Here is a 57,671-nt window from a genome sequence, read left to right as displayed (position 1 = left end):
TATTAGAAACCCATATGTCATACTAGGGCTTGTTCTTGTTGGTGTTTTTGTTTTGTTTTTAGTAAGTAAAATGCCCCAAGCGAAGGAAGAAGGGGAGATGCCAAGTATTGGCAGCACGTTATCAGTTTTATCTCAGAACAAAAAATACGTTTTGGGTGTGTTAGCCCAAATATTGTATGTAGGTGCACAAATAATGTGTTGGACGTATATTTATCAATATGCAGAGGCTATTGGCATGGATAGTGTAACAGCAGGTTATTATCAAATGGCCGCTTTTATTTTATTTACTGTAGGTAGGGCAATAGGTACTTATTTATTGCGATTTATAAGTTCGGGTAAATTACTTATGCTTTTTGCCATCTTCGCTATGTGTTTTGTTTTAGGAACCATTTTTATAAAAGGTACTGTCGGTTTGTATGCATTAGTTGGCGTATCTTTTTGTATGTCATTAATGTTCCCAACAATTTATGGTATCGCACTTAAGGATTTAACCGAAGAACAATCAAAAGTAGGGTCTGCAGGTTTGGTTATGGCTATAGTTGGTGGTGCATTAATGCCCAAATTACAAGGTATGATTATCGATGTGGGAGGTAACGGCGTGGCAGATACGCAAATATTAGGAGTATCAGAAGTCTCTTTTTCTTTCGTTTTACCATTATTATGCTTTCTCTACATTACTTGGTATGGTTTTTTTGTAGGTAATCAAAAAAAGGCGGTTGAGGGGTTGGCCAATTAATTTGCCTTTAGGTTTACTGTTTATTTTTGTTAACTCTTATTAAAAAAGTAAATGATAAATAAGTTTAACTCAATAAATTTATATTTCGGAAAATCAATTCTTTATTTCCTTTTGACCTTTTTTTTTATCGGTTTGTTTTTCATGCGATAAGGTAGGAATGACAGACTCCAACCCAGATGAAAATACAATCCTAGAAATTGATCCCAAAGATGGATTTAGCAACGTTTTAGTAAAGGCAAAATAGTTCTCGACTTCAGATGAGTACTGGTTTGCCAGAGCAGAAAGTTTCAAATAAATTGATTACTTGTTTAGTGGACCACAATAGCTATAAGGAAAGAATTCTTTTAGAGTCTCTTGTGGGTATTGCAGCAAAGGCAGTGAATGAAGTTGAAAATTAATGAATAAAGGTAAATTAATTTGAGAAAAGTTGTTTGTTTTATTAATTTTTAATTAATTTGTCGTATTAACTAAACCGATTTAGTTCATTTCTATGAAGAAGTTATATTTGAAAGATGTTGCTAAAGAGTTAAATGTATCTAAAACGGCAGTTTCACTAGTGCTTAATGGGAAGGGTGATGAGAACAAGATAAGTCAAGAAACCCAACAGAAAATTATAAGTTTTGTTAAAGAACATAATTATATTCCAAATCAGTTGGCGCGTGGTTTAAGTAGGGGTAAAAGTGAGACTATAGGGTTAATCATACCAAATATATCAGATACATTTTACTCTAAAGTAGCTGGTGTTATTGAGAGAAAAGCAAAAGAAAAAGGGTATACGGTATTGTTTAGTAGTTCCTATGAAGATCCCAAAACAGAAGGGGAACTTATACAGTCTATGCTTAATAGACAAGTAGATGGGTTAATTATAGCTTCTACTCAAAAGAATAAAAAGGAAATTGAATTTTTAAAGAAAGAGAAGTTTCCCTTTGTGTTGTTTGACAGGTTTTATCCTGAGCATGATACAGATTATGTTATCGTCGATAATTTTTATGGAACCAAGAAAGTGACTGAACATCTTCTTGGTCTTGGAAGAAAGCATATTGGATTTGTTACTTTAAAACCTGGTTTAGAGCCAATAGCACAACGTTTACAAGGATATCATAATGCGCTACAAGGTCATAATATTGTTGCCAATCATGACTATGTAAAGGAAATTAAGCGTGAAGAGTATTTTAGTGAGGTAGAAGAAGCACTAAAGGATTTGGTTCTGTGTAAACAGCCTGTTGATGCCATAGTTTTTTCAACACATTATTTGGCATCACAAGGTTTGAGAGTTTTAAAAAAATTAAAGGTAAAAGTACCAGATGATGTTGCTATTGTCAGTTTTGATGAATTAAGCGCATTCGATATCGTAGAGCCACCGGTTACAGCTGTTGTTCAGCCAGTTAAGGAAATAGGTTGTTCAGCTATAGAAATACTGTTAAGCAAAATTGCTGGGGAGGTTCAGACTAAGTTTCAAACCAAAGTTTTAAAAACAAAACTTGAAATAAGAGGCTCTTGTGGGAATAAATAGTCCATTGTAGTTTTTTTTAAAAATAACTAAACCGATTTAGTAAATTGAAACATAATTAAATTTTTATTATATGAAAAAGTACATCTATTTAGTATTAATAATGTTGTTTGGTTTTGCATTCGGGCAAAATACGATTAACATTACCTACGTTGAACCTTATGAATATAAAGAAGTTTCAGGTAGTTTACTGGCTAAAGCTAGTTTAAATATAGAAGATGCTAATCAATACAAAGGTTTATCATTTGAAAATGGTAAAACTATAGAAATTGAACAAGAGAACGGTAAAGCATGGTTGTGGTTACCCGTTTTTGGAACTCCAGAAAGCGTGACGTTTGTTGGGAACTCACGAAAGAATTCCACAAAGCAACTTTTTACACCTTTAGTGACCTCAGATTGGGGTTATTTTAAAGAAGGAACCTTTCACATTATCTCATCATCACATCAAGATATCGCTTGGATGGATACGCCTCAATATTGTAGACATGAGCGCATTCATGATATTATCGCTCCTGCATTGGATATGATGGATACAGATAAGGCTTTTCATTTTGGAATGGAACAAACGCTTAATTTAAAGGAATTTATTGAAGAATTTCCAGAGAGAAAAGCAGAGGTTATGTTACGCTCAGATGAAGGTAGGTTTACATGGGGAGCAACCTACAACCAGCCGTATGAAGGTATGCAAACCGACGAGCAGTTAATTCGTGAGATGTATTTTGGAAGACGTTGGCTTAAAAAGAATTTTGAAGGCAATGATGTTATAACGGCATTTAATACAGATGTGCCTGGTAGAACGTTGCAATTCCCGCAAATACTGGCAAAATCTGGTGTAGAAAACTTATTTGTTTCAAGGTTAAAGGAGGGATTCTATAACTGGTATTCGCCAGATGGTTCATCAATACCAACGTATAGCCCAGGTAATTATGGTTGGGCAGTAATGTTTTATAAACTTTTTGAACAAGATGCCATAGAGGCAATGCACAAACTACAAACAAGGGTGAAAATGTGGGGAGATTATTACAAAGAACATAACTTACCACCACACTTTGCTATTGTTATAAGCAATGATGCTTCGGGGCCAGCAAACTATGGTGCAATTGTTTCAGAATGGAATGACATTATTAAAAAAACTGGAGTAAAAATGCCTAAGCTTAGACATTCAACAGTCACTGCATTAATGAATGAAATCAAAAAACCTGGAGTTGTTTTTGAAACGATTTCTGGAGAAAGACCAAATATATGGTCTTATATTCATGGTCCAGGGCACGCTAAGGCTATTACAGCTTCAAGAAAAGCAGGGCGTTTATTGCCGTCTGCTGAAATTTTTGCATCAATTGACGCCATTTTAAAAGGTTCTTTTAAGGATTATCCTGAAGAAGCACTTTCAGAAGCTTTTGAGGAATCCATTTATCCTGATCATGGTTGGGGCGGAAAGAATGGTCATATTACTGATAGTATTTTTCGTGCTAAACTAGAGTTTGCAGCTTCTGAAGCTGATCGTTTAATTGAAAAGTCACTAACCTCAATTACTAGTAACATTAGAACCAAGAAGAATAATGCTGTAGTGGTTTACAACGATTTATCATGGGAAAGAACAGCAACGGCAAAGGTTACCATTGAAGATAATTCTAACTACTACGTAGTGAATCATGAAGGTGTGGTAATGCCCTCTCAAATTAGTAATGCTAGAGGAACAAGAACCTTAGAGTTTGTAGCATCCAATATTCCACCGTTAGGTTATTCCACATTTTACTTAAAAAAGGGTAAAAAGTATTTTGATGTTAACAAATCTGTAACACCTAATGCTTTAAGTAATGACTTTTATATTATGAGATTAGGCGACGGCGGTTTAACCTATTTGTTTGATAATAAATTAGGAAAAGAAGTTATAAAAACTACAAGATTTGCTGGAGGAGATATTATTACTATGAAATATGATGGGAATGGCGCAGGCGAGTTTACCCAGATGACCGAACCTAAAATGGACGGATTCAATAAAGCAAGTTTGCATACTGCCAATTGGAAAATTGTTAATGATGGCAACGTTTTTACCATGTTTGAAAACAAGGTTAAGTTTGAGCATGCTAACATTGTACAATACGTAAAAGTGTATCACCAAATTAAGAAAATAGATGTTTTTGTTGATATTCTTGATTGGGATGGAACACATAACCGTGAATTTAGATTTGCCCTTCCTTTAGATATGGAGGACTCGACTATAAAGTATGAAGTGCCTTTGGCTATTGCTGAAGTTGGAAAGTCTGAAATGAAACAAGCCCCACGAGGATGGGCATGGGGTGGTACTTATGACCAAAAACCTGTTGAGATTCACCCAAGGGAGGTCATGAATTTTATAGCTTCTGAAAAAGACGGCTTCCAAGTAACCTTAGCTACCGATGTTGCTTTGGCTGATTGGATTGACGCAACAAGGGAATCTGTTGAATATACCGTGTTACAGGGAATTTTAATGGCAACACATAAAAGTTGTCATGGTGAAGGTAACTGGTATCATCAAACCGGAGACCATCATTTTGAGTTTTCTATAACCTCTAATGAAGCTAATGATGCTTTATCTTATCAATTTGGTAACGGTGCAAACCACCCGCTTCAGGTTAGTGAGCAAAAAATAAAGAATAATTCGGGTGTTTTACCAGCCAGCAAAAGCTTTTTTAAAGTATCTCAACCTATGGTGCGTGTAAGTACAATTAAGAAAGCAGAAGATGAAGATGCGCTTGTGTTAAGACTTGTTGAAATTGATGGTAAAAACAGTCAACCGACAATTTCTCTACCCAAACCAGCATCTAAAGTGATAAAAACCAATTTAATTGAAGAAGAAACCGAATTATTGAATTTAAATGGTGAGAACATTAAAATTGAAATTGGTAACAACGCTATTGAAACTTATAAAATAATTTTAAAGAAAACTAATTAACTTTTTGTAATTAACAATATGAGCATTACTAACAAAATATGGAAGGATGATAAAGAGCTATACGCCATAGCTAAATCAGAATTATTTGTAGCCTTGGTGGGTGATATTTTAGATACTTTAGGGTATCAGCATCAGTTCCTGCCTCCTAATATAAAACCGTTAAATACTGATTTCATTCTTATTGGTAGGGCAATGCCCGTCTTAGAAGCCGATGTTTTTGAAGAGTCTGTGAAAGATACTAAAAACCCTATGATGAAAAAACCATTTGGGATTATGTTTGAAGCCCTAGACGATTTAAAAGAAGATGAAGTTTACATCTGTTCAGGATCCTCGCCTAGATATGCACTTTGGGGTGGATTAATGAGTACAAGAGCCATGAAACTTAAAGCAGCTGGTGCAGTACTACATGGATATTCAAGAGATACCAACGAAGTTTTAAACCTTAATTTTCCAACATTTTCTTATGGCGGGTATGCGCAAGATCAAGGTCCAAGAGGAAAAGTTATAGATTATCGTGTTCCTATTGAAATAGAAGGTACTCGTATAAATCCAGGAGATATCATTTATGGAGATAGAGATGGTGTAGTGGTAGTACCAAAAGAAGTTGAAGTAAAAGCATTCACAGGAGCTATTGAAAAAGCTAGAGGAGAGCAATTAGTTAAAAAGGCTCTGGAAAATGGCATGAGTACGGTTGACGCTTACAATAAATTTGGTATTATGTAAATACATCGATAGAACCTAATCACTCTAAATAACAAGAATTTATGAAAAACAACTCATCCATTTATGTTTACGCTATTAGTTTTGTGTCCACTATTGGGGGCTTCCTCTTTGGTTATGATACGGCTATAATTTCAGGATGTAACACCTTCCTTGAAACACAGTACAATCTTTCAGCAAGCATGTTGGGTTGGGTGGTGTCATCGGCCTTATTGGGAACCATTTTAGGGTGTATTATATCAGGGAGTATTACCGATAAATTTGGTAGGAAGAAAGCTTTAATAGTTGCAGCAGTATGTTTAGTATTATCCGCTTTTGGGTCTATGCTACCACCACAGTTTTCAGGTAATTTAGATAACACCTATTGGATAGCAGCATCCTCAGAAAACTCATTTTTGTTTTTAGTTATAGTAAGAATTATAGGTGGTATTGGTGTGGGTATCACATCTGTTGTGGCCCCAATTTATATTTCAGAGCTTACTTTACCTCAAAAGCGTGGCAGAATGGTATCGTTATACCAATTGTCGATCACCTTAGGTATCTTGTTGGCATTTTTAGTAGATTGGATGGTATTAAATGCAGCAGGAGAAGCTGCTGGAGTTATAACCCAAGAAAATGGAGGCTTTTGGAACTGGCTTTTTGTGCAAGAAATTTGGCGAGGTATGTTCGGTACAGAAATTCCAATAGCTTTGCTTTTCCTTGTGTTATTATTCTTGGTGCCAGAAAGCCCCAGATGGTTAGCGGTAAATGGTAAAGAAAATAAAGCATATACTATTATGGTTAAAACCATGGGAGAGCTCATGGCAAAATCTCAAATGGATGAGATTAAAACAGTTGTAAAATCAGAATCACAAGGTTTTAAGGACTTATTAAAGCCCTATTTAAGACGACCATTTTTAATAGGTATTTTGCTGCCAATGTTCTCACATTTGAGTGGTATTGCGGCCATCATGTATTTTGCGCCAAATATTTTAAACGAGTCGATAAAAAGTGTTGAAAGTTCCTTTTTAGGAGCTGTTTTAGTTGGACTTGTAAATTCCATTTTCACCTTCGTTGCCATTATGAATATAGAACGTTATGGAAGAAGAAAACTTCTTTTAATAGGTGTAGTTGGTGCAGCAATATCTTTATTTGGAGTAGCAGCATTATTTGCTATAGGTTCTAGTTTAGTGATTATACCATTGTTACTTTATGTGGCGTGTTTTGCCTTTTCTTATGGACCTATTGTTTGGGTTATTATTAGCGAAATTTTCCCAACTAAAATTAGAGGTTTGGCGGTAAGTATAGGTAGCTTGTCATTAATGGTTACAGGCTTTTTTATCACATTAACCAATCCTGTTTTTATAGAAAATATAAAACCTTCGGGTACTTTCTTTTTATACGGCGCATTAACGCTCCCAGCCATTTGGTTTATATGGAGGTTTGTTCCAGAAACAAAAGGCAAAACATTAGAAGAAATAGAAATGTCTTGGAAACAAGATAAAACAAAAGACTAAAATAATATGAGCACAACCGTTATAGAACAGTACAAAGTAGAAGCTAATGGGTATCATCCGTTTTTGATTCGCGAGGGCTGGCAAGTGGCACAATTAAACTACATGCCAGAGCAACATATAAACAATATAAAAAAATTAGATGTTCATTTTTTAACCGATGAGGTATTTATACTTCTTAAAGGCGAGGCCGTATTAATAGGGGCTGAAATTGAAAATAATAATGTGACATTCGAAACCGAACTTTTAAAACCTAGTATTACTTATAATATACCTGCTAATGCTTGGCATAATATTGCCATGAGGGAGGGAAGCGAAATAATTATCGTTGAAAAATCAGAGACGCACGTGTCAGATTTTGAGTTTTTTCAATTAAATGATGCACAAATAGCTGAACTAAAACAGATGGTAACAGCTTGTTTCGATAACAAAAAAAAATTAAAAGCCAATGACACAAATTAACTTAAAAGGCAAAAAAGCATTAGTAACAGGAGGGAGTCAAGGGATTGGTGCAGGCATTTGTAAAGCACTAGCGGCTTGCGGTGCAGATGTATTCATCAATTATTATAGTAATAAGGAGAAAGCACAAGAGGTAGCAGATGAGATAAAATCCACTTTCAATGTAAACGTAAGTATAGGAAAAGCAAATGTATCAGAAGCATCAGAAGTTAAAGACATGTTCAACACAATGGATGTTGAAATTGGCACTATTGATATTCTTGTAAACAATGCAGGTAGTGAAAGTGTAGCACATGTTTTAGATTTAGAAGAAGACGAATGGGAAAGGGTAATGGGCATCAACCTGAAAGGGCCTTTTTTATGTTCTAAAGAAGCAGGGGCACGTATGGAAAAAAATGGAGGAGGCGTTATTATTAATATTTCTTCTATTCATGATACCGTACCAAGAAAAGGACTAATACATTATTGTTCGGCTAAAGCTGGGTTGAAGATGTTTTCTAAATGCCTGTCACTGGAATTGGCTGAAAGAAATATACGGGTTGTTTCAGTGGCTCCAGGTGCTATTGAAACCAATATGAATCGAGAGGAGATTAACAAGTTTGGACGCGAAAAATTTCATAATTGGATACCATCAGGCAGAATAGGAAATGTTACCGAAGTAGCCAATACCGTAGCATTTTTAGCAAGTGATATGGCAGATTACATCAACGGAACCGATTTGTATATTGATGGGGCTTACATGAATCACACCATTCAGTACGACCCACGTCCACCAAGAAGAACGAATAAATAGATGAAACTAATTTTAATAACAATTGCATTACAAAGTATGGTGGTTTTTTATACAGGAAGTTATACACAAGAAGGAGCGCCAGCCGAAAACCCAGTAGGCGAAGGTGTAGGTTGTTTCGCAATTAATTTGGAAACGGGTGAAATACGTGAAAAAGCCTATACTAAACAGAGAAATCCAAGCTATTTGGTAGTTTCAAAAGACAAAAAATATCTTTATGCACTAGAGGAAATGTACCAAAACCTACAACCAAGACTTTATGCCTATAAGATTGCGGAAGATGGTGCATTAAGTACCATAAATTCACAGCCTATACATGGCGATTATGCCTGTCATTTTGCAATTATAGAAAACAACTTGGTAGTAGCCAGTTATGTTTCAGGAAACATATTGTCATATCCAATAAAAGAAGACGGAAGTCTAGAAGCTTGTTCGCAAGAAATTCAACATAACGGCATAGGTCCAAACAAAGAGCGACAAGAGGCAGCTCACGCCCATATGATATTACCTTTTGCACATAATCAAATGTACGCGGTAGATTTAACTTTAGATACCGCAAAGGCCTATCAATGGAATGAAAAAGATCAAAAATGGGAGGGCACGCCAGCTTTGGATATTCAAATTGAGGCGGGTAGTGGTGCGCGACACATGGTTATGGATAGCGACCAAGAATTTGCCTATGTGCTTGGAGAATTAACTGGAGAGCTTTTTGTTGTAGATTTAACTATAGGAGAATCTAACGTTGTTCAAAAAATAAGTTTTATCCCTGATAATCATGATGGGCCTGTTGGTGGTGCAGCCATACGAATGCACCCCAACGGAAAGTTTTTATATGCATCCAATCGCGGTTCTGAAACCATTGCTATTTTTAAAATTGACGCCTATACAAAACGGTTATCCCTTCTAGGGCATCAAAACACCTATGGCAAAACCCCACGGGATTTTAATATCCATCCCGAAGGCAAATGGCTCATCGCGGCCAATCAGGATAGTAATAGCTTAGTAGTTTTTGAAATAAATACCAACGACGGTACACTTCAAAAGAAATCAACATTTAAAGTAAATACGCCAGTAAATATATGCTGGTTATAGTTTAATTAAGTTAACAATGATTGAATTAAAAGGCATAGCATGGGATCATCCAAGAGGGTATGAACCACTCATAGCTACATCAAAGGCATTTCAAGATAATAATCCAAATGTCAATATCACTTGGAAAGTACGCTCTCTAAAGGAATTTGGAGATACGCCTATTGAAGATTTAATTGAAAATTTTGATGTTATAACTATAGACCATCCCTATATGGGGCAAGCCCATAAAAATGGTTTATTACTTCCGTTAGAAGATTATTTAAAAACCGAGGAGTTGAACGCCTTGAAACAACAGGCTTTAGGCAAATGCTTTGATATCTATAATTACGAAAAGCACGTCTATGCTACACCCATTGATGCGGCCGCTTTAGTGGCGTCGTATAGAAAAGATATTATAGTTAGTTTAGGACTGGACTTACCTAAAAACCAGGAGGAATTAAAAGCATTTTATAACAAGTTACCTTTAGGGTTTTCTATAGCTTGGGCATTATGCCCTACTGATATCTGGTGCACATTTTTAACACTTTGCGCTCAATATTTTGGTTCAGGCTTTATTCAGAATAATGAAATTAATTCAAAAGTTGGTATTAATGCTTTAGATGAGCTAAAATTTCATGTAGAGCTGAGCCATCCTCAATCCTTAAACTGGAATCCCATACAAATCCTAGATAATATGGGCGAGGAAAATAGTATTGTTTATTCGCCTTACCTTTTTGGTTATACTAACTATTCACGTAAAGATTATACTAAAAAATTAGTGAATTTCACAAATAGCCCAACTGGAAAGCAAAAAAACATAGCCACCATTATGGGTGGTGTAGGTTTAGCAGTGTCTGCTCTAACAAAACATCCTGAAATTGCTTCAAAGTATGTAAATTATGTTGCTAGTGCAGAGGTGCAAGAAGGGGTGTTTACCGAAAACGGCGGACAACCAGCAAGTAAAAATGCTTGGGAGAGCAAAGTCAACAATGTGTTGTGTAACGACTTTTTTAAGGATACCAAATGGACTATTGAAAACGCTTATATACGTCCACAACATCCGGGTTGGAACGCATTTCAAGAACAAGGTGCCGATATTATTCACGAAGGCATATTAAAAGATACGAGTTCAGAAATAATAATGAATAGATTAAACGACTGTTACAAATCCGTTTAGTTATGAAAGCATTTAAAACGATAACCATTGAAACCAACGATGCCATAGCTGTATTAAAATTTAATCGGCCAGATCAATTAAACGCCATGAATCGGGAGATGATGGATGAAATAATTGATGGCATACATTGGATTAATGAGCAATCTGAATACCATGTGGCTGTAATTACTGGAGCAGGTAGAGCATTTATGGCAGGAGCCGATATAAAGGAGTACGGAAACCAAACACCGGAACAGTTTGATTCATTTCAAGAAAAGGGTAAAGAACTTTATGATGCTATTGAAAATGCAGATAAACCTTGGATTGCCGGTGTTAATGGTTTTGCCCTTGGTGGTGGTTGCGAGATAGCCTTAGCCTGCGACATGATTGTAGCATCTGAAAGCGCAAAAATGGGACTGCCAGAAGTATTTTTAAGTTTAGTTCCTGGTGGTGGTGGTACCCAACGATTAATTCAAAAAATAGGTATAAACCGAGTTAAGGAAATGTTGTTTCTAGGAGGGCAATATGATGCGAATACCTTAAAAGATTGGGGGTTGGTTAATAAGGTAGTTTCTAACGAAAATTTTTTAACCGAAATGATGGATTTTGCAGGGAAACTTTCAAGAAGACCTCATAAATCTGTAGCACAATTAAAGCGTTTGGCAAATATAAGTTTGACAACAACACCTTTTGAAGAACGAATCAATGAAGAGGCCAATACAGTTAAACAATTATATCTTGATGTAGAAGCACAAACAGCCATTAAAAAATTTATAAAAAAGTCTGAGCAATAGTCATGGAGCAACACGGACCATTAAAAGGATTGGTAGTAGCTGATTTTTCGCAGTTGGCACAGGGGCCATGGGCTACCCAAATGTTGGGAGATATGGGCGCAGACATCATAAAAATAGAACCGGTAAAAGGCGATTGGATGCGTCATTATTCCTATGGGAATTTATATCCCGAAGGAGAGAGCATTTCCTTTATAAGCTTCAATAGGAATAAAAAAAGTATCGCACTCGACTTAAAATCTGACGAAGGCAAAAAAATAGCAAAAGATATCATTGCCAAGGCGGATATTCTTTTGGAAAATTTTCGTCCTGGTGTAATGGAGCGCTTAGGTTTGGGTTATGAAGATATGAAAACGCTGAATCCAAAGCTGGTGTATTGCTCAAGCTCAGGGTACGGTGCTTCAGGGCCTTACCTAAAAAGACCAGGTCAGGATTTATTGGCACAGTCCATTAGTGGAGCCCCTTATTTAAACGGACAGAAAGGAGGGTTGCCAGTAGTAACCGCCGTGGGGCAAGCCGATTTGCTAACCAGTTTGTTTATTGTGCAATCGGTTTTAGCGGCTATTTATTCAAGGAGTGTCACCGGTAAGGGGCAAAAAATTGAAGCCAATTTATTGAGTTCTGCGGTAGGATTTCATATTCAAGAGATAACAGCTTTTTTGCTAAAAGGGTCAAATCCAGAACGCAGTGCAAGCGGTATCCCAAATCCTTGGCTGGGAGCACCTTATGGTTTATACAACACATCAGATGGTTACATCGCTATTGGGATGAATTCTGTACAAAGACTAGCGCAAGTCATTGGTTTGGATAAGTATGATTCAGAGGCGTATAAATCAAATAATATTATAGACAACCGTGATGACATTCGAAACGATTTTAATACTGTTTTTAAAACCAAAACCACTAGCGAATGGTTAGAGTTGTTATTGGCAGAAGACATTTGGTGTTCGCAAGTCAATAGTTTTAAAGAGATGGTGGAAGACCCACAGATAAAGCATAATGACATGATTTTGGAGTACGAACATCCAAAGGTGGGCACTATAAAAACTACGGGGTTTCCTGTGAAGTTTAGTGACACACCACAAAAAATTGAAAAACCGGCACCCTTACTCAACCAACATGCCGAAGAGATATTAAAACAATACTGTGGATATTCCGATTTGGAGGTCCAATCATTTTTAAACAAAACATAAAAAATTAGCGAAATGAAATTAGGATTCGGATTATACCGTCACATGCTGAACGACCAGCATTATAAGTTTGCAAAGCAATGTGGCGCAACACACGTGGTGGTGCACATGGTAGATTATTTTGGTAGTGCAGATAATAGTAAATCGAATGCCAATCAACCCATAGGCGGAAATAAAGGCTGGGGAAAAGCAGGTAACGGAGAACTATGGTCTTTAGAGGAGCTTTTAAAGATTAAAGCAGAAATTAATAATCATGGTTTAGAATGGTATGCTATCGAGAATTTTGACCCTTCAATATGGTACGATATTCTTTTAGACGGTCCTAAAAAAGAGGCACAGATAGAACTGGTAAAGGAACAAATACGAATTGTGGGTAAAGCAGGCATTCCAGTCTTTGGCTATAATTTTTCTTTAGCAGGCGTATCTAGTAGGGTTGAAAAACCATTTGCTCGTGGTGGTGCAGTTTCCGTAGGAATGGAAGGTTCGGTAGATGAAACCCCTATTCCGAATGGTATGGTTTGGAATATGGTTTATGATGAAAACGCACCAGCAGGAACAGTGGAAAGAGTCTCGCATGCCATCCTTTGGGAGCGCTTACAATACTTTTTAGACCACGTGATACCAGTAGCCGAGGAGGCAGGTGTAAAGATGGCGGCCCATCCAGACGACCCACCAATGCCTTATGTTAGAAATACACCACGATTGGTATATCAGCCCAATATGTACCAGCGTTTAATAGATATGAAGCCAAGTAATCACAATAACTTGGAATTCTGTTTAGGCACCATTTCTGAAATGACCGAGGGCAATGTGTATGAAGCCACAGACCAATACAGCAAACAAAATAAAATAGCCTATATCCATTTTAGAAATGTAGTTGGCAAAGTTCCCAATTACCATGAAGTATTTGTGGATGAAGGCGATATCGATATGTTCAAAATATTAGAAATTTTGAAGAAAAATAATTTCGATGGTGTTTTAATTCCGGACCATACGCCTCAGATGAGTTGCGATGGCCCATGGTATGCCGGTATGGCTTATGCTATGGGGTTTATGAAAGCTTCTTTGAAGTTAATTGAATCGATGCACTCTAAAGTGTAATTTAAAATACTCAAGCACGAGGTGGTTTGTAAGAAGAAACAGAAATTTTCAATGTTATGAAAAGAAGAACATTTGTTAGAAATACAAGTTTGTTTGGAGCTTCTTTATTTAGCTTACCTCCATTGATGACTTTGTCCAACTGTAAGCCAGAGGTGCCATTAAAAAGTTTATTAAAAAAACAAGCTTTGTTGTCTTTTTGGCGATTTACAGAAGTTTGGAACTTTAAGGATTTCTGGAAACGTGGTAATACTTTCGATGCTTGTTTGGTTTTTGTTGATGCATTGCAAAATCAGTGGCCAGACGATAGTGACGTTATTGAAATCCAGAAAGAAGTTGAGAAAATGCTAAAGGAAAATTTAGAGTTTTTCCATAGCTATGACCCTGGCAAGTTATGGGCCGATGATTTTGGATGGTGGGGACTCATGGCCTTAAATGCCAGAAAACATTTGCTTAAAATTGGAAATATAGAATTAGCGAATGCGTATTTAAAATTATCAACTGATTTATGTTGGGAATACAAGAAAAAAACAGCCTACGATAATTCCGATGAAGGCTTCCCTGTTTTGCATGGATGCAGAAATGGAGATGCCAACGGAGAAAGTAAAGGCGTAAAGAATACCGTAACCAATGTGTTGCTCTTTTTACTTTCGTCTCGTATTTATCGTTGTCTTTCGGAAGAAGATATTGCCAATGGAGATAAGTACTTAGATATGGCTTACAGGCAGTGGTTGTGGTTTGATGAGTGGTCTAATTTAAAGGATTACGAGTATCTCAAGAAATTAACCACAGAAGGTGTTTTGGTTCAAGAGCGACCCATGGCCTTTGTTGAGGGCTCAACTTATATTGAAAAAATTCATCCACCATGGGCAGAGGGCTGGATATGGTCTGGAGACCAAGGTATGCTGGTGGCTTCCTTAATAGATATATTGGCTATAGCCGATGACTTAGATGATTATTTAAAAAGGACAAATATTTATCCTGATTTTGATACCGGTACATTCAAATCAAAAATCAATAACTTAATAAAAAAACTAGCTAAAGGCATTCAAAATGGATTAATTGCAAATTCAGACGGTATTATAAGAGAAGCTCCTTGTTATTCCAGTTTCGGACCTGAACATGGTAGAGACTATCTCGCTGGAAGAGGCATTATGGTACGCTATTTAGTGCAAGATGAGATTAAAAAACACTTGAATATTGATATGACGGACAATATTTCAAAGACATTTGAAGCCATTTGGAATACAAGAGACATTGCAACCAACCAATTTAAACCAGAGTTTACAACCGCTGAGAATGATAAATTATATATTGAACAATTTCGACAACTTTGGGGATTGGCAGATGATGTATATGAATGGAATTTGGATAAGATGAAAGAAAAGAACAAATTCGGTGTGTGTCAATCCATAGGTTTAGATGTTTTAGGGGCAACTATCCGAAGTTTAAATGAAAACTAATTTATAGCCAATAAAAGTATGGGATGTATGCAACAGTTTAAAAATTATTTTCAAATTCTAATACTAATTTTCGTTTGTCAATATGCCGTTGCTCAGAACGACTTTGGAAAATACCAACCTTTTTCGTCGTACTGGTTTATCGATGAACTCTTGGAGTGGAATCCCAATGAAGATAACAACGTTAAATTCAATAAAAGTTATCTACCGCTACAAGTGCGATTTATTGATAGTACTACACAGGTAAATCCAGAATTAAGTACCAAACCATCAGTGGTATCATTAATTGCACCGCATACTACGAATTATCATCCTTCCCAAGGGTTTCAAACGGTTGAGCAGTATGCCTTTCCGTATTGGCAGTACATCGATTATTTGGTGCAATGGGGAGGTTCTGCGGGCGAAGGTCTTGTTGTTACTCCAACTGCTTTTTGGATAGAATCTGCACACCTAAATGGCGTTGAAATTTTAGGAACCGTGTTCTTTCCGCCTAACGTATATGGCGGTAAAGAGGAATGGGTTCTAGAATTTTTACAACAAGATGACACTGGAAATTTTCCAGTAGCCGATAAACTAATTGAAGTGGCCAAACTTTATGGTTTTGAAGGGTGGTTTATTAACCAAGAAACCCACGGTATGAGGAAAGAAGAAGCCCATTTAATGCAGAAGTTCTTAAAGTATTATCAAGAAAAATCCAACGGAAAATTTAAAATTATGTGGTACGATGCTATGATTGAAGACGGACGCGTCATTTGGCAAGATGAACTTAATCATCACAATAGTATCTATTTTCAGAACAAAGATAAAAAACTAACAGACATTATGTTTATTGATTTTGGCTGGAGCGAAACACAATTGGAAGATTCTCATAAACGAGCAAAAGCATTAGGTAGAAGTCCATGGGAGCTCTACTCTGGTATAGATGTTCAGGCTAAAAGTTATAAAACACCAACCAATTGGAAAGGCTTATATAAAAATGGAAAGCCTTATACAACCTCTATAGGATTATATTGGCCCAACTCTACATTTAATATAGCCAAAAACAAACAACCGGAATCGGTTTACGAAGAAGAACAAAAGTTTTGGAATGGAACTATTTTAGAAGAAGAAGTTCCTGCATGGCAATCTAAAGAATGGAAAGGTTTTTCTAAATATATTCCTGCCCGTTCCGTAATTAAAAAGCTCCCTTTTATTACTCATTTTAATTATGGTTTAGGGCGCTTTTATAATGAAGCAGGTGTGCGTTTGTCTAATAAAGAATGGCATAACCTTAGTATTCAGGATATTTTACCCTCATGGCAATGGCAGGTAGATACTACAGTGGTTAAAGCCAGTTTTGATTTTACTGAGAGCTATACAGGCGCTTCGTCAGTCAAAATTGAAGCTTTAAAAAACACAGAGCATTCAAAAATTCCACTTTATAAAACAGCGTTGCAACTGTCTGGAAAAGAGGCGTTACAAGTTGTTCATAAAGGTGATGGTAATATACAATTTGTACTTTACCTAAATAATGGTCTTAAGTATAATTTTAAACCTGAAATAAACGAATCATGGACTACAAGCAGTTTTGATTTATCGCACTTAAAAGGACAAAAGATTGTGAAAATTGCAACTGAATTCTCTGGAAAAAAAGGCGAAAGGATATATTTAGGTTTATTGGCAATTAAAAAGAAATCCAAAAGCTCTATCAAGAAGTCAAAAATAAGTGTCACGCCATTTAAAAAAGATGATAGTTTAGAACTTTATATAAATATTCAAGGAGATGAATTAGCCGAATTTCATAATATTTATCAAATAAAAGGGACTAACAAAATATGGTTAGGAAAGACTAGAAGTACAGATTACTACGTGGCACCTTTCAAAATAGATAAAAATAAAACTACAATCAAAATTCAAGTGGTTGCAATAGCTAAAGATGGCTCTAAAAGTAAACCTTCCAATAAAAGACTGCTAATGAAATAGATGCCGTTACTATGGAAAATACATACATAAAAGAAGCCTGTGTAGAGGGGTTACAACAAGCACTACATGCTGAAAAACAAGGTGCGGATAGAATTGAACTTTGTGCGCGTTTGGATTTAGATGGTTTAACACCAGATTTTGAAACGATAAAAGAAGTTAAGGCGAGCTGTAACATTCCTGTAAGGGTAATAATAAGACCCAGAGCGGGTGATTTTGAGTATTCTGACGACGAATTTGAAAAGATGAGATTATCAATAGCCTTGTGTAAGTTAATAGGTGTTGAGGGAGTTGTAATAGGAATTAACAAAAGCGATAACGTCATGGATTTACCAAGAACAGAAGTGCTTGTAGAACTTGCCAAACCAATGAAAGTAACAATACATAAAGCCATTGATGCTCTAGATAATCCCGTTGAAACAATTAAGGAATTGATTAAAATTGAAGGCATAGATACGATATTAACCTCAGGCAAAGGACAAACATGGCAGGAAGGACAGGAATTAATTAGGCGCATGATGAAAAAGGCTGGTGATAACCTTGTGATTATGCCTTGCGGAAAAATTACTCAACTTAATTTGGAAAGTGCTCATAATTTTTTTAATGCCAAAGCATATCATGGTAAGTTAATAGTAGGTAAATTGTAAAAAGATAAACATGACAACATTTAGAAATCTAGTAGTTTTAGGGTATATTTTTATTACATTAATTAACTGTAAGAACAATACTAAAAAGGATCGTGAGCTTCCTAGAATTGCTATTACTGGTTTAGCGATAGAGTCAAGTACCTTTTCACCAGCTAAAACTACAGAAGAGGCATTTCATGCGTATTATGGTGAAGATGTGTTTCAATATTTTCCTTTTTTAAGAGATCCAAAAGATACATTAAGACAACAGGCTCATTATTTTCCAGCGGTGAAAGGGCATGCAATACCAGGAGGTATTGTTACAAAAGAAGCCTATGATGCTTTGATGAAAAAAACTTTAGACACTTTACGTAAAAATCTACCATACGACGGATTGTTTTTCGATATACATGGCGCCATGAGTGTAGAAGGGTTGGATGATCCCGAAGGTGATATGATAAAACAAATTAGAGGCATTGTGGGGTATGATTGTGTTATTTCTACTTGTATGGATTTGCATGGGAATGTGTCTGAAACTTTGGCTAGAGAAACGGATTTGATTACTTGTTATCGATTGGCACCCCATGAAGATGCCATGGAATCTAAAGAGCGTGCGTTAGTCAATCTAATAAAACGATTAAAGTCTGGTAAAGGCAAACCAAAATATAAAGCATGGATTCCCGTACCTATCTTACTGCCAGGGGAAAAAACTAGTACACGTATTGAACCTGGTAAAAGTTTGTATGCTAAAGTAGCTCCGGAGGTAGAAAAGAAAGGTGTTATAGATGCTGCCATTTGGGTTGGGTATGCTTGGGCTGATGAACCAAGGAACCATGCTGTGGTTATGGTTACAGGAGATGATAAAGAACAAGTTAAAACATCTGCAGAAATGTTGGCACAAAGTTTTTGGGATGTAAGAAAAGAATTTGAGTTTGTTGCCCCTACATTGCCTTTTAAAGAAGCCTTGAAACAAGCAATTAATAGTGATAAAAAACCATTTATGCTTAGTGACATGGGAGATAATCCAACCGCAGGTGGAGCAGGAGATGTAACTTGGACATTGAACGAACTATTAAAAGTAAATGAGTTTAGTAAAGAAGGCGGTAAATCGTTAATATATGCATCCATTCCTGGTCCAAAATTAATTGAAGACGCTTTAAAAGTTGGTGTTGGAGGAAAAGTAAAGGCCTATGTTGGAGCAGAGGTTGATAATCGCTTTGCAGCACCAGTATTATTGGAAGGTACTGTAAGGGCCATAAAGAAAGGTGATAAAAATGCCGAGGTTGAGGTAGTAGTTCAATCAGGAAACATTTTTGTGATTGTTACTAAGAAGCGCAAGCCGTATCATTATGAGAAGGATTTTACTGCATTGAATTTAAATCCTAGAGAAACAGATATTGTTGTTGTTAAAATAGGTTATTTAGTTCCAGAGTTGTACAATATGCGAGGCGATTGGGTGATGGCATTAACTCCCGGAGGAGTAGATCAAGACTTAGAGCGTTTACCATATAAACGCATTAAACGCCCTATGTTTCCCTTAGATAAGGATATGGAAACCCCCGATTTGAGTGTGCGTTGGATTTCTTCAGCAGGTTTAAAATAGCATATTTATAAAGTTATTTTTTTTTGATGGTTTAAAACATAAGCTTTACTCAAATTCTTTTCTGGTCAATTAAATAGTAATAAAGGTGCTGAGTTTTATTAATCTTTATTTTGTCTTTTTATTAGGCTTATTATAAATATTTTTTGACATTTCCTACAGGACAGAGCAGGACACTTTTAAGTCGTTAATTTTCTAGTTTTGTTAAGGTTTCATTTTATAAATGCATACATATAAATTTTTGCCCACTATTTTGATTATTTGACAAAATTTATTGGTGGTCTCAAAATACATTTTAGGGGTGATAAAAGTTCAATGTTTATGGTGTATTTTGGTTATTTGAAACTAATATCATTGTTTTGTACTATTCACTATAAACCAATAAACTAAATTATTTTTTAGAAATCAAACCAGCTAATACAACTAAAAATAACCTTAAAAAACTACAAGGAGAATTAAATAAACTTAATTAATGAAAAAAACAATTGTAATTACAGGAGCGGGAGGCGTTTTGTGTAGTACCATGGCAGAAGCTTTAGCCAAAGAAGGACATAATATAGCTCTGTTAGATTTAAACAAAGAGGCAGCTATAGCTGTTGCAGATAAGATTAATGAAAATGGCGGTAGTGCTATTGGAGTTAAAGCCAATGTGCTAGAAAAAGATTCTTTAGTTCAGGCTAAAGAAGAAGTTAATAATGCTTTTGGTAAATGTGATATTCTTGTAAATGGGGCAGGAGGAAATCACCCGTTAGGAACTACAAGTAACCCTTTTTTACAGTTAGAAGATTTAGTGAGAAAAGAAGAAGGATTCAAAACTTTTTTTGATTTAGACCCTCAAGGTATTCAGTTTGTTTTTAATTTAAACTTTATTGGTACACTTCTGCCAACACAGATTTTTGCACAAGACATGGTTGGTAGAGAAGGTTGTAGTATTTTAAATGTTTCTTCAATGAATGCTTTTACACCTTTAACAAAAATACCAGCTTACAGTGGTGCAAAAGCTGCGGTTTCAAACTTTACCCAATGGTTAGCAGTTCATTTTTCAAAGGTTAATATACGTGTGAATGCATTAGCTCCAGGTTTCTTTTTAACTGAACAAAATAGAACTTTACTAACTAACAGCGATGGAAGCTTAACCCCTAGAGGAAATCAAATAATTGATCAAACACCAATGGGTAAATTTGGTGAGCCAGAAGATTTAATTGGTACTACGCTTTGGTTATGCGGAGAAGGGTCCTCATTTGTTACGGGTGTAGTTGTGCCAATAGATGGTGGATTCAGTGCTTACAGTGGTGTTTAAAAATTAAAAGATATTTAAGATGGAGCAAACATGGAGATGGTACGGGCCTAATGACCCAGTAACTTTATTAGATGTAAAACAAGCAGGCGCAACAGGTGTGGTGTCTGCATTGCATCATATTCCAAATGGAGAAGTATGGACAGTAGATGAAATTCAAAAGCGTAAAGCTATTATAGAAAATGAGGGTTTAACCTGGAGTGTAGTGGAAAGTATTCCGGTTCATGAAAATATAAAAACTCGATCTGGAAATTTTAAAGCTTACATAGAAACCTACAAGAAGAGTATAGAAAACTTAGCAACGTGTGGTGTCAATATTGTGTGTTATAACTTTATGCCAGTGCTTGATTGGACTAGAACAGATCTGGCGTTCAAAGTAGCCGATGGATCTGAGGCATTGCGTTTTGATGTTACTGCTTTTGCAGCTTTCGAATTGTATTTATTAAAAAGGCCAGGTGCTGAAGATGCTTACACTGATGAGCAAAAGCAAGCAGCTAAAACTTATGTACAAGGGTTGTCTGAAGATGAAAAAACTAAGTTAGTAAATAATATCATTGCTGGTTTACCAGGGGCTGAAGAAGGATATACTTTAGAGCAATTTCAAAACATATTAGATACTTACAAAGATATAGATGCTCAAAAATTAAGAGATAACTTGGTAGCGTTTTTAAAGGAAATTATACCTGTGGCATCTCAAAATAACGTATTAATGTGCATTCACCCAGATGATCCACCTTATCCAATTTTAGGTTTGCCTAGAGTAGTAAGTACAGAGTCAGATTACGCTTATTTATTTGACAATGTTCCTGATAGAGCAAACGGCATTACATTCTGTACAGGTTCTTTAGGTGTAAGAGCAGATAATAATTTGGTACAAATTTTTGAAAGATTTGCAGATCGCGCACATTTCTTACATTTGAGAAGTACAAGACGTGATGCAGAAGGAAATTTTTATGAAGCAGATCATTTAGATGGCGATGTAGATATGTATGCTGTAGTAAAGGCAGTCGTATTAGAAGAAAGAAGAAGGAAAGCTGCTGGCATGAAAGACTATGCAATACCAGTAAGACCAGATCATGGGCATCAAATGCTAGATGATTTAAAGAAAAAAACAAACCCAGGTTATTCCGGAATTGGAAGGTTGAGAGGTTTGGCAGAATTAAGAGGTCTAGAATACGGAATTACAAATAGTATATAAAAATATTAAAATATGAGTTTATCATTATTTGACGTAAAAGGAAAGAATGCTCTTGTAACAGGAAGTACTCACGGATTGGGAATGGCTATGGCCAGAGGTCTTGGTCTTGCAGGTGCTAAAATTATTGTTAACGGTAATTCCTCACAAGAAAAAATAGACAATGCCTTAAAAACTTATAAAGCCGAAGGAATTGATGCTGTTGGTTATAAGTTTAATGTAACTGATGAGGCTGCAGTTGTTGAAGCCATAGGTAAAATTGAAGCGGAAGTAGGGCAAATAGACATACTAATTAATAATGCAGGTATTATTAAAAGAACTCCTTTAGCTGAAATGGAAGTATCTGATTTTAAGCAGGTTATTGATGTTGATTTAGTGAGTCCTTTTATCGTTTCAAAGCATGTGGTAAAAGGCATGATAGCCAGAAAGGAAGGTAAAATAATTAACATTTGCTCAATGATGAGTGAGCTTGGTCGTAATAGTGTAGGGGCTTATGCAGCAGCAAAAGGAGGGCTTAAAATGTTAACTCAAAATATGGCCACAGAATGGGCAAAGTACAATATTCAAGTTAATGGTATAGGGCCAGGATATTTTGCAACGTCCCAAACAGCGCCAATTAGAGTGGAGGGGCATCCATTTAATGAATTTATCATTAACAGAACTCCTGCAGCTAAGTGGGGTGATCCAAATGATTTATCTGGAGCAGCTATCTTTTTATCTTCTAAAGCTAGTGATTTTGTAAATGGTCATGTTTTATATGTAGATGGCGGTATTTTAGCAACCATAGGAAAACCGTCAAATGAAGAGTAAAACTTTTATCACAGATAATTTTGTGTTACAATCTGAGGTAGCTAAAACCCTTTATCACGAGTATGCAAAAGATTTACCTATTTTAGATTATCACAACCATTTATCGGCCAAAGAAATTGCTGAAAACAAACCTGTTAGCAGTATAACACAGGCTTGGTTAAATGGGGATCACTACAAATGGCGCGCCATGAGAGCTCATGGCATTGAAGAAAAATTTATTACCGGATCTGAAACCTCGCAAAAAGAGAAGTTTTTTAAGTGGGCAGAAACGGTTCCATATACATTAAAAAATCCATTATTTCACTGGACACATTTAGAGCTGAAACGCTATTTTGGGATAGATGAAATTCTACAACCATCTACAGCCGAGGCTATTTTTGAAAAGGCCAATACCGTTTTAGAGCAAAAAACACCGGCGCAACTTCTGGAAGACATGAAAGTTGAGGTGATTTGTACTACAGACGACCCAACCGATAGTTTAGAGTATCATAGAGCTATCAAAGAACAAAATTTCTTTACTCAGGTATTACCAACATTTCGTGCAGATGCCCTCTTTTTTATAAATTCAGATTCGTTTTCTAAGTATCTTGATAAATTAGCTACGGCGGTAGGTTTTAAAATTCAATCATTAGATGATTTTAAAAGAGCTTTGGACAATCGTTTAGAGTTTTTTAACCAACACGGATGTAAGCTATCAGACTTTGGGGTAGGTGAAGCACTTACCATAGTGGATTATACAGATGACGAGGTAAAAACAATTTTTGACAAAAAATTAAATAACAACCAACTTTCAACTAAAGAGGTTAATATTTACAGATCATTTCTTTTTGAGTATCTTGGGAAGCAATATCACAAATTAAACTGGGTACAGCAATACCATTTAGGCCCTATAAGAAATAATAATTCTAGGTTGTTAAAAGAAATAGGGTTAGATGCTGGAGTAGATTCCATTGGAGATTTTCCTATGGCAGAATTTATGTCAAAATTGTTTGATAAACTTAATGCTACAAATCAATTGGCTAAAACTATAACCTATAATTTGAATCCTTCGCAAAATGAGGTGTTTGCAACCATGATGGGTAATTTTCAGAATGCTGACTGCCAAGGAAAAATGCAATGGGGTTCTGGTTGGTGGTTTTTAGATCAAAAAGATGGTATGGAAAAGCAAATAAATTGTCTTGGAAACATGGGGCTTTTAAGCCATTTTGTTGGTATGCTTACAGATAGTAGAAGCTTTTTATCTTTTCCAAGACATGAATATTTTAGACGTATATTGTGCAATGTCTTGGGAAATGATGTAGAACAAGGGCTTATTCCAAATGACATAGAGTTCTTAGGAAAAATGGTTCAAAATATATGTTATTATAATGCTAAGCGTTATTTTAATTTTCCAACATAACAACAAATTAAAAATTTATTAATCGACTTAACTAAATAAATTATGAGTACAACAAAAAAGATTGGAAACTATCGCTATCGCATATTAGCGTTGTTAATGTTTGCTACTACCATTAACTATTTTGATAGAAGTATTATTGGAGTTATGGCACCAACCTTAGAAAAGATGTTTGGTTGGACCAACGCCGACTATGCAAACATTATGATATCATTTAAAGTAGCTTATGCCATAGGTATGCTTTCAATGGGAGGATTAATAGATAAGTTAGGAACAAAAAAGGGATATATTCTATCCATAGGGCTTTGGAGTATCTTTGGAATGCTTCATGCGGCAGTTAGGCCAGCTTTTAGTGTTGTAGGTTTTGCTGCGGCTCGTTTCGGGTTAGGTTTTGGAGAATCTGGCAACTTTCCAGCGGCTATTAAAACCACAGCAGAATGGTTTCCAAAAAAAGACAGGGCTTTTGCAACAGGTTTGTTCAACGCCGCAACTAGTATAGGTGCCATTGCTGCGCCTTTCGTTGTAGGTTGGATTGTACATGAAAACGGAAAAAATTGGCAAATACCTTTTCTTATTACAGGAGCATTAAGTGCGTTGTGGGTATTTTTATGGTTACGAACCTATAAGAAACCCGAAGTGCATCCAGGTGTATCTAAAGAAGAGTTATCTTATATACAAAGTGATTCTGGTAAAGCAGAATCTGAAGATAAATTACCATGGAAAAGCGTATTAGGTAAACGTCAAACTTGGGCGTTTGCTTTGGCAAAAGTCACAGATGCTGTTTGGTGGTTTTATTTATTTTGGGGTGCTAAGTTTTTAGCAGAAACCTTTGATGTAAATATTAAGAACATTGCCTTGCCATTCTTTGTTATATATATATTGGCAGATGGCGGTAGTATTTTAGGCGGTTATTTGTCAGGAGTATTTATAAGAAAAGGTTGGTCAGTAAATAAAGCAAGAAAAATTACGTTATTAATCTGTGGTCTAATAATATTACCTGTGGCATATGTTGCTATTACAGATAGTAAGTGGTTAGCTATTTGTTTAATAGGCTTGGGAGCTGCAGGACATCAAGCATGGTCTGCTAATATATTTACCTTAGCTTCAGATGTATTCCCTAAAAAAGCCACAGCTTCAGTAGTAGGAATTGGTGGAATGGTTGGAGCTGTTGCAGGCATAGTAGCGGATTTTGCATTAGGATCTGTGTTAGACCAGGCTGGTAACACAGGTTATTTTTGGGCATTCTTAATAGCAGGATCTTGTTACCTTATAATTCTTGGATTGGTTCATTTAATCATGCCAAAAATGACACCGCTTGATGAAAACTTAAATCTTATTAAGGAATAGTCTTTAATTAAAGGTTAGTTAAATAAATTAAAAGTTGCAATTTATGTAATTGCAGCTTTTTTGTTTAATTAAGATTATTTTTTTCCATTTGCTAAATAACTTACGTATATGTTTAGAGAGAAGTACCTACAGAATCTGTCAAATTTTTGATTTTTAGAAAAAGTATGCAATTTGATTCTTAATTTGTTTATATTTTTGAAGTTATTATATTCAAGAATGCCAAAGATTGTTATATGTCTTTTACTTTTTTGCATTAACTTTTTAGTAAATGCCCAAACCTTATCTTATCAGTTTACTCACTTATCAACAATAGATGGGCTCTCGCAAAGTTCTGCAATAGCAATTCACCAAGACACATTGGGTCAAATATGGATTGGTACCCGGGATGGTTTAAATAAATATGATGGCACTAAATTCACTATTTACAGGAATCAAATTGATAATGAAAACGCTTTAAGTAATAATGATATTTTAGCTATTCAAGAAGATAATGATGGCTACCTGTGGGTTGGAACTTATAATGGTTTAAATAAGTTTGATCCAAAGACAGATACTTTTAAAAATTATTTTCATCAACAAGCTCCAAATTCACTTATAAATAACACCATTTGGACTATAAATAAGCTTTCTAACGGAAATGTATGCATTGGTACAGCGGGAGGGCTTTCGGTTTATAATAAAGAATCAGACACTTTTACAAACTATTTAACACAATACGCTAAACCTGCAAGGAAACGTGTTATGACTATTTTAGAAACTAAAAACGGACAGGTTTATGTAGGTACAGCAGCTGGGATTTTTAAAGGAGCTAGCAATGAAGGCAAGATAAATGACCTTACTTTAATTAAGGGAAGTGAAAATTTTTATGTGCAAGATTTAATTGAAACTGAAAACAACCATATATTGATTGCTACCCAAGAACATGGTTTAATAGATTATAATCAAGAAATAAACTTGTTCTCATCATTTTTTAACAAGAAGCATTTACATGCATCTATAAAGAATGTAAGAAAGTTACTTTACGATAATGAGGGCATGCTATGGGTTGGAACTTATGAGGGGTTGTTATTAGTAGAAAAAGATGGTGGTATTGAATATTTACACGCTAGTTTTGATAATAAAAATGGCTTAACTAAAAACTCCATTAAATCATTATTTAAAGATAGAAAAGGATCTATTTGGATAGGAACCTATTATGGAGGTATTAATATTTGGGATAGGGCTAACGTTAATTTTCAAAATATTACGCAAAATAAAAGCGGTAAGGGGCTTAATTATACGGTAGTGAGTTCTATTGCAACCCATAATGGCTATATGTTTTTTGGAACCGAAGGCGGGGGACTTAATATTTGGAATAAAAAGGATGATACTTATACATATGTGACTCAAAATAATTCGCCTCTTTTAGATAATAACATAAAAGAACTAAAAATATTAGATCACGATAAGTTGTGGATAGGAACATTTAAAAGTGGTCTACAAATTTTCAATCTCAGTAAAAATAGGTTTGAAACATTAGTTTTGCCAGAGCAATTAGCTACATTTCTTAATAATGTTGGTGTTTATGCCATAAATAAAGATAGGTTTAATAATGTGTGGATTGGAACCTTTGGTCAAGGTTTGATAAAATTTAACCTTGAAACTAAGGTCTTTAAGCATTTTCAAAGTTCAGACCAAGAAGAAAATCTCTTATCAAATAATTTAATCCGAACTATTTTTATTGATAAAGAAGACCACGTTTGGGTTGGTACAGAAAAGGGGCTTAATAGAATTTTAAAAACAGGAGCTATTCTTCATTATTTTTATGATGAAAACTTACAATACGGAGATGATGTCTTATCAGTTTACCAAGATAATTTTAATACCATTTGGGTTGGAACAAAATCTAAAGGATTGTACAAGTATGATGGTGAAAAATTTAGTTCTGTAGTGTTGGTAGCAGATAACTCACTAGTTTCAACAGTCCATAGTATACAAGAAGATGATAAGCATAACTTATGGTTAAGTACCAACCAAGGTATTGTAAAATATAATTATAAAAATGAACACATTAAATTTTATAACCAGACTGATGGTGTGGTAAGTAATGAGTTTAATGATAATGCCAGTTTAAAAGTAGGAACATCGCAGTTTTATTTTGGAGGCCCCGAGGGCATAACCTATATCAATTCTGATAATTTAATAACTAATGTTTATTCACCTCAAGTTATTTTAACCGATTTTAAAATTAGAGAGAATGATGCCGAGTCTAATAGCTTAGAAAATGTGCTAACATATGCGTTGCCTTTTACTGAGACTATTAATTTATCATATGAACAGGGTAATTTCAGTATTTCATTTTCAATACCTAATTTCATAAACTCCAATAATAATAAATACAAATACAGGTTAAATGGCTTAGAAAAAGAATGGAATATAACAACCAGTAATACGGCATCTTATACCATTCAAAATCCTGGAACATATGTTTTTGAAGTAGCTGGAGCCAATAATGACGGTGTTTGGAATGAAACCAGTTCAAAGTTAAATATCTATGTGGCTCCTGCCCCTTGGAGAACTTGGTGGGCCTTTACAATTTATGGTTTACTAATTTTAACTGCTTTGTTTTTTCTTTATAGTATTTTAAAATCAAAAACCAAATTAAAGCACGAACTAGAACTAGAACATATTGAAACAGAGAGGGCAAAAGAAATAAACCAAACCAAGCTAGAATTCTTCACCAATATATCGCATGAGTTCAGAACACCCTTGGCGTTAATACTAGGGCCATTAAATCAAATTATAGAAGGGTATCGTGGTAGTAGCAAAATGTATAAAAAACTATTGGTTATAGAAAATAGTGCAAATCATTTGTTGCAGCTCATAAATAGGTTAATGGATTTCAGAAAGTTTGAAAATAAACTATTCAATTTAGAGGCAGCAGAGGGTAATATTGTGAAATTTTTAAGAGAAATATACCTTTCTTTTACAGAATATGCTAAAAAAGATGGGTATGATTTTAGTTTTAGTTGTGATGATGAAGAGATTTTGGTCTATTATGACCGTAATAAACTAGAGCGTGTTTTTTACAACCTCATTTCAAATGCTTTTAGATACACTCCAAAAGGCGGTAAAATTGCTATTAGTATAAGAAAAACAGAAAATAATTTAATGGTAGATGTTGAAGATAATGGCGTTGGAATAGCTCAAGAATACCGCGATAAAATATTTGAAAGATTCTTTGAGGTAGCTGTCAATAACAAACCCGATGGTAATTATAATAAAGGTACCGGTATAGGTTTATCTATTGCTAAAAACATTGTAGAACTTCACAAAGGAGATATTAAGGTTAAAAGTAACAAAAACAATAAAGGCTCTATATTTTCGGTATCACTGCCTTTGGGACGTGAGCATTTAAGTGATGGTGAAATTATAGAAAACTTTAAATTTAGTGATGATGTATCACAGTATGTTAAACAGTTGGAGGAATCAAATATTGCGGTTCAAGATGATATTGATATCACAGTTGAAACTGTAAAACAAACAATTCTTCTGGTAGAGGATAATAAACCATTAAGAAAATTTATTAAGGATTTACTTAAGCAAAACTATAATATTATAGAGGCTGAAAATGGCAAGTTAGGATTTGAAAAAGCAAAAAAAGAATCTCCAGATCTTATTGTGAGTGACGTTATTATGCCAGAAATGACGGGAACAGAACTATGTACTGCAGTTAAGCAAGAATTAAAAACGAGTCACATACCAATAATTTTATTAACCTCCCGTACCTCTTTAATTTATAAATTAAATGGATTAGAAAGTGGCGCTGATGACTACATAAGTAAACCTTTTGATGTAAAAGAATTTAAGCTTCGGATTAAGAACGTATTACAAACTAGAGAAAAATTAAAGGAAAAGTTTGCGGCTAATGAAGGTCCACTGCCTGATGAAGTTTTAGTTTCGTCATTTGATGAAAAGCTTTACAAAAAGGCACTTAGAATAGTTAAAGAAAATATTGAAAACGAGCAATTTGATATTGCTTCGTTTTGTTCTGAGTTAGGTGTTAGTAGAACCATGCTATTTACCAAAATAAAAGCTTGGTCAAATTTCACACCTAACGAATTTATACTACATTTTAGAATGAAACGTGCTGCACAATTATTAGAAAACGGAAAATTAAATGTATCTCAAATAAGTTATAAAGTAGGATTTAAAGATCCAAAATACTTTAGTAAGTCCTTTCAAAAGAAATTTGGAGAGACCCCATCTCAATATACTGAGAAATTTTCTAGCTAGTTTTTTGGTTTTAAAAACTGATAATCAAGGTGTTGTATTATTTTACCCCTATTTCTGTATTTCTATTTCTTTGAGTCGCCTTAGATTTAGGTGATGAAAAACCGCAAACATAAAATCAATTACCTAATTGTTATTCTATTGGCAATTATAGTTGGTTTTAGTTTATTTATTATTTACCTCATTTAAATTAAAATTTGACAAAACTAATTAACATGAAAAAAATCAAACAATTTAAAAGGATACTTTTCCTTGTTTTAAGTTTTAGTTTTGCGCTTAGTGCAAGTGCACAAGACAAGACTATAACAGGAACGGTTACATCAGAATCTGATGGGTTAGGATTACCCGGTGTAAATGTTGTGGTAAAAGGTACCACAACTGGTACTGCAACAGATTTTGATGGTAATTACTCAATTAATGTGTCGGGTGATAGCACGATACTAGTCTTTAGCTACGTAGGCTATGTGACACAAGAAATTACAGTTGGAGTAAGAAACGAAATTAATGTTGCTCTCATTGAAGACGCTGCAAGTTTAGACGAAGTAGTTGTAGTAGGATATGGAGCCAGAAAGAAAAGTGATATCACGGGGTCCGTTTCTTCTGTTAAGGCAGAAGAGGTCACAGCGTTCCCTGTATTAGATGCGCAACAAGCTTTACAAGGGCGCGCAGCAGGTGTGGCTGTACAGTCTAATAACGGTGGAGAACCAGGAACACCCATTAATGTAACCATTAGGGGTAACACTTCTATTAATGCTAGTAGTGCTGCTTTGGTGGTTGTTGACGGTTTTGTTGGCGCAACCTATCCGCAACCAGGAGATATTGAATCGGTTGAAGTGTTAAAAGATGCTTCGGCAACTGCTATTTATGGTTCTAGAGGTGCGAATGGGGTTATTTTGGTAACTACTAAAAAGGGTAGAAAAGGCAAAATGACTGTTGAGCTAAATAGTAACTACGCTATTCAAAGCACATCTAACCGTCTTGATTTATTGAACGCAGATCAATTTGCTGCGTATACAAGAGCCATTAATCCTTCGTATACACAAGCAGCTGCCAATACAGATTGGCAAGATTTAATATATACTTCGGGGTATACAACCAACCATCAATTGTCTTTTTCAGGAGGCTCAGATAATATGAATTATTATGTGTCTGGTAACTATTTTGACCAAAAAGGTGTGGTTATCAATTCTGGTTTTGAGCGTTTTTCGTTTTTAAGTAATATAGATGCTCAAATTAATGACAAGTTAAAGCTTGGTTTTAATGCTTTTGGAAGTCGTAGCTCTAAAGATGGCGTTTCTACCCAAGCCAACAGCGGGGGTAGAGGTAGTGGCGATGTTATTTCAATAGCTTACAGGTTTGCTCCAGATTTGGGGATTCTAGATGAAAATGGTAACAATACCTTTAACTCTGTGGGCGACGATATCGATAATCCGTTTGCAGTGGCTACAGAACGCGTTGATGAAACTTTTGAAGATATTTATAGAGCTAATTTTTATGGAGAGTACGAAATTATTGAAGGATTAACCTTTAAATCTACATTTGGTTTTGCTTCAAGAAACCAAACCAGAGGGCAGTTCACGCCTTCAACCTTAATTACTTCGGCTGGAGATCAAGGAGGGATTGCAGGTATAGCAAACTTGAAGAATACCAATCTATTAAGTGAAAACTATTTGACTTATACCAAAGAGATAGGTAAAGGAAGCTTAACCCTATTAGCAGGATATTCTTATCAAAAAGACAGAACTGTGACGAATTCTGCCGGAGCCGAAGGTTTTGTAACTAACAGCGTGTCTTACTACGCACTGGATACTGCATCAACACCCTTATTCCCAGAATCTTTTTTAAGAGAGTTTGAAATTCAATCGCAATATGGGCGTGTTAATTATGATTATGATGATAAATATTTGATTACTTTCACTGCACGTCGTGATGGCGCATCAAATTTCGCAAAAAACAATAAATATGCATTCTTTCCTTCGGGAGCTCTAGGTTGGAAGATATCTAACGAGGACTTTTTAAAGGATAATGCAACCATATCAAATCTTAAACTTAGACTAAGTTATGGTGTTACAGGAAATCCATCTATTGCACCTTACCAATCACTAGCAACATTAGAATCTATTTATGCAGTTGCAGGAGATCAAACGGTAAATGCTGTAGTGTCTGGAAGACCTGCTAATCCAAATTTAAAATGGGAGTCATCCTATCAAACCAATTTCGGTATCGATTTAGGTCTCTGGAAAAATAAGGCTTCTTTAAGTGTTGATATCTATAATATAGATACCAAAGACTTAATTGTAGGTAATAGTAATACACCAGAATATACAGGATTTTTAAACCCTAATTTCTTAGATAATATTGGAGAGATAAATAATAAAGGAGTTGAAATTACACTTTCAACAAAGAATATTGTAACAGATAATTTTTCATGGTCTACGGATTTTAACTGGTCTAGAAATAGAAACACAGTAGAAAAATTATTTGGAAGCGATGTAGATTTCTTTTTACCCTCAGCAGCACCAGGACACTTCTTACAAGATGAAACACATATTTTAAGAGAAGGTGAGGCGCTTGGTCAGTTCTTTGGATGGGAATACAGAGGCGTGTATCAAGGAGGTGCATTACCAGAAGGAACAGCTACATTTAATGGAGCGGTTGCAGGCGATGAATTATTTACTGATGTAGACGGAAGTGGTGAAATAAACTCTGCAGATAGAAAAATAATTGGAGATCCTAACCAAGACTGGACATTTGGTTTTAACAATACGTTTAAGTACAAGAATTTTGACTTAGGTGTTTTCTTCCAAGGTGCCGTTGGGGGTGATATTTACAGTTTTACCTTATCTGAATTGGCGTCAGGAGGTTCTAATGCTACTACAGAGGCAGTCAATGCATGGACACCTAGCAATACAGATACCAATGTGCCTTCGCCTGGAACGAGAGAAAAGCGAATGAACTCTAGATTTGTTTTTGATGGCACTTATGTGCGTTTAAAAAACTTAGTGTTAGGGTATAATTTACCACAAGCTGTTTGTGATAAATTAGGATTGGATAACCTAAGATTCTCAGTTAGTGGGCAGAATTTATTAACCTTTACAGATTATCCAGGAACAGATCCAGAGGTAAGTTACAGAGCCTCTGGCTCTCAGAATGCCAATGTAAATCAAGGTTTCGATTACGGTAACTATCCTAATATAGAGTCGGTAACCTTTAGTTTAAACCTTAAGTTTTAAAATAAAAAAGATATAAAAATGAAAAATTTAAAATATATATTCCTTTTGTTGGTATTACCCATTTTAGGATGTTCAGATTTAGAAGAAGAGCCGGTATCTGTGCTCTCTCCCGATGGTTTTTTCAAATCAATTCAAGACGTACAAACTGTTATTAATGGTAGTTATGGGAACATGGCAACAGAGGCATTCTGGGGTAGAAAATTCTCATTACCACTAATGCTAAGAAGTGATATGGTAGGTATTGGAGACCAAGGTACTGCAGGAAGACGTAAAGACCACGATAACTTTTCAGTGGCTGATGATAATGGTATGATTACTGCCTTTTGGCCAAGGACTTACCAAATTATAGCGGGAGCTAATGAAGCAATTGTTGGAGGTAATGGACTTGGGTTGGCTGAAGAATCAATTAACCCAGTGGTGGCTCAGGCACATTTTGTAAGAGCTTATACTTATTTCCATTTGGTAAGACTCTTTGGAGATATTCCATATTTTGATACTCCTGTACAAAATATTGCAGAGGCTTCTCAGGTATCTAAAACACCACAAGCTACAGTTTATGCCAATATCATTGCAGATTTAGAATTCGCTAAACAATGGTTGCCAGACACACAACCTTCTTCGGCGTTACCCACTAAGGCTTCTGCTGCTGGATATTTAGCATTGGTGCATTTAACTATGAATAATTTTCAGGATGCGTATAATGAAGCTAAATTCGTAATTGATAATGAAGCTAGATTTGGATTAGAACTTGCAGCCGATTTTCAAGATTTGTTTGATGCTACAAAACAAAGTGGATTAAAAGAAGCATTATTTACTATAGACCATAATGGTTTTAGAGATGGAAACTACGGACAGGATTATACAGCTGCCTTAACTGGTATTAGAGCTAATGAAGACGGTAATGGTGGTGGCTGGTCTGTAGCTGTACCAAGTGTAGAAGTGTATAACAGATGGGATGGCAGAGATTACCGTAAAGCAGTAAGTTTAGACACCATAGGGGTCTTTAATGGTGCGGTTGATACGTTTGTTAATTTTCCAACCTATGATGCTAGAAATATTCCAAGTGCCTACATAGCTAAATATGCAAGATATACTGGGCAGACCTCCAATGGTAATGGCCGTGGATCTGAGCACAATTATGCCCAGTTACGCTATGCCGAGGTATTATTGATTGCTGCAGAAGCACTCAACGAGGTGTCACCAGGAAGTACAGAAGCAGACGGCTATGTTAATAGAGTAAGAGCTCGTGCAAGAAGTGGTAACGGCTCAAGTTTCCCTGCAGATGTTACTCCGGGAATGTCTCAATTAGATTTTAGAAATATGGTACTAGAAGAACGTAGATGGGAGTTGGCATTTGAGTTTAAGCGTTGGTACGATATCAAAAGACGTGATTTAGGAACACAGGCATTTGGAACCGGAGGCTTTGAGGAACGTCCAAATTTTAACCCAACAAGAGACTATTTATTACCGCTTCCGAATGATGAGTTGCAACGTAATCCAAATTTAGAGCCTCAAAATCCAGGATATTAAAGTTTTAGTAGTTGTATGTTTAGAGTTAGTTGTTTCATTATGGGCTTTACATTGCTATTTATAGCGTGTAAGCCCAATAATGGAAAAGAAAAGAATGTGTCTTTATCAAAGGAGCAGATTGATAGCCTGTTACAGATAAGATATAGCAAACTACTAGATTACGAGCTGGATTCCATGGCATTTGCAAGAAGTTACAATCCTAAAACGGGTATTTTGAATAAAGTACCTTCAAGTAATTGGACGAGTGGTTTCTTCGCAGGAAATTTTTGGCAAATCTATATGTTAACTGGTAATGAGGCCTTTATAGAAAGAGCTAAAGCATGGACTGCTTTTGTTGAGCAGGAAAAATACAATGACAAAACCCATGATATGGGATTTAAGGTGTTTTGTAGTTTTGGCAATGGCTTAAAAGTTGAGGATAATACTGTGTATAAAGATATTATCCTGCACAGTGCCAAAACCTTATCAAACCGGTTTAATGAGAATATAGGTAGTATCCGTTCTTGGGATTGGAATGAAGATGTATGGCAATTTCCAGTTATCATAGACAATATGATGAATTTGGAACTGTTGTTTGAAGCTACAAAAATATCTGGCGATAGTACTTATCATAATATCGCTGTTAACCATGCAAATACCACTTTAAAAAACCATTTTAGAACTGATGGTAGCACTTGGCATGTATTAGATTATGATACTATTTCGGGGCAGGTAAGAGCGCGTGTAACACACCAGGGTATTGGTGACGAATCTGCCTGGGCCCGTGGCCAAGGTTGGGCCATTAATGGTTTTACAACGGTTTACAGATATACCAAGGATGAAAAGTACTTAGATAGGGCGGTAGCAACAGCTAATTATTTTATAAACCATAAAAATATGCCTGAAGATGGTATTCCTTTTTGGGATTTTGACCATCCAGATATCCCAAATACGTCAAGAGATGTATCTGCAGCAGCTATTGTGGCATCAGCATTGATAGAACTTTATGATTATACTAAAAATAAATCGTTCTTAAATTATAGTAAAAAAGTTGTAAAAAGTTTAAAATCGAAAGAATATATTTTGTCTGAAGATATTGAGGCACCATTTATTTTAGATCATAGTTTTGGTGATTGGTCTCAAAAATTAGAAATGGATGAACCTATAGTTTATGGCGATTATTACTTTTTACAAACCCTTTTAAGACTTCGAGATTTAAAATAATAGGCAGGATGGTTCAGGACAGATTGTCTTCGGGTCTTGAGTACTTTTATGAAAATATAGAATAAGTTCCAGAATGATATAAATTCTGGAACTTATAATTTGAAAACTATTCCATTTAAAATGAAAATAAAACTTTTAGTATATCGATTTATTTTTGGCATTAGCGCATTTCTAATACTAGCATGTAATTCCAAATCAAATCAAAATCCTGAACGAAGCAAAACTAGTATTAATAATGATTGGTTATATCTAGAGAATAATACTAAAGATATAAATACTGCTCGAAAACAGATACACTGGAATCCTGTTAACTTACCACATACTTGGAATGCTCTAGATGCTACCGATATTACTCCAGGATACAGACGTGGTGTGAGTTGGTATAAAAAGAGCCTCGAAATTCCACAGGTAATAGAAGGACAAATTTATAACCTATATTTTGAAGGGGTCAATATTGAAAGTGAGGTATATGTAAATGGGAAAAAAGTTGGTGGTCATACGGGAGGTTATATAGGCTTTTCTGTTGACATTACTGATGTTATTTCAACAGGTTTGAATGAAGTATTGGTTCGAGTTGATAACAGTTACAATCCAGAAGTGATACCATCTCAAAAAAGTGATTTTTTCATTTTCGGAGGTATAACAAGGGATGTTTGGTTAGAAACACGTCCTCAACAATATCTATCAAATTTAAAAATTACCACACCTAATATTTCAAAAGAAAATGCCAATTTAAATGCTACTTTCGAAATCATCAATTCCGATGATATAGCTTCGGTGAAAGCAATTTTATTGGATTCAAATGGAACAGAAATTCAATCACAAACAAAAGAGTTCGATAATTCTGATTTAGAATTTAGCTTCAATGAATTAAAAGATATTGAGTTATGGGATACCGAAAATCCGAATCTTTACACTTTTAAATTACAGTTATTGCAAAATGAGAAAGTACTTGACGAAATTTCAGAACAGGTAGGGTTTCGTTGGTTCGAGTTTAAGGATTATGGAGCATTTTATTTAAATGGCAAACGCTTGCTGCTAAGAGGAACGCATAGGCACGAGGAACACGCCGGTGTTGGTGCGGCTATGAGTAATGAACAGCATAGAGCAGATATGGAACTCATAAAAGAAATGGGGGCTAATTTTATAAGATTAGCGCATTATCCTCAAGATCCTGAGGTTTATAAAGCTTGCGATGAATTAGGGTTATTGGTTTGGGATGAACTACCATGGTGTAGAGGTGGTGTTGGTAATGATGTCTGGAAAGCTAATACCAAAACTATGCTTAAAGAAATTATTGAACAGAATTATAATCATCCCAGTATAATTTTATGGTCTCTAGGAAATGAAATTTATTGGTTGCCAGATTTTGAAGGTGGAGATAACCCTGAAAAAATTAACGCATTTTTAAAAGAGTTGCATGATTACGCACATGAATTAGACCCAACAAGGAAAACGGCCATTAGAAAGTATTATGAGGGCGCCGATATTGTGGATGTGTTTTCACCCTCTATTTGGTCTGGATGGTATTCAGGTAGTTATAAAAGTTATCAAAAAGCTATAGATCAATACAAGGCACAGTACCCTCATTTTTTACATGCAGAATATGGTGGATCAAGCCATGTGGGAAGACACACTGAAAACCCTATCACAGGGGAAGGTAAAATTCAGTCTGATGGTTGGGAAGAGGCTATCGTGCAAACCGATGTAGCTAACATAGCCCAAATAGGCGATTGGAGTGAGAACTATATTGTAGACTTATTTGATTGGCACTTGCGCATTTCTGAAAATGATTCAATCTTTGTTGGTAATATACAATGGGCATTTAAAGATTTTGGCACACCGTTAAGGCCAGAAAATGCGATTCCTTACATGAACCAAAAAGGGCTAGTGGATAGAGCAGGTAACCCAAAAGATGCTTTTTATGTATTTAAGAGTTATTGGAGTGATGATCCTTTTACGTATATAGAATCTCATACTTGGACAGAAAGACAAGGACCAAAAGGTAAAGCAAGAACAATTAGTGTTTACAGTAATTGTCCAGAAGTAGAACTGTTTCTTAATGATGAAAGTCTAGGTGTAAAAAAAAGAGATTCAAAATTGTTTCCATCAGCAGGCTTAAATTGGAATGTAAAGTTTAAAGAAGGTGAAAATAAATTAGTCTCTATTGCAAAGAGTGCAGATGGTAAAGAAGTTGGGGATGAACTGAGGCTAACTTACAGGTTTGTTAAAAACGGTAAAGCTAGATCTTTAAAGCTAGAATATTCTACCTTAGATAATGGAAATTACTTAATTACCGCAACGGCCATAGATAACAAAGGTTTGCGTTGTTTAGATTATGAAGAACGCGTCTATTTTCAATGTTTAAATGGAGGCGAAGCTGTTGTAAGTTACGGTACTCCAACGGGAAGTGAAGTTATTGAAATGGCAAATGGACAAGCATCTATTGAAGTTAAAAAATTTTCAAATGAAGAGGTTTTACAAGTTATGGTGTTAAATCAAAGTTTTAAAGGTACTTATCTAAATATACAGTAATCTATGATGTTAAAATTATTGATTATTTAAATATTGTTTCGATAAAATTTCCTTATTCACAGATTAATAATTTTAAAAAGGCCTCTCAATTTTGAGAAGCTTTTTTGTTTCAAAAAGCTACTTAAACGGTTTCGTTAATTTTAAGGAAAATATTGTGTTTTTGCCATTTCAACTCATTAAAGATTATATATTTGCAAAAAAATATTATTTCCTCTAACCTTAGTTAACAAGGAATTAAAAACAATACAAAATAACCATACATTAAAATGAATAAACAAATAGATCAGCAGTCGGCAGATAATATAAGGGCATTAGCAGTGGCCATGGTAGAGAAGGCAAATTCGGGACACCCTGGAGGCCCAATGGGAGGCGCAGATTTTATGCACATTCTTTATTCGGAATTTTTTAATTACGATCCCACCGACATGACTTGGCCATTTAGAGACAGGTTCTTTATGGATGCTGGTCACTTGTCCACTTTAATGTATGCACAATATTACCTTTTAGGAAACTATAAAAAGGAAGATGTTGCTAACTTCAGACAATGGGGTTCAATTACGCCTGGGCACCCAGAGGTCGATTTTGAAAGAGGTATAGAAAACACGTCTGGTCCATTAGGACAAGGACATACTATGGGTGTTGGAGCAGCTATTGCAGCAAAGTTTCTTGAAGCTAGATTTGGAGATTGGGTAAACCATAAGATTTATGGATTTATATCAGACGGTGGAGTTCAGGAAGAGATTTCTCAAGGAGCCGGTAGAATTGCAGGTCACTTAGGGTTAAGTAACTTTATTATGTTCTTCGATTCTAACGATATCCAATTATCGACTTCAACAGATGAGGTGACTACAGAGGATACGGCCATGAAGTATGAAGCATGGGGGTGGAAGGTTGTGACTATAGATGGTCATGATCATGAGCAAATTAGAAAGGCTTTAACTGATGCTAATAATGAAACTGAAAAGCCAACTCTAATCATAGGTAAAACCATCATGGGTAAAGGTTGTGTGACAGCCAATGGTGATATGTATGAAGGTCATTGCGAGCTTCATGGAAAACCAATTGGAGATACGGGAGCAGATTACGAAAAGACCTTACTAAATTTAGGAGCAGACGTAGATAATCCATTTGATATTTATACTGATGTTGCAGATTTCTATAAAAACGTTATTGAGACTAAAAAATCCAATGCCGCCAAAAAGAAAGCTGAGATAGAAAGTTGGAGGCAAGAAAATGAGGCATTAGCAAATAAATTAGATTACTTCTTCTCTGGAGAACTTCCAAAATTAGATTTTGAATCTATTGAGCACAAAGGAGGATTGGCAACAAGAGCAGCCTCAGCAAACGTACTGGCTTATTTAGCCGAAAATGTTGAAAATATGATTGTGTCTTCCGCCGATTTATCTAACTCAGATAAAACCGATGGATTCTTAAAGAAAACTACAGCCTTAAAAAAAGGAGATTTTAGTGGTGCTTTTCTTCAATCAGGTGTGGCCGAATTAACCATGGCAAGTATTGCTAACGGTATTGCATTACACGGAGGTGTTATCCCTGTAGTGGCTACATTCTTTGTTTTTTCAGATTACATGAAACCTGCCATCAGATTAAGTGCTATACAAGAATTACCTGTAAAATATGTTTGGACACACGATGCTTTTAGAGTAGGAGAGGATGGGCCAACACATCAGCCAATTGAGCAAGAAGCTCAAATAAGATTGTTAGAGAAGCTAAAAAATCATAGTGGTAACCAAAGCTTCTTGGCCTTACGTCCTGCTGATTCAGCCGAAACTAGTATAGCTTGGAAGATGGCGTTAGAAAATGATAAAACACCTACCGGGTTAATTTTATCAAGACAAGGTATTAAAGATGTGCCTGCTCAAGGTACATCAAGATATCAAGAAGCTTTAGGCTCTCAAAAAGGAGGTTACTTAGTGAGAGCGGTTGAGAATCCAGATGTGGTGTTAGTGGCAAACGGATCGGAGGTTTCAACATTAGTTGCTGCAGCCGATATTTTAGAAGCAGAAAAAGGACTAAAAGTAAGTATTGCTTCGGTTATTTCTGAGGGTCTTTTCAAACAACAACCAAAAGAATATCAAGAAAGTGTCATCCCAACCGATAAACCTTTGTTTGGATTAACGGCTGGCTTACCTGTTAATTTAGAGGCTTTAGTGGGAGAAAGAGGAAAAGTTTTCGGTTTAGACCATTTCGGTTATTCGGCTCCTGCAGGTGTGCTTGATGAGAAGTTCGGATTTACTGGCGAACAAGTAAGTAAAAACGTAATGGCCTACTTAGATACCGTACTAATTAAATAACAAACTAAAAATAAAAATAAATGAAATTTTTTATAGATACTGCCAACCTTGATGATATTGCAGAGGCTCAAGCTTTAGGAATTTTAGATGGTGTAACTACCAATCCTTCATTAATGGCAAAGGAAGGCATTACAGGAGAGGAAAATATATTAAACCATTACAAAAAAATATGTGAGATTGTTGATGGTGATGTGAGCGCTGAGGTTATCTCAACAGATTTTGATGGTATGGTGAAAGAAGGTGAGGCTTTAGCAAGTTTACATCCACAGATTGTGGTTAAATTACCTTTAATAGCAGATGGTATCAAGGCTTGCAAATACTTTTCAGATAAAGGTATTAGAACCAATGTTACTTTAGTGTTCTCTGCAGGTCAAGCCTTATTGGCAGCCAAGGCAGGAGCTACCTATGTGTCTCCTTTCTTAGGAAGATTAGATGACATCTCAACGGATGGTTTAAACTTAATTGCTGAAATTCGTCAGATTTATGATAATTACGGTTTTGAAACCCAGATATTAGCGGCTTCAATTCGTCATACCATGCATGTTATAGACTGTGCCAAAATAGGAAGTGACGTGATGACAGGACCATTATCGTCAATAACAGGACTTTTAAAGCACCCTCTAACTGATATTGGTTTAGCTAAATTTTTAGCCGATTATAAAAAAGGAAACTAAGATTTTCTTACAAAAAAACAAAAAGCTTCTCGTAATGAGAAGCTTTTTTTGTTACAACTAATCAACCAATTAATTTGGTGTTGGTATATTTATCAGTTTTAAACGTAGCATGTAAAAAAAGAAACCCCTATGCCCAATAATCATAATACTGATGTTCCACATATTGTTGAAAAGAATGATATCCATAGAATTGAACCTACAAATTGGTGGGTAGGCTTTAAAAATCCGTTGTTACAGCTTTTGGTGCATCATCCTAATATATCGGAATATGTGCCAAATATTACTTATTCTGGGGTTTCTATAGAAAAATTTCATAAAGCTGATAGTCCTAATTATCTGTTTATAGATTTGAAGATTTCTGAAGATACGCAACCTGGACAGTTCAATATTAGGTTTAAAAATGAAGGTTCTGAAGATTTAATCCAAACCTACCAGCTAAAAGATAGGAAACACAGCTCAGAGGATTTTGTAGGTTTTAATAGTACCGACGTTATTTATTTAATCACTCCAGATAGGTTTGCTAATGGGAATCCAGAAAACGATGTGGTTACTGGATTGAATGAGGATACCATTAATAGACATGATGACTATGCCAGACATGGTGGAGATATACAAGGTATTATTAACCATATTGACTATATTGATGATATGGGTTTTACGGCTATTTGGTCCTGCCCGTTACTTACCAACGACATGTTAGAGAGTTCTTATCATGGTTACGCCATTACCGATTATTATGAAATAGATCCCAGATATGGTTCCTTGGAAGATTATTTGCACTTGTCTTCAGAATTAAAAAAGCGTGGTATGAAATTGATTATGGATCAAGTGGCAAATCATTGCGGATTAGAACATTGGTGGATGAAAGATTTACCATTTAAGGATTGGATTAATCATCAAGGACACTACCAAGAAAATATTGAGAATTGGCAAGAGGGTATAAGTAAAACTACCAATCATAGGCGAACCACCAATCAAGATATGTATGCATCTAGATCAGATAAAGAAAACATGAATGTGGGTTGGTTTGTTTCTGTAATGCCCGATTTAAATCAAAGGAATCCTTTTATGGCACGCTACACCATTCAAAACAGTATTTGGTGGATAGAAACATCAAATTTAGGAGGTATTCGTCAAGATACTTACCCATACCCAGACAAATATTTTATGAGCGCCTGGGCTGGGGAAATAATGAAGGAATACCCTAATTTTAGTATTGTTGGAGAAGAATGGAGTTATAACCCGTTACTTATAGGTTATTGGCAAGATGGCGCAAACAATAGAGATGGGTATAAATCGAATCTGAAATCCCCTATGGATTTTGCCATGCAACGAAACATTGTTAATGCCTTAAATGAACAAGAATCTTGGGATGAAGGTTTAGTTAAAATATATGAAGGATTGGCAAACGATTTTCATTATGCGACCCCAAAAGATATCATGATTTTTCCTGATAATCATGATATGAGTCGCATTTTTACATTATTAAATGGCGATATTGAAAACACGAAAATGGCTTTAGGTTACATTTTAACCGTCCCTAGAATTCCACAGATATATTATGGAACAGAAATACTAATGAACGATTTTGATAAACCTGGTGACCACGGATTAGTAAGATCAGATTTTCCAGGAGGATGGGAAGGGGATACCGTAAATGCTTTTACAGGAGAAGGTTTAACAGAAGAACAGACCGAAATGCAATTATATCTCAAAACACTCTTAAATTATCGAAAAAACAGTAAGGCTATTCATAATGGCAAAACGATTCACTTTGCTCCAGATAATGGAATTTATGTCTTATTTAGAATTTTAGAAGACGAGGTTGTTGTTAACATCATCAATAAAAATGTTGATACTGTTTTATTAGATTTAAACCGATTTAATGAAATTGGACTACAAGGTAAAACACTAAAAAACATCATCACTGATGAATCTTTGATTTGGTATGATACTTTAAAACTAACAAAAAAAGGAAGTCTGCTTTTAACGACTAAGTTTTAGGTGTAAATTTACTTTTCTATATTAAATTTAACAAAAAGCCTTGTAACAATCAAGGCGTTAAGAAGTCTTGTTTTTAACGACTAACACAAAATATTGTAAATTTGTTCTACCAGACCACTCATATGACTGATATAAACGAGAATATTGAATCTCCCTTTCAGCTAAAAGTTAGCTTTAACAAACTTCTTGAGTATTATGAAGATTTGGCGAAAAATGAAGACCAAACTACGGCAGCTAAAGCACAAAACGTTTTAAATACTGCCATAGAGTATCCTGAATTAAGGGATGGGATTACGAATACTCAGGTTCTTAAAGACAGAAAGAAGGAAATAAGCATTATTCTAGAAGATACTTTTAGTCCTCTATTGACTAAAAATGAGATTAAGAGTGCTTCTGTTCCTTTCCATAATCTCATATTTAATAGATCAGAACGCTTTAAAGATATTATTAAAACGGCTGGTGAAGGTTTTGAGCTTAAAATTAAAAATATGCCTGAAGAATATAGGTATATTATTGCTTGCACAGTTATATTAAATTTCTGTTATGGTTTCAATTTAAATTTTAGGCGGCCATTTTATTACGAAATTCCGGATGCTAATGGTATTATGCGATATTATAAAATTATGTATAATGCCGATTTTTGTGAAATTATTCCTACTGAAAAGGCACCAAAGATTACTGTTGAAGATTATGAAGAATTACTTGATAATTTTGAAAATTTAGAACTTTGGAAAGAAAAATTTCCTCCAAATAGTTACCTCTTTAAAGGTTTTGTTATATCCAACATGTTTGATGTTACAGATGACCAGTCCATATCAAATGTTAAATCTACTCTTATCAAAGACGAGGCATGTAAAGACGATACCTTCATGGAGGGTTTTTACGATATTTTTAGATCGTTGTTAGGTATAAATGATATTAAGGTTGGTTTTTCAATCTACAATGAAGAAGATGATACTTTCGAGCATGTTTACGGTATTACTGCAAGCAGCTTTTTATTAGGAAATGTAGAAAAAGAACATTGTCATAATGTGTTGTGTAACTGGTCTCTGAACAGACTTCTAAAAGAGCACAAGTTTTTCTCTGTTTCAGATGTTGACAAAGCTTATAATAAATCAAAAGGAAAGGCACCACAAATAACGGCTTTGTTTGATCAAGGATTCAAAAGTGCCATTTTTGCTCCAATAGCTAATGAAGACAGTTTAATGGGGGTTTTAGAAATTGTTTCAAATAGACCAAAAGAGCTAAATAGTGTTAATGCTAATAAGTTAGAAGATATCATGCCTTATATCGTGTCGGCAGTAGAACGATCTAAGGTTGAAGAAGAAAATTTAGTTGAGGCTATTATTCAAAAAGAATGTACCTCCATTCACCCAAGTGTGCATTGGCGTTTTCAGAAAGAGGCTAAAGCATTTATTAAGGATGAAATGAGTGGTAAAGAAGCTAGATTTAAAAAAATTGTTTTTGATGATGTTTACCCGCTATACGGGCAGATAGATATCAAAGGGTCTTCAGAGGCCAGGAATATCGCAACCAGAGAAGATTTAACGCTTCAGCTAAATGCTGTTAAAAATATTTTCATTAAGGCACTGGAACTAAAAGCTTTACCCATTTATGAACAGTTTGTTTTTCAAGCAAATGATTATTTAAAAGGACTAAAAGAGCATTTTCAAGTAGATAGTGAGCAGCAAATCACAAGTTTTTTTATAAACGAAGTTGAACCAGTTTTTGCTCATTTAAGAGAAGTTAAAGAACTCAATGAATTAATTGAAACGTATCATGCCAGTATTGACGGTAAAGTAGAAGTGCTTTACAAGCACAGAAAAGGTTACGATGAAACTATTGCTAGGATAAACCAGGAAATGGCATCATTATTAGATAAAAAGCAGGAGGAAGCACAGGCGATGTATCCGCATTTTTTTGAGCGTTTTAAAACCGATGGTGTTGAACATAACATGTATATTGGAGAGTCTATTACCAAAGAGAAAAGTTTTAATCTGTTGTATTTGTATAACTTGAGATTGTGGCAGTTGCAGGTGATGTGTGAAATGGAAAATGCTTATTACCAAATGCAGTCTGAGTTTCCAATTTCTTTAGATGTTGCCTCTATGATTTTGGTGTTCAATCAACCATTATCTATAAGTTTTAGAATGGACGAAAAGCAGTTTGATGTTGATGGTACCTATAATGCCCGCTATGAAATTGTAAAAAAACGGGTTGACAAAGCTTTTATAAAAGGCACTAATGAACGCGTTACACAAAAGGGTAAAATAAGTATTGTATATTCTCAAAAACAAGATGAGGTTGAGTATATGCGCTACATTAAATTTTTACAGGATAAAAATTATTTAGATAATGATATTGAAATTGTGGAACTTCAAGATTTACAGGCGGTAACAGGGCTTAAAGCCATTAGAGTTAGTGTCTTGTATCATAAAACCGAAAACGATAAATTGTTTTATACTTACGATGATTTAATGAAGGAGTTGAAGGCGTAATTATTTACCTTGCTGCACCAGAAGTGTAAAAAGCTATAGCAAAAGCAATAACACTTACTATAATGCCAATCATAAACACGCTGTAGGTTAATCTTAGAATTTTATACTTTTTATTAAGTACAAGCCCAAGGTAGTACAGGTCTTTTTTCATAGAAGAGTAAAGATATTCGCGGTCTTGCATCATTTCACCCATAGCCCATTCAAAATCATTTAAGCTCATTTTATGGAAGTTTCCAAAGAACAATAAGTTTACTTTTTTGTTTACAACATCATCTTTAGTGAACTTGCCTCTGGTAACATTAGGTCTTGTGGCTAGTATAGATAAAATAATTGAGGCTACTGTTACCAAAACAAAAATTATGGTTGGAATAATTAAGTGTTTATTGGAGGCATTATCTAATTTAGGTATTAGGTTGGCTAAAACCAAAGACATGATAATAGCATTAACAGAAAGTAAAATATTAGCTTTAGTGTCAGCAATATTACTCAAGTGCATGTGGTTTTTTAAAGTAACCCGAAACATAGTTTCTATGCCGCGTTCTGGCATTTCAACTTTGTTTTTTTTAAATATTAATTCCTCTTTTTTTTGAGAGAGTTTTTTGTTATTAGCATCTAACTTTTTCTTCATCTTGAGCAATTCTGATAGATTTTTGCCTTTACGTTTGTCCCAGTTAGAAGCTGCTTGTGGGGTGTGGAATTTATGCTTTTTTGATAGGAAGTTGATATTTTGATCTAACCATTGGCTTTCAGTAAAAGTTTTATTGCATAATAATTCCCATTCTTTTCTCAAAAGTTCTGAAACCTCAAAATAACTTTTGCTTCCAATATGAGAGCAGTCGGCATCTCTAATTATTTTTTCAAGTTGGTTTTGTGGTTTATAGTCCATTTTTGTAGCCATAATCAATTGGCATACGGCATTTGTTTTTTCAGCAGGGTATGCTTTCAATTTTAAAAAGTCTTTGGCTATAACCACGCTTTTCTCCTCATGGTTTTCTATACCTTGGGTATAACCTGTGTCATGTAGCCAACTACTTAAAAAGAGTATTTCTTTATCATCATCATTTAGTTCACAATGTTCAGCTAATTCAGAGGCTTTTTCTACAACACGTTGGGTATGCGTTAAATTATGATACAGAAATGACGTTTCTAATTTTTCATTTAGAAGTTTTGTGGCAAATTTTTCGGTTTCAACAACAATATTGTTCATAACACAATTAGGTTTATGGTAAAAATACTAAACTTTAGGATAAAGTATGTAAACGATGTTATTTGTCGTAAATTTCAATTTTAATTTGAAGCTTCAGTGACTTGAGGTTATTCTGTAAGAAATTAAATAAGGTATCGACATATTTTAACAAAAAACAAAAAACAAAATTCAAAATAAATACAGAAATGCTTAAATGGAACGATATTATTAATTTTTCGGTAAACGGGAATTTAGAACCAGATATCAGGGTTGAGAAAAATGAGGATGAATGGCGTAAGCAATTGACACCAGAACAGTATAGAATTACAAGACAAAAAGGAACCGAAAGGCCTCATAGTGGTGCGCTTTGTAGTGCCTATGAAGCAGGGAAATATCATTGTGTTTGCTGTGACACGCCCTTGTTTGATTCTACTATTAAATTCAATTCTGGAACGGGATGGCCCAGTTTTACCCAACCAATAAAAGATAATGCTATTAAATATGAAAGAGATGATTCCTTTGGTATGATTCGGGTGGAGGTTATGTGCAATACTTGCGATGCTCATTTGGGACATGTCTTTCCTGATGGTCCTGAGCCAAGTGGTTTGCGCTATTGTATTAATTCAGAATCATTACAACTAGACAAAGAATAAATAAAATGAGTAAAAATTTACAATTGGCCACTTTTGGAGGTGGTTGCTTTTGGTGTACAGAAGCAATGTTTAGAGAATTAAAAGGTGTTGAAAATGTGGTGTCTGGTTATTCTGGCGGAAATGCTCCAGGAAAACCAACTTACAGAGAAGTGTGTTCTGGCTTAACGGGGCATGCCGAAGTAGTACAGCTAACTTTTGATGCTGATGTAATTTCATATAACGATATTTTAGTCATATTCATGACCACACATGACCCCACTACTTTAAATAGGCAAGGTGCCGACGTAGGCACTCAATACCGTTCTGTAATCTACTACCATGATGAAGTACAAAAACAAGTGGCAGAAACAGTTGTTAAAGAGCTTGCTGATTATTTTGACGACCCCATTGTAACAGAAATAGCGCCTTTAGGTATTTTTTACGATGCCGAAGATTATCATCAGGATTATTATAAAAACAACACAGAGCAGGGGTATTGTAATGCTGTAATTACCCCAAAACTGGCAAAGTTTAGAAAGTTGTATGCCGAAAAGTTAAAATAATAACGGCCAAAATTTATTGGATTATTAGAAGCCACAAATACTAAAACTATGGTGGTTTTCATAAAAATACAATTATTATAATGATTTTAGGATTAGGAACTGCTGCTTTAGGAAGACCACAATACATCAATATTAAGTTAGGAGGCGATAGGTTTGTGGATTTAAATAGTTTTAAAAAGAAGGGGTTTCAAGTTTTAGAAGAAGCCTATACTAGGGGTGTGAGATACTTTGATACCGCACCTGGATATGGTTTAGCTGAACAACTTTTAATAGAATGGTTGCAAACTAAAAATGATGCATCTATAATGGTGGCTACAAAATGGGGTTATACCTACATGGCAAATTTTGATTTTAATGCCAAGATTCATGAACAAAAGGAGCATAGCCTTTCTAAATTAAATGACCAGTGGCAGACTTCTAAAGCATTATTACCAAATTTGTCGGTTTATCAAATTCATTCGGCAACTTTAGAAACAGGTGTTCTTGAAAATCAGGAAATTCTTGACAGATTATCAGAGTTAAAACAAGAGTATAAGATAAAGATAGGTCTTACCACTACAGGGGATAATCAGGTTGAGGTGATTAATAAAGCAGTTGATATTGAAGTAAACGGAGACGTTCTTTTTGATGTATTTCAAAGTACTTACAACATTTTGGATCAAAGTATATTAAAGTTGGGACTCTCATTATCAAAAGAAGGAAGGCAATTTGTTTTGAAAGAAACCTTAGCAAATGGTAGATTGTTTCCTAATCAAAGTTATCCGCATTATGAAGGGCTTTATAGCTATCTGGAAAAGCTATCTGCTAAATATCATGTTGGTATTGATGCCATAGCTTTAAGGTTTTGTATGCAATCGTTTCCAACTAGTTTTGTGTTGAGTGGCGCAAGTAGTTCAACTCAGTTAACTAAAAATTTAAAGGCAAATTCTTTCACATTATTAGAAGATGAGCTTTCAAAATTAAGTGCTTTTGAAGTAGCACCATATAACTATTGGCAGGAACGTAAACAACTGACCTGGAATTGATAACAAGTATGATATAATATTTCATTGTGTAATCATATAGGGGGTTCAAGGTTCTTTCAAATTGAAGTAATACAATATTAAATCACTATTTTTATAACTAAGAATTAAGCGAACTTAAATGACTACTCATTTAAAATACTTTTTAGTTTTTGTTATCATTATTATAATCAATGCCTGTGCAACCTATAAACCACAATACAAAGACGTTGAGGTTTCAGGTAATATACAGGAAGACGCCATTGCGCATTCCTTTTATTTAATTGGAGATGCCGGTAATTCCCCAATGGGTACAAAATCTAAGGCCTTATTAGCATTTGAAAAAGAGTTAAAGAAAGCTCCAGTACAAAGTACGGTTATTTTTTTAGGGGATAATATTTATCCAAAGGGAATGCCAGAAAAAGGTCATAAAGGTAGAACTTTTGCGGAGCATCAACTTAAGGTACAAACAGAAGTTGTAAAAGATTTTAAAGGTCATGCTATTTTTATTCCTGGAAATCATGACTGGTATAGTAATGGTTTAGAAGGATTAAAGCGTCAAGAAAAATATGTAGAGGATAAACTTGGAAAAAACACTTTTTTACCCGAAAACGGTTGTCCGTTAGAGAAGGTGAAAATTTCTGAAGATATTCTGTTACTTATTGTTGATTCTGAATGGTATTTAACTAATTGGAATAAACACCCAACCATGAATGATGATTGTGATATTAAAACGAGAACTAAATTTTTTGATGAACTGGAAGGAGAAATAAAAAAGGCTAGAGGCAAAACCACAATAATAGCAGTACATCACCCTATGTTTACAAACGGGTCTCATGGAGGGCAATATTCCTTTGGGAGCCATATGAGTCCAGTTCCGGTTTTGGGAACCATAAAAAACATAGTTAGAGAGGCTGGAGGTGTTACCACTGTAGATACCGAAAATAGTCGTTACAATGAATTTAGAAAACGTTTAATAACGCTGGCTCAGGAAAATGATAAAACAATTTTCGTATCAGGTCACGACCATAATTTACAATATATCGTTCAAGATAATCTGCCTCAAATTGTAAGCGGTTCGGGTTCAAAAATTACGGCTACCAGAAATGTTGGAGGTGGTAGGTTTTCACACGGCACACCAGGATATGCGCGTTTGGATATTTTAAAAGACGGATCGTCTTTTGTTAGGTTTTATTCTTCAGTAAATAATAGGGTAGTATATCAAAACCAAGTATTTCCAAAAGACAAAAAGCATCAGGGGACTAATTACCCAAATCAATTTCCTTTAAAAAAAGAGGCTTCTGTTTATACAAAAGATGAAACTGAAAAAGGAAGGCTTTACAAATTATTTTGGGGAGGCCGTTATCGAGAAGATTTTAGTACCATTGTAAAAGTTCCAACCGTTAGTTTAGATACGCTTTTGGGTGGGCTAACCCCAGTAAGAAAAGGAGGTGGGCATCAATCAAAATCCTTACGTTTAGAAGATAAAAAAGGAAGGGAATACGTTATGCGCGCCCTTAGGAAGAATGCAGTTCAGTATTTACAGGCTGTTGCTTTTAAAGATCAGTATATAGAAGGTCAGTTTAATAAAACATACACCGAAGCATTATTGCTTGATGTATTCACAGGCTCACATCCGTATGCACCATTTACAGTAGGAGTATTATCTGATGCGGTTGGGGTATTTCATACCAATCCTGTGCTTTATTATGTGCCAAAACAAAATGCACTTGGGCAGTTCAATGAAGATTTTGGCAATGAACTCTACATGATTGAAGAACGTGCTGCAGATGGGCACGGGGATAAAAAGAGCTTTGGGTATTCCGATGAACTCATAAGCACTGATGATTTGCTAAAGCAGTTGCATAAAGACGAAGATATTGTTTTGGATGAGCGCGCTTACATAAGAGCGCGCTTGTTTGATATGCTTATTGGAGATTGGGATAGGCATGAAGACCAGTGGCGTTGGGCAAAATTTAAAGAAAATGGTAAAACAGTTTACCGACCCGTGCCTAGGGATAGAGATCAGGCTTTTTCAATCATGGCAGATGGTGCTCTATTAGGTTTTGCAACTAGAGTGGTTCCAACTCTTCGATTGATGCAATCGTATGAAGAAGAGTTAAAAAGTCCTAAGTGGTTTAATTTGGAGCCTTACCCTTTAGATATGGCTTTAATTAACATCTCTGATAAATCAGTTTGGGATGAAGAAGTAAATCAAATTGTTACTAACTTAACAAATGAGGTTATTGATAAAGCTTTTGCCTTTTTTCCGTCAGAGGTGAATCAAAATACCATTCAAACCATTAAACAAAAACTTATTGGAAGACGAGCCAATTTACAAGGTATTTCAAATAGTTACTATAACCACATCAATAAGTTTGCAGTTATTAAAGGGACCAATAAAGATGATTGGTTTGATATAGAAAGGTTACCTAACGGAAAAACCAAAGTAATAGCTTATAGGATTAAAGGTGGTGAAAAGACCGATATGTTTCATAAAAGAACCTATAGTCATGATTACACTAAGGAAATTTGGATTTATGGATTAGACGATGACGACGTTTTTAAAGTGTTTGGAAGTGGAGATGAATTGATTAAGGTTAGAATTATTGGTGGACAAAATAACGACACTTACATGGTTGATAATAAGGTTAAATTAAAAGTATACGACCATAAGTCTAAACCTAACACCTTTACAAATAGAGGTTTTAATAAAAAACTAACTGATGATTACAAAACCAACGTTTATGACCATAAAAAATTAAAAAACAGTTCCAATCAATTAATGCCTGCTATTGGAGCTAATCCAGATGATGGACTTAAAATAGGGTTTAATAATACATTTACAAATTATGGTTTTGAGCGTAATCCATTCACTGCACAACATACCTTTTCTGGAGCATATTACTTTGCAACCAATGGTTTTGAAATGGGTTACAAGGCAGAATTTGCAAATGTTTTTGGTTATTGGAATTTATTGGTAGATACGCAGTTTACAAGTCCTAATTATGCTGTGAACTTTTTTGGGTTTGGAAATAGTACACCAAATCCTGAAGCTGATGAAAATGATGGTTTTGATGCAAATTTAGATTACAACCGTGTTAAACTTCAAACATTAAAATTAGCACCTTCTTTAATTTGGAGAGGGGACTTAGGAGCAATCTTTAAAATAGGTTTAAAGTATGAATCTATAGAAGTAGAAGAAACCCAAGACAGATTTATTAATCAATTTACAAATTCCTCCAATATTGATATTAGTAATGATTTTCTTGGTTTTGAAATGGATTATGAATATTGTAATAGTGATAATTCTGCATTTCCAACAATGGGCATGTTTTTGAATGTTAAAATAGGTTATGTTAATAATTTGAGCAACCCTAACAGATTTGGGTACTTAATTCCAGAATTATCAATAGACCACAAAATTGATACTGCAGGCCAACTGGTATTTGCTACCAAGTCTAGAGGTCACTTAAATTTTGGAGATGCTTTTGAGTTTTATCAAGCCGCCAATATAGGAGCTAAGAATGGATTAAGAGGTTACAGAAATGAACGCTTTTCTGGGAAATCCGCTTTTGTGCAGACCAGTGATTTGAGATTCAATTTACGTAAGCTCAAAACTGGATTGTTGCCCTTGAATATAGGGGTATATGGTGGTTTTGATATTGGTAAAGTATGGGTAGATGATGAATTAGTTTTAATGCCTGAACATAATTTAGATGATTGGAATACATCTATTGGAGGCGGTGTTTTTGCCAATTTAGCTGAAATGGCTACCCTAAATATATCTGCTTTTCACAGTGATGATGGTTTGCGTCTAGCTTTTAAAATGGGATTTGGTTTTTGATACCAAATGGTACCTGAATTTGTTTTTGGGGTCTCCTAATTTCATTTGTAATTTTTGATAGTCTTCTTCGTCTATATAAACAGTAAATTGTAATAATATGAAAAGTAGTTTTAATAATATAATAAATTCCGAAAAAGTAGTCCTTGTTGACTTTTTTGGAACTTGGTGCGGACCATGTCAAGCGCTCATGCCAATTCTAAAAGATGTGAAAGACGAGATAGGTGATGCTGTAAAAATCGTGAAAATTGATATTGATAAAAATCAAGAGTTGGCTGTGAAATATCAAGTGAGGAGTGTGCCCACTATGATTTTATTTGTTGATGGTGCTCCCAAATGGAGACAGTCTGGGGTATTACAAAAAAGAGATATTCTCCATGTGATTGAATCTCATGGAGGTATTACGGTGTAACTATTTTAAATTCATAAAGGTTACCACCATCAATACCTCTAAATTCATCGGCTATGTAAACGGTACTGTCATTTTTAAAGCAAACACTTTCTTTTTGAGATGAATGATCAAAAGGGTAATAGTCTGCTGTACCCTTAAAAAATTGATTGTCTTTAAAATTTGTAAGTATAATTAATTGGTTTTCTGTTAATAATGCTACTTTATCTTTGGAGGCATTTATGTCAGCCGATGTCACCCAGCATCCTTTTTTATTGCAAGTATTAAAAGAATCAATTTGTTTTGCTTTGTAAGTTCCAGGTTTTGCTGGTAGAACATAAAGATTGGTCTTTCCTGGTTTTTTTGAAGACCTACTTTTTGTAAAAAGGTATAAACTGTCCTGAAAGTAGAAAAAGGCTTCACAATCAAAATGGCGTTTGTTTTTTTTAGGAGGAAATTTATTTTGTTCTGGATATGAGAATTTTATCCTTTTAGGGCTTAGTTTAGTTTTGGTTAAAATGTCATTCTCAGAAACTATAAGTATAGCTAAGTTTTTACTGTCATTATCATTATTTCCAAAGTCGCCAATATAAATATTTCCTTGACTGTCAGAGGTTAGGTCTTCCCAATCCCTGTTTTTAGCTAAAATGCTTACGTCTTTTATAATTTTTCCTTTTTCATTCAATCCATATAAATGTGGTTTATTGCCACCATCATTTAGCATCCAAAGTAAATTGCTATTAGGAGTGGTTTCAATTCCAGAAACTTCTTTTAGCGCATAGGGTAAATCTGCAATAACTGTCAAATTTCCTGTTTGGCAGGATACTGTTAGGGTAAATAGAAATAAAAAGATAGTTTTAAACATATAGCAGATTTTAGTTTTAAATTTACATGGAATTTTTTAATTATTCAGTAAACCAAATGGATACTTATATAGGGTTGTTTAGGGGTGTTAATGTCAGTGGTCAAAAGAAAATGTCTATGGCAAAACTTCGGGAGGCTTTATCAAAAATTGGTTTAAAGAATGTACAAACTTATATTCAAAGTGGTAACATTATTTTTCAATTTTTAAAAGAAAACAATAATATTATAGCCTTAAAAATACAAAAAACTATTGAGTCGCATTTTGGTCTTGAGGTACCTGTGTTGGTGTTTACTCCTAAGGATTTAAAGCGAATATTTGATGAATGCCCGTTTAAAAAAGATAAAAAAGAAAGTAGTTACTTTACCTTACTATATGAGAAGCCTAATAAGGATTTAGTTTTAGAAATTTCAAATATAAGCTATCCAAATGAGGATTTTTTTATTACTCCCAGTTGTGTCTATTTTTGTTGTTCTAAAGGATATGGTAAGGCAAAATGCAACAATATTTTTTTTGAAAAAAAATTAAAAGTAATAGCTACTACAAGAAATTATAAAACCATACGAAAGTTATTATCTTTGACATCTCAATTAGATTAAATGACTGAACAAGATTTTATTTCAAAAACATCTTCTAAACACATTGAAAGCGGAAGCGTTACATGGGATTCACCCAGTAATATTGCATTGGTGAAGTATTGGGGTAAAAAAGAAAATCAAATTCCAGCGAACCCTTCCATTAGTTTTACTTTAAGTGGTTGTAAAACAACTACCACTGTAAGTTTCTCCAAAAAAGAAAGTTATCAAGAATATGCTTTTGATGTGTTCTTAGATGGTGATTTAAAAGAAAGCTTCAAGCCTAAAATTGAGACTTTTTTTAATCGGATAAATAATTACTTGCCATTTTTAAAGAATTATTATTTTAAAATTGATACGGTTAATACTTTTCCACATAGTTCTGGAATAGCATCTTCAGCATCAGGAATGAGTGCATTAGCACTGTGTTTAATGAGTATTGAAAAGATGTTGAATCCTGATATTACGGAAGAATACTTTAATAAAAAGTCTTCATTTTTAGCGCGATTAGGATCTGGAAGTGCTTGCCGCAGTATTGAAGGCGATTTGGTTGTTTGGGGGTTGCATAACAAAATTAAAGATAGCTCAGATTTATTTGGAATAAAATATCCATATAAAGTTCATGAGAATTTTAAAAACTATCAAGACGCTATATTGTTGGTTGATAAAGGAGAAAAACAAGTGAGTAGCTCGGTAGGCCATGGTTTAATGCATAATCACCCATTTGCAGAACAACGGTTTGAACAAGCGCATCATAACCTATCATCTTTAATAGATGTGTTAAAGGTTGGCGATTTAGAAGCATTCATAAACATTGTAGAGAGTGAGGCATTAACACTGCATGCTATGATGATGACCAGTATGCCTTATTTTATTTTAATGAAACCAAACACCCTAGAAATCATTAATAAAATATGGGCTTTTAGGAAAGAAACAGGTTCAAAAATATGTTTCACTTTAGATGCTGGTGCTAATGTTCATGTGCTATATCCAGAAGTAGAATGTGAACAAGTTGTTGAATTCATTAAAAATGAATTAGTTGCACATTGCCAAAATGGGCAGTATATTTGTGACCAAATTGGCTTTGGGGCAAAAAAAATAGTTTAAAAGTTTGTTTTTGTTTAAAAAATGTTTAATTTTATTAAACAAAATAAAATCAAGCATCCTAATTAGTTAAAAATATGAAGGGACCACTTTTTTACTCTAAGATATTACTCTTTGGAGAATATGGTATTATTAAAGACTCTAAAGGTTTATCTATTCCTTACAGTTTCTACAATGGTGCTTTAAAAACTGATAAAAATCCGTCCAAAGAAGCTAAAAAATCAAACGAAAGTTTGAGAAGATTTGCTGAATATATTGAAGGTATTGATACAAATCTAGTGACCTTTGATTTAGAGACTTTAAAAAACCATATTGAGGCGGGTATGTATTTTGATTCTTCAATACCTCAGGGTTATGGGGTTGGTAGTAGTGGTGCTTTAGTGGCAGCCATTTATGATAAATATGCTCAGGATAAAATAACGGTACTTGAAAATTTAACACGAGAAAAACTGTTAAAGCTGAAAGCTACTTTTTCAGCTATGGAGTCATTTTTTCATGGAAAGTCTTCTGGCTTAGACCCATTAAATAGCTACTTAAGTATTCCAATTCTTATCAATTCTAAAGATAATATTGAAGCCACTGGTATTCCATCACAAAAAGCTGATGGCAAAGGAGCTGTGTTTTTATTGGATAGTGGAATCACCGGAGAAACTGCTCCTATGATTAGTATTTTTATGGAAAACATGAAGCAAGAAGGGTTTCGTAAAATGATTAAAAACCAGTTTATTAAACATACAGATGCTTGTGTTGAAGATTTTCTAAAGGGAGACATTAAATCGTTGTTCAAAAACACAAAACAGTTGTCTAAAGTGGTTCTTAACCATTTCAAACCTATGATTCCTTCACAATTCCATGAACTTTGGAAGAAAGGTATTGAAACTAACCATTACTACTTGAAACTTTGTGGTTCTGGTGGAGGCGGATACATTCTTGGTTTTACAGAAGACATTGCTAAAGCAAAGAAATCACTTTCAGGACATAAATTGGAAGTTGTTTATAATTTCTAATTCCTTATTTTTATTCTGAAATTTTCAGGATACCTTCAAATGCTTTCAAGAAAACAGAAATATTTTTTGCTAAAGTTTTTTAGTATGTTTTCTGTGGTTAGAGGTTATAACATTCTAATTATTTTAATAGCTCAATACTTAGCTTCCATTTACATTTTATCTCCAGACTTACCTCTCAGGGAAGTAGTTTTTGATATTAATCTCTTAATGTTGGTATTATCAACAAGTGCTACTATTGCAGGGGGATATATCATAAATAATTTTTACGATTCAGAAAAAGATTTAATTAATCGTCCTATAAAATCAAAGCTTGATAGGTTAATAAGTCAAAACACAAAATTGTCGTTCTATTTTGTGCTCAACTTTTTGGCAGTAATTATGGCCAGTTATGTATCATTTAGGGCGGTAGTTTTCTTTTCGGTTTATATATTTGGTATTTGGTTTTATTCTCATAAACTTAAAAAACTACCTTTTGTGGGTAACTTAACATCTGCAGTGTTAACTGTCACGCCATTTTTTGCCATTTTCATGTATTACAAAAACTTTGAAACTGTCATTTTTGTTCATGCTACCTATTTGTTCTTAATTATTTCTATGCGTGAACTCACC

41 protein-coding genes (2 of these 41 cut by a window edge) are annotated in these 57,671 nt (G+C 34.8%); 39 read left to right on the top strand and 2 right to left on the bottom strand.

Features of this window, described 5'->3' with window-relative positions; genetic code table 11:
• From fucP to E1J38_RS01765, 30 genes are all read left to right on the top strand, one after another.
• A protein-coding gene (gene fucP / locus E1J38_RS01910) for an L-fucose:H+ symporter permease (RefSeq protein WP_133354435.1) crosses the window boundary here: on the top strand, nucleotides 1-736 show its 3' portion. It extends 590 nt beyond the left edge of the window; only the last 736 of its 1,326 coding nucleotides appear in the window; the start codon falls outside the window, past its left edge; the stop codon is at nucleotides 734-736.
• Between the two features lie 490 nt (nucleotides 737-1,226).
• Entirely contained in the window at nucleotides 1,227-2,249 is a 1,023-nt protein-coding gene (locus E1J38_RS01905) for a LacI family DNA-binding transcriptional regulator (RefSeq protein ID WP_133354436.1), read from the top strand.
• Nucleotides 2,250-2,319: 70 nt separating this feature from the next.
• Entirely contained in the window at nucleotides 2,320-5,181 is a 2,862-nt protein-coding gene (locus E1J38_RS01900; RefSeq protein WP_133354437.1) for a glycoside hydrolase family 38 N-terminal domain-containing protein, read from the top strand.
• An 18-nt stretch (nucleotides 5,182-5,199) separates the two neighbouring features.
• Nucleotides 5,200-5,904, top strand: a complete 705-nt coding sequence (locus E1J38_RS01895; protein ID WP_133354438.1) for an RraA family protein — start codon at nucleotides 5,200-5,202, stop codon at nucleotides 5,902-5,904.
• Between the two features lie 41 nt (nucleotides 5,905-5,945).
• Nucleotides 5,946-7,397 carry a sugar porter family MFS transporter gene (locus E1J38_RS01890; protein WP_133354439.1) on the top strand — a complete coding sequence of 484 codons (1,452 nt, stop codon included), beginning with the start codon at nucleotides 5,946-5,948 and terminating at the stop codon, nucleotides 7,395-7,397.
• Between the two features lie 6 nt (nucleotides 7,398-7,403).
• Nucleotides 7,404-7,856 (top strand): hypothetical protein, encoded by a 453-nt coding sequence (locus E1J38_RS01885; protein ID WP_133354441.1) that lies wholly within the window; start codon nucleotides 7,404-7,406, stop codon nucleotides 7,854-7,856.
• On the top strand, nucleotides 7,843-8,646 hold the full coding sequence (locus E1J38_RS01880) for an SDR family NAD(P)-dependent oxidoreductase (RefSeq protein ID WP_133354443.1): 804 nt from the start codon (nucleotides 7,843-7,845) through the stop codon (nucleotides 8,644-8,646). The genes E1J38_RS01885 and E1J38_RS01880 overlap by 14 nt, the downstream gene beginning before the upstream one ends.
• Complete coding sequence (locus E1J38_RS01875; protein WP_133354444.1) at nucleotides 8,647-9,735, top strand: lactonase family protein; 1,089 nt, start codon at nucleotides 8,647-8,649, stop codon at nucleotides 9,733-9,735.
• Between the two features lie 16 nt (nucleotides 9,736-9,751).
• Nucleotides 9,752-10,891: an extracellular solute-binding protein gene (locus E1J38_RS01870; protein ID WP_133354446.1), complete on the top strand. Its 1,140-nt coding sequence runs from the start codon at nucleotides 9,752-9,754 to the stop codon at nucleotides 10,889-10,891.
• A 2-nt stretch (nucleotides 10,892-10,893) separates the two neighbouring features.
• A complete protein-coding gene (locus tag E1J38_RS01865) occupies nucleotides 10,894-11,664 on the top strand; it encodes an enoyl-CoA hydratase/isomerase family protein (protein WP_133354448.1) in 771 nt (256 codons plus the stop codon).
• A gap of 2 nt (nucleotides 11,665-11,666) precedes the next feature.
• A complete protein-coding gene (locus tag E1J38_RS01860) occupies nucleotides 11,667-12,854 on the top strand; it encodes a CaiB/BaiF CoA transferase family protein (RefSeq protein ID WP_133354450.1) in 1,188 nt (395 codons plus the stop codon).
• Nucleotides 12,855-12,866: 12 nt separating this feature from the next.
• Entirely contained in the window at nucleotides 12,867-13,952 is a 1,086-nt protein-coding gene (locus E1J38_RS01855; RefSeq protein WP_133354452.1) for a mannonate dehydratase, read from the top strand.
• Nucleotides 13,953-14,008: 56 nt separating this feature from the next.
• Nucleotides 14,009-15,412, top strand: coding sequence for a hypothetical protein (locus tag E1J38_RS01850; protein ID WP_133354454.1), 1,404 nt, complete (start codon nucleotides 14,009-14,011; stop codon nucleotides 15,410-15,412).
• Nucleotides 15,413-15,439: 27 nt separating this feature from the next.
• Nucleotides 15,440-17,371 carry an endo-beta-N-acetylglucosaminidase gene (locus tag E1J38_RS01845; protein ID WP_186525798.1) on the top strand — a complete coding sequence of 644 codons (1,932 nt, stop codon included), beginning with the start codon at nucleotides 15,440-15,442 and terminating at the stop codon, nucleotides 17,369-17,371.
• 11 nt (nucleotides 17,372-17,382) lie between these two features.
• Nucleotides 17,383-18,015, top strand: coding sequence for a copper homeostasis protein CutC (locus tag E1J38_RS01840; protein ID WP_133354458.1), 633 nt, complete (start codon nucleotides 17,383-17,385; stop codon nucleotides 18,013-18,015).
• 10 nt (nucleotides 18,016-18,025) lie between these two features.
• Complete coding sequence (locus E1J38_RS01835) at nucleotides 18,026-19,597, top strand: M81 family metallopeptidase (protein WP_133354460.1); 1,572 nt, start codon at nucleotides 18,026-18,028, stop codon at nucleotides 19,595-19,597.
• Between the two features lie 469 nt (nucleotides 19,598-20,066).
• Nucleotides 20,067-20,894, top strand: a complete 828-nt coding sequence (locus tag E1J38_RS01830; protein ID WP_133354462.1) for an SDR family oxidoreductase — start codon at nucleotides 20,067-20,069, stop codon at nucleotides 20,892-20,894.
• 19 nt (nucleotides 20,895-20,913) lie between these two features.
• Nucleotides 20,914-22,089, top strand: a complete 1,176-nt coding sequence (gene uxuA, locus E1J38_RS01825) for a mannonate dehydratase (protein ID WP_133354464.1) — start codon at nucleotides 20,914-20,916, stop codon at nucleotides 22,087-22,089.
• 12 nt (nucleotides 22,090-22,101) lie between these two features.
• The gene (locus E1J38_RS01820; RefSeq protein WP_133354466.1) at nucleotides 22,102-22,896 is read left to right on the top strand and encodes a gluconate 5-dehydrogenase; all 795 of its coding nucleotides are present in this window, start codon (nucleotides 22,102-22,104) and stop codon (nucleotides 22,894-22,896) included.
• Nucleotides 22,886-24,295, top strand: coding sequence for a glucuronate isomerase (gene uxaC, locus E1J38_RS01815; RefSeq protein ID WP_133354468.1), 1,410 nt, complete (start codon nucleotides 22,886-22,888; stop codon nucleotides 24,293-24,295). The genes E1J38_RS01820 and uxaC overlap by 11 nt, the downstream gene beginning before the upstream one ends.
• A gap of 42 nt (nucleotides 24,296-24,337) precedes the next feature.
• Nucleotides 24,338-25,639 carry an MFS transporter gene (locus E1J38_RS01810; protein ID WP_133354470.1) on the top strand — a complete coding sequence of 434 codons (1,302 nt, stop codon included), beginning with the start codon at nucleotides 24,338-24,340 and terminating at the stop codon, nucleotides 25,637-25,639.
• Between the two features lie 216 nt (nucleotides 25,640-25,855).
• Entirely contained in the window at nucleotides 25,856-29,914 is a 4,059-nt protein-coding gene (locus E1J38_RS01805) for a two-component regulator propeller domain-containing protein (RefSeq protein ID WP_133354472.1), read from the top strand.
• A gap of 212 nt (nucleotides 29,915-30,126) precedes the next feature.
• Nucleotides 30,127-33,144 carry a SusC/RagA family TonB-linked outer membrane protein gene (locus E1J38_RS01800; RefSeq protein ID WP_133354474.1) on the top strand — a complete coding sequence of 1,006 codons (3,018 nt, stop codon included), beginning with the start codon at nucleotides 30,127-30,129 and terminating at the stop codon, nucleotides 33,142-33,144.
• 18 nt (nucleotides 33,145-33,162) lie between these two features.
• Entirely contained in the window at nucleotides 33,163-34,674 is a 1,512-nt protein-coding gene (locus E1J38_RS01795; RefSeq protein WP_133354476.1) for a RagB/SusD family nutrient uptake outer membrane protein, read from the top strand.
• Nucleotides 34,675-34,689: 15 nt separating this feature from the next.
• Nucleotides 34,690-35,877 carry a glycoside hydrolase family 88 protein gene (locus E1J38_RS01790; protein ID WP_133354478.1) on the top strand — a complete coding sequence of 396 codons (1,188 nt, stop codon included), beginning with the start codon at nucleotides 34,690-34,692 and terminating at the stop codon, nucleotides 35,875-35,877.
• A 120-nt stretch (nucleotides 35,878-35,997) separates the two neighbouring features.
• Nucleotides 35,998-38,412, top strand: a complete 2,415-nt coding sequence (locus E1J38_RS01785) for a glycoside hydrolase family 2 protein (RefSeq protein WP_133354480.1) — start codon at nucleotides 35,998-36,000, stop codon at nucleotides 38,410-38,412.
• Nucleotides 38,413-38,678: 266 nt separating this feature from the next.
• A complete protein-coding gene (locus tag E1J38_RS01780; RefSeq protein ID WP_133354482.1) occupies nucleotides 38,679-40,724 on the top strand; it encodes a transketolase family protein in 2,046 nt (681 codons plus the stop codon).
• A 20-nt stretch (nucleotides 40,725-40,744) separates the two neighbouring features.
• Nucleotides 40,745-41,398 (top strand): fructose-6-phosphate aldolase, encoded by a 654-nt coding sequence (gene fsa, locus E1J38_RS01775; RefSeq protein ID WP_133354484.1) that lies wholly within the window; start codon nucleotides 40,745-40,747, stop codon nucleotides 41,396-41,398.
• A 129-nt stretch (nucleotides 41,399-41,527) separates the two neighbouring features.
• Nucleotides 41,528-43,402 (top strand): glycoside hydrolase family 13 protein, encoded by a 1,875-nt coding sequence (locus tag E1J38_RS01770; protein ID WP_133354486.1) that lies wholly within the window; start codon nucleotides 41,528-41,530, stop codon nucleotides 43,400-43,402.
• A 122-nt stretch (nucleotides 43,403-43,524) separates the two neighbouring features.
• A complete protein-coding gene (locus E1J38_RS01765; protein WP_133354488.1) occupies nucleotides 43,525-45,900 on the top strand; it encodes a GAF domain-containing protein in 2,376 nt (791 codons plus the stop codon).
• Between the two features lie 4 nt (nucleotides 45,901-45,904).
• On the opposite strand, the gene E1J38_RS01760 is transcribed toward E1J38_RS01765, so the two are convergent.
• A complete protein-coding gene (locus E1J38_RS01760; protein ID WP_133354490.1) occupies nucleotides 45,905-47,107 on the bottom strand; it encodes a Pycsar system effector family protein in 1,203 nt (400 codons plus the stop codon).
• A gap of 185 nt (nucleotides 47,108-47,292) precedes the next feature.
• On the opposite strand from E1J38_RS01760, the gene msrB reads away from it, so the two are divergent.
• The 5 genes from msrB to trxA all read left to right on the top strand — a co-directional run bounded on the left by msrB (nucleotide 47,293) and on the right by trxA (nucleotide 53,538).
• Nucleotides 47,293-47,739, top strand: coding sequence for a peptide-methionine (R)-S-oxide reductase MsrB (msrB, locus tag E1J38_RS01755; protein ID WP_133354492.1), 447 nt, complete (start codon nucleotides 47,293-47,295; stop codon nucleotides 47,737-47,739).
• A 5-nt stretch (nucleotides 47,740-47,744) separates the two neighbouring features.
• A complete protein-coding gene (gene msrA / locus E1J38_RS01750; RefSeq protein WP_133354494.1) occupies nucleotides 47,745-48,281 on the top strand; it encodes a peptide-methionine (S)-S-oxide reductase MsrA in 537 nt (178 codons plus the stop codon).
• 80 nt (nucleotides 48,282-48,361) lie between these two features.
• Nucleotides 48,362-49,306 carry an aldo/keto reductase gene (locus tag E1J38_RS01745; protein WP_133354496.1) on the top strand — a complete coding sequence of 315 codons (945 nt, stop codon included), beginning with the start codon at nucleotides 48,362-48,364 and terminating at the stop codon, nucleotides 49,304-49,306.
• A 118-nt stretch (nucleotides 49,307-49,424) separates the two neighbouring features.
• Nucleotides 49,425-53,129, top strand: coding sequence for a metallophosphoesterase (locus E1J38_RS01740; protein ID WP_133354498.1), 3,705 nt, complete (start codon nucleotides 49,425-49,427; stop codon nucleotides 53,127-53,129).
• A 97-nt stretch (nucleotides 53,130-53,226) separates the two neighbouring features.
• A complete protein-coding gene (gene trxA, locus E1J38_RS01735) occupies nucleotides 53,227-53,538 on the top strand; it encodes a thioredoxin (RefSeq protein WP_133354500.1) in 312 nt (103 codons plus the stop codon).
• On the opposite strand, the gene E1J38_RS01730 is transcribed toward trxA, so the two are convergent.
• The gene (locus E1J38_RS01730; protein WP_255449756.1) at nucleotides 53,528-54,379 is read right to left on the bottom strand and encodes a hypothetical protein; all 852 of its coding nucleotides are present in this window, start codon (nucleotides 54,377-54,379) and stop codon (nucleotides 53,528-53,530) included. The genes trxA and E1J38_RS01730 overlap by 11 nt on opposite strands.
• A 26-nt stretch (nucleotides 54,380-54,405) precedes the next feature.
• Between E1J38_RS01730 and E1J38_RS01725 the strand changes: the two genes are divergently transcribed.
• The 4 genes from E1J38_RS01725 to E1J38_RS01710 form a co-directional block, all read left to right on the top strand.
• Nucleotides 54,406-54,975 carry a DUF1697 domain-containing protein gene (locus tag E1J38_RS01725; RefSeq protein ID WP_255449755.1) on the top strand — a complete coding sequence of 190 codons (570 nt, stop codon included), beginning with the start codon at nucleotides 54,406-54,408 and terminating at the stop codon, nucleotides 54,973-54,975.
• Nucleotides 54,976-56,058, top strand: coding sequence for a diphosphomevalonate decarboxylase (locus E1J38_RS01720; RefSeq protein WP_133354502.1), 1,083 nt, complete (start codon nucleotides 54,976-54,978; stop codon nucleotides 56,056-56,058).
• A 74-nt stretch (nucleotides 56,059-56,132) separates the two neighbouring features.
• Nucleotides 56,133-57,062 carry a mevalonate kinase family protein gene (locus E1J38_RS01715; protein WP_133354504.1) on the top strand — a complete coding sequence of 310 codons (930 nt, stop codon included), beginning with the start codon at nucleotides 56,133-56,135 and terminating at the stop codon, nucleotides 57,060-57,062.
• Nucleotides 57,063-57,101: 39 nt separating this feature from the next.
• On the top strand, nucleotides 57,102-57,671 hold the 5' portion of the coding sequence (locus E1J38_RS01710; RefSeq protein ID WP_133354506.1) for a geranylgeranylglycerol-phosphate geranylgeranyltransferase. Its footprint extends 333 nt past the window's final position; the window shows 570 of its 903 coding nt (coding positions 1-570); it begins with the start codon at nucleotides 57,102-57,104; the stop codon falls past the right edge of the window.

This window comes from Seonamhaeicola sediminis, assembly GCF_004358095.2.
Taxonomy (GTDB): Bacteria; Bacteroidota; Bacteroidia; order Flavobacteriales; family Flavobacteriaceae; genus Seonamhaeicola; species Seonamhaeicola sediminis.
The sequence above is the reverse complement of the archived record's forward strand: the minus strand, read 5'-3'. Positions and strand labels throughout refer to the sequence as shown.

Bases quoted from the DNA above. Each gene is read 5' to 3' on its own strand.
- E1J38_RS01905 (WP_133354436.1), top strand. From the start codon at position 1,227: ATGAAGAAGTTATATTTGAAAGATGTTGCTAAAGAGTTAAATGTATCT.
- E1J38_RS01900 (WP_133354437.1), top strand. From the start codon at position 2,320: ATGAAAAAGTACATCTATTTAGTATTAATAATGTTGTTTGGTTTTGCA.
- E1J38_RS01895 (WP_133354438.1), top strand. From the start codon at position 5,200: ATGAGCATTACTAACAAAATATGGAAGGATGATAAAGAGCTATACGCC.
- E1J38_RS01890 (WP_133354439.1), top strand. From the start codon at position 5,946: ATGAAAAACAACTCATCCATTTATGTTTACGCTATTAGTTTTGTGTCC.
- E1J38_RS01885 (WP_133354441.1), top strand. From the start codon at position 7,404: ATGAGCACAACCGTTATAGAACAGTACAAAGTAGAAGCTAATGGGTAT.
- E1J38_RS01880 (WP_133354443.1), top strand. From the start codon at position 7,843: ATGACACAAATTAACTTAAAAGGCAAAAAAGCATTAGTAACAGGAGGG.
- E1J38_RS01875 (WP_133354444.1), top strand. From the start codon at position 8,647: ATGAAACTAATTTTAATAACAATTGCATTACAAAGTATGGTGGTTTTT.
- E1J38_RS01870 (WP_133354446.1), top strand. From the start codon at position 9,752: ATGATTGAATTAAAAGGCATAGCATGGGATCATCCAAGAGGGTATGAA.
- E1J38_RS01865 (WP_133354448.1), top strand. From the start codon at position 10,894: ATGAAAGCATTTAAAACGATAACCATTGAAACCAACGATGCCATAGCT.
- E1J38_RS01860 (WP_133354450.1), top strand. From the start codon at position 11,667: ATGGAGCAACACGGACCATTAAAAGGATTGGTAGTAGCTGATTTTTCG.
- E1J38_RS01855 (WP_133354452.1), top strand. From the start codon at position 12,867: ATGAAATTAGGATTCGGATTATACCGTCACATGCTGAACGACCAGCAT.
- E1J38_RS01850 (WP_133354454.1), top strand. From the start codon at position 14,009: ATGAAAAGAAGAACATTTGTTAGAAATACAAGTTTGTTTGGAGCTTCT.
- E1J38_RS01845 (WP_186525798.1), top strand. From the start codon at position 15,440: ATGCAACAGTTTAAAAATTATTTTCAAATTCTAATACTAATTTTCGTT.
- E1J38_RS01840 (WP_133354458.1), top strand. From the start codon at position 17,383: ATGGAAAATACATACATAAAAGAAGCCTGTGTAGAGGGGTTACAACAA.
- E1J38_RS01835 (WP_133354460.1), top strand. From the start codon at position 18,026: ATGACAACATTTAGAAATCTAGTAGTTTTAGGGTATATTTTTATTACA.
- E1J38_RS01830 (WP_133354462.1), top strand. From the start codon at position 20,067: ATGAAAAAAACAATTGTAATTACAGGAGCGGGAGGCGTTTTGTGTAGT.
- uxuA (WP_133354464.1), top strand. From the start codon at position 20,914: ATGGAGCAAACATGGAGATGGTACGGGCCTAATGACCCAGTAACTTTA.
- E1J38_RS01820 (WP_133354466.1), top strand. From the start codon at position 22,102: ATGAGTTTATCATTATTTGACGTAAAAGGAAAGAATGCTCTTGTAACA.
- uxaC (WP_133354468.1), top strand. From the start codon at position 22,886: ATGAAGAGTAAAACTTTTATCACAGATAATTTTGTGTTACAATCTGAG.
- E1J38_RS01810 (WP_133354470.1), top strand. From the start codon at position 24,338: ATGAGTACAACAAAAAAGATTGGAAACTATCGCTATCGCATATTAGCG.
- E1J38_RS01805 (WP_133354472.1), top strand. From the start codon at position 25,856: ATGCCAAAGATTGTTATATGTCTTTTACTTTTTTGCATTAACTTTTTA.
- E1J38_RS01800 (WP_133354474.1), top strand. From the start codon at position 30,127: ATGAAAAAAATCAAACAATTTAAAAGGATACTTTTCCTTGTTTTAAGT.
- E1J38_RS01795 (WP_133354476.1), top strand. From the start codon at position 33,163: ATGAAAAATTTAAAATATATATTCCTTTTGTTGGTATTACCCATTTTA.
- E1J38_RS01790 (WP_133354478.1), top strand. From the start codon at position 34,690: ATGTTTAGAGTTAGTTGTTTCATTATGGGCTTTACATTGCTATTTATA.
- E1J38_RS01785 (WP_133354480.1), top strand. From the start codon at position 35,998: ATGAAAATAAAACTTTTAGTATATCGATTTATTTTTGGCATTAGCGCA.
- E1J38_RS01780 (WP_133354482.1), top strand. From the start codon at position 38,679: ATGAATAAACAAATAGATCAGCAGTCGGCAGATAATATAAGGGCATTA.
- fsa (WP_133354484.1), top strand. From the start codon at position 40,745: ATGAAATTTTTTATAGATACTGCCAACCTTGATGATATTGCAGAGGCT.
- E1J38_RS01770 (WP_133354486.1), top strand. From the start codon at position 41,528: ATGCCCAATAATCATAATACTGATGTTCCACATATTGTTGAAAAGAAT.
- E1J38_RS01765 (WP_133354488.1), top strand. From the start codon at position 43,525: ATGACTGATATAAACGAGAATATTGAATCTCCCTTTCAGCTAAAAGTT.
- E1J38_RS01760 (WP_133354490.1), bottom strand. From the start codon at position 47,107: ATGAACAATATTGTTGTTGAAACCGAAAAATTTGCCACAAAACTTCTA.
- msrB (WP_133354492.1), top strand. From the start codon at position 47,293: ATGCTTAAATGGAACGATATTATTAATTTTTCGGTAAACGGGAATTTA.
- msrA (WP_133354494.1), top strand. From the start codon at position 47,745: ATGAGTAAAAATTTACAATTGGCCACTTTTGGAGGTGGTTGCTTTTGG.
- E1J38_RS01745 (WP_133354496.1), top strand. From the start codon at position 48,362: ATGATTTTAGGATTAGGAACTGCTGCTTTAGGAAGACCACAATACATC.
- E1J38_RS01740 (WP_133354498.1), top strand. From the start codon at position 49,425: ATGACTACTCATTTAAAATACTTTTTAGTTTTTGTTATCATTATTATA.
- trxA (WP_133354500.1), top strand. From the start codon at position 53,227: ATGAAAAGTAGTTTTAATAATATAATAAATTCCGAAAAAGTAGTCCTT.
- E1J38_RS01730 (WP_255449756.1), bottom strand. From the start codon at position 54,379: ATGTTTAAAACTATCTTTTTATTTCTATTTACCCTAACAGTATCCTGC.
- E1J38_RS01725 (WP_255449755.1), top strand. From the start codon at position 54,406: ATGGAATTTTTTAATTATTCAGTAAACCAAATGGATACTTATATAGGG.
- E1J38_RS01720 (WP_133354502.1), top strand. From the start codon at position 54,976: ATGACTGAACAAGATTTTATTTCAAAAACATCTTCTAAACACATTGAA.
- E1J38_RS01715 (WP_133354504.1), top strand. From the start codon at position 56,133: ATGAAGGGACCACTTTTTTACTCTAAGATATTACTCTTTGGAGAATAT.